The sequence below is a fragment of the Leptolyngbya sp. DQ-M1 genome, from assembly GCF_039962505.1.
In the GTDB taxonomy this organism is placed as follows: domain Bacteria; phylum Cyanobacteriota; class Cyanobacteriia; order Leptolyngbyales; family Leptolyngbyaceae; genus Leptolyngbya.
Map to the genome: position 1 here is coordinate 1 of NZ_JAMPLJ010000001.1, position 56746 is coordinate 56746.

Below are 56746 nucleotides of genomic sequence, written 5' to 3' on the forward strand. Positions count from 1 at the left end.
CTTGGAAATGAATCGATCGGGCTTCGGGTGTTGAGCAAGAATTTAACTCAGCATCCGAACAAGGCTGGAAAACTTGGTTAAATTGAACGCGATCGAGCTACTTTCGCGCTAGGTTAGCAGCAGGGCTGAACTGGTGAAGGTAGTGAAGTATTTCTTTCTGTCTGAAGGCTGGAGTGTCGGTCGAGTCTGGGAGTTGGGCGGCTTGTGGAATGAGGTCGCTTGGAGACGGAAGCCCCAGATCGAGCAGTTGGAATTGTACATTTGGGAAAACGGCGAGAAGCTGCGACTCTATCGGGTCGAAGATGCGGTGCTGATGGTGGAAGTGAAGCCAACTCCCGCAGTCGAATCGGGCGCGATCGGACAGGTGGTATTGAAGCGTCTGATCACGGCAGATCAAGCGATCGACATGATTTGCAGCGCGAACCTGAATACAGGAATACTGTGATAATAAAGTGTAGGGTTTGGACTTCGGACTATGACTCAGCAATATATCGGGGAATTCGTTGCGCCCGACATTAGCCACATTGTCACCGAGAACGATACGCCTGTGGACAATTTTCAAAGTGCGAAACAACAAAGGCTACTCGTTGAACCACTCTACACATCTTGGTTGGAGAACCTGCCGTTCGTTGCAGATGCAAATGTTGGATTATTTTACACTGCGAAGCAAGATCCGATCGTCCCGGATGCCTTCCTCAGCTTAGGGGTCGAAATGCCAACCGACTGGAGCAAAAAGCAGAATCGCTCTTATTTTGTCTGGGAGTTTGGCAAATTCCCAGATGTTTGTATTGAGATTGTTTCCAACCGCGAAGGAAACGAATTAGGCAAAAAGAAAGATCTGTATGCGCGGATTGGTGTCCCTTACTATGCCGTCTTTGATCCGCTCAAGCAACTTCAGCGACCAGACGAGATGAATGGGCAACTGCTTCGAGTCTGGGGTCTATCATTTGGGCAGTATGTTGAGCTGTCACAACCGTTTTGGCTACCTACTGTAGGTTTGGGATTAACCGTTTGGCAAGGAGAGTTTGAAGCGGTGAGTGGAATTTGGTTGCGATGGTGCGATCGTGATCAGCACGTCATCCCAACCGGAGCCGAAGGTAAGGTTCTAGAATTCCAAAGAGCCGAAGCGGAACGCCAGAAAGCAGATCGTCTAGCAGCGCGATTACGAGAATTAGGAATTAACCCGGATGAGATTTAGTTCGGATGGAATTTGCGGTAAAGCATGGCTTTGATCGGCTGTCCTTGAATCAAGTGTCGATCGACGATCGCGTCCACTTCTTCGGGCAGAACGCGACAGTACCAGATCTCGTCCGGTAAAACGAGTACCATTGCGCCATTGCCACATTGACCCAAACATTGGGAAGGCTCGATCGCGGCATCATCAGGCGCAAGCGTTTGAAAGGCTTGGAGTACCTTTGCTGCGCCCTGTTTGCGACAAGCCTTGTTCTGGCAAACTCTGACCGTGATCATTCGATTAATCTGGTAGCAGTCCTTTTGCCGCTAACCAGTCTCGATTGAATAGCTTCGATTGATAACGACTGCCGCCATCACAGAGAATGGTGACGATCGTATGTCCTGCTCCCATTTGTTTTGCCAGGGCAACTGCCGCTGCAACGTTGATTCCGACAGAACCGCCCATAAATAGACCGTCTTTTTCGAGCAGTTGGTACAGGACGCGGATGGCATCTCGATCGTCTACCCGAATGGCATCATCTGCAGGTGCGCCTTCCATGTTGGCAGTGACGCGACTGTTGCCGATTCCTTCTGTGACTGAAGTGCCTTCGGATTTCGTCTCTCCGGTTTTGACATAGCTATAGAGAGCGCTACCCATCGGATCAGCCAGGACGCACTTGATATTGGGGTTCTGCTCTTTGAGATACAGCGCAACTCCGGCATAAGTTCCACCTGTTCCGGTCGCTGTCACCCAAGCATCGATTTTGCCGTTGGTTTGAGTCCACATCTCAGGGGCAGTAGTCTCGTAGTGAGCACGGCGATTCGCTAAGTTATCGAACTGATTCGCCCAAATCGCGTTTTCCAGTTCTGAAGCGATTCTGCCCGACAGTCGAACATAGTTATTCGGATCTTTGTAGGGAACCGCCGGAACGGTGCGAACTTCTGCGCCTAAAGTGCGGAGCAAATCAATCTTTTCTTGAGACTGGGTTTCAGGAATGATGATCAGGCATTTGTAACCTTTGGCGTTGCAGATGTGCGCGAGTCCGATTCCAGTGTTGCCTGCTGTGCCTTCGACCACGGTTCCGCCGGGTTTGAGTAAGCCTTGTCGCTCGGCATCTTCGATGATGTAGAGCGCAGCGCGATCTTTGACGGAGCCACCGGGATTGAGAAATTCCGCTTTGCCAAGAATTTCGCACCCGGTTTCATCGCTAAAACTGTTGAGGCGAATCAGTGGAGTATTGCCGATCGCGCCTACAAATCCGTGTTTGATATCCATGCCTAAATCTTCCTGTGAGTTCCCTATTGCCATTTTGACGGATTGTGGCGCAATCGAGGGGGTTAAAGTCCCGTTTCTGTGAGATAAGACAGAAGCTCTTGTCTGCGTTGCTGGCTCAATCGAGCGATGCAGCTAGAGTAGACCATTGGAGCCATTGAGCCGCCTTTGAAGCGATCTCGCACGAAGGCACAGTCAGCATCGCGAAATTTAGTCCAAGCGGATTGAGCTGCGATGAGTTGGGCTTCTTGGGGAGTGCCCTTGAATTTTGCGATCGCTCGCTGATACGCTTGATTGAGTTGCTGCTCGGCGGTTTTTACCCGTTCAGCCGCACAGAAGTTGAGGTCAAACTGACTTCTAGGATTTTGGCAATCTATTTTGATATTGCTTGGTTGATTGTTGATTGGTGGACGATTGCTTTGTGCTTGAGTCGGCACATTTAAATACATCGCGCTGCCAATGAGCAAAGCTGTAATTCCTAAAATAGATTGATCCCATTGCATAAGTTATGTCTCACTTGAGTTATTTACAGATTGTAAGCTGTGCATTAGTGTTTTAATCTGCTGTTCGATCAGCGTCCAATTTTCTGATTCAACAACTTGTTTCGGAAATAAGTTTCCACCAATTCCAACCGCGATCGCGCCTGCTTGAATCATTGAGCTAGCATTCTCGATCGTTACCCCTCCAGTTGGAATCATCGGAATATGTCCGAGTGGTGCGCGTAATGCTTCAAGATAATTCGCATTTCCGACCGCTTGAATTGGAAAGACTTTGACACAACTGGCTTTCGCATCCCATGCAGTCATAATCTCGGTCGGAGTTAAAGCGCCGGGAATGATTGGAATTTCATGACGCTTTGCGATCGCAATTAAATCAAAATTAATATGGGGTGTGAACGCAAATTGTGCGCCTGCTGCAATTGCATTCTTTAAATCTTTTACTGTAAGAATTGTACCGACTCCGATCACACAGTCTGGAAAGCTCGATCGCAGATGTGTGACTAATTCCGCAGCGCAATCACTGTTCCAAGAAATCTCGATCAAGGTCATGCCGCCTGCGATCGCAGTCTTTACCATTTGCATACCCATTCTTAAACTCGGAGCGCGGATAATTGCGATCGCTCTCTGCTGTTTAATCAAACTTAACCAAGCTTTATCTCTCATATAAAATAATCTATTTTTTCTAGTTCCAAGGAAATTATTTTAGTGGATTTCTCTCATTAGATTGAGTCGATTCGGTCGTTGGAAAGAGGGAAAAGAATATCCCACTTCCTAAGCTAAGTGTGTAACCAATCCTGGAGTTAAAAAGATGGCTTTATACAAAATCAAGGAATTCGATCCCAACTATCGGGACCATTTTGATGGTGGTGATGTCAAGGATTTAGATCTCTACAACGGCGACGAAAAAATTGGTTCAGTGAATGATGTTCTAGTCGATGAAGATGGACGTTTTCGCTATCTCGTCATCAGCACTGGCGCATGGATCTTTGGTAAGAAAGTTTTATTGCCGATCGGACGCGCTCAAATTGATTACAGCGCTCATCGTGCTTACGCAAATGGTTTAACGAAAGAACAAGTCGAACAGCTTCCTGAATTCACCGATGACCTGAAAATGGACTACCACGGTGAAGAACAAGTACGTAGCGTCTACCGCTCTGATGCTGCAAGCACTACTGCAACGGGTGCTACGGGTACGAGTGCTGCAATGGGTGCATCTACAATTGACACATCTGCAATGAACACCCCGATCGAGGGATCTGCCGCGCTAGATTCAGATGCAGCAGGCATGGCGTACACGGGTTCATCGATGGGCGCAGGTTTCACCCCGACCTACGACCAAGACACCTACAACTATGACCTGGATCGCGACCTCTACAAGATGGATCATCATGACGATCGCATTCGCTTGTATGAAGAGCGTCTGATCGCGAACAAGCGCCGCATGAAAGCAGGCGAAGTCACAGTTGGCAAGCACGTTGAAACCGAAACGGCTCGTGTGAGTGTGCCGATCGAGAAAGAGCGCGTGGTTGTAGAGCGGGTTGCTTCGACCGATACGACTGCAGTTCCTGTGGGTGAAGCTGCGTTCCACGAAGGCGAAGTTGCTCGGATGGAAGTCTACGAAGAAACGCCGGACATCCGCAAAGAAGCGTTTGTACGTGAAGAAGTGCGCGTGAAGAAAGTGGTTGACCAAGATGTCGTCAACAGCGAAGAGCAAATCCGCCGTGAAGAGTTGGATCTCAACACTGACGGTCGCCCGGTGATCGATGATTCTTCGACCCGCAAGGTGTAGTGTCTCGCTTGAGATAGACTAAACGAAAACCTCCGAGTTGTAATAAGCTCGGAGGTTTTTTAGTGTTTATCGAGATTCCGCAACGCTGATTCCTGTGGCTTCTGAAGCTCGATCGTCCGGCTTAAACTTTGACGATGCCGCTTTTTTCAGAATCACCTCCTGAATTTGTTTCGCTAATTGGTTCGCTCTGACCGAATGAGTCCGGAGACACTGCGAGGGCATCGTTTGACGGAAAGATTGATAGTAGTCTTTGCGGGATTCTTCAAAGAGGAATCTGAGTTGCGCGATCGGATCATGATGATGATCCACGCGCAAATCTAAATGCGGATAAACATCCTGTTTCATCACATAAATCGCGGCCGATTGTCGCCCGCGCTTATCGCCGCCTGCTCTTTCTCCCGCCTCTAGGGCTTGCAGCAATCGTTCTGAAAATTCCATGCCTGCTTTCGCTTGATAGGCTTCTGCCATTGCGGTTAGAACTTGTTCACCGACGAGCATATTTCCAGCCACAGAAAAGCCCGGAAAAGTCAAATGCCCTGCCCAATCAACACAGCGAGATCCTGTCCAAGCGGCGGTTTGTCCGGTGTGATCCACAAGATGCAGTTGGCGATCGTCTGCTTCTGGATCGTTTTCTAGAAGTAAGTCAATAATGTCTTCAACCGAGATTTCATCGGCTGTGCCTTCACTGGCGATGCGTTGCTCTAGAAGCTGAATCCCGTGAATTCCGAGTAAAGGATTGGTTTGTGCTTGGGTGGCGATCGCGCCAACAGAGGCTTTGACGTGCGGCACCAGTGAGCCAACGGCTAAATGTTTCGTCGCGACAGCAATCCCGGTCATCTGTGTCTCAAAATCCCATGCCACGATCGAGAATGTCATAGAGTTCTAATCACTAAAAAATGTATAGAGATATTACCCTTTGATATCATCGATCGCTCAGTTGAAACTGTCTTTAACGTAACGCTTCGGAGATTGGGGTAGGGAGTGGGGAGTAGCAAGACATCTTTACTCGTTACTCCCTATGCCCTACGCTTCAATGACAACGCGCAAATTTCCCCGCTTTCTCGAAACGCGGCAGGACGTGGAAGACCCCGATCGCTCAAATTCCAAATCTAGCAAAGTAGGCCCCACTCGCAGATTCTTCAGCGCGAGATAGTTGATCGACTCTGGTAAAGCTGGATCAATCACGCGCAAACAGTTTCCAGGCGCATCCGGCACTAAATTCACAATCATGTGAACCAGTTGGAAAATGCTGCCTGTTGCCCAAGCTTGTGGAGTACAAGCCACCGGATATTGCACAGGTTCATTGTCTTCGGTGCGATCGTAGCCACAGAACAATTCCGGCGGACGTTGATAAGGTTGATGGCGCGTCATGTCGAGCAAGCCTTTACACAGTTCCAAAGCTTGATCGATCAAACCAAGAGAACGCAGTCCGATCGCAATCAGTGCATTGTCATGTGGCCACACCGAACCAACGTGATATCCCATCGGATTGTAAGCAGGCGATAGACTGCTCAAGGTGCGAATACCCCAACCGTTGAACATATCCGGTGCGCGGAGTCGTTCTGCGACACTGTAAGCTTTCTCTGGCGTAAAGATGCCTAACTGTAAACAATGTCCCGGATTCGAGGTAATACTATCCACTGGGTTGCCATCGCCATCGAGCGCTAAAGCACAGAAGTCTTGATCTTCCATCCAGAAATCTCGATTAAACCGAACTTTGAGATCGCGGGCTTCTTCTTCCCAACGATCGGCAAGATCAATCCGCTTTTTCATTCGGGCAATCTGACTCAATCGCACTTTTGCCGAATACACATAGCCTTGTACTTCACAGAGCGTAATCGCTCCTTGAGCCAGTTTGCCTTTGCGATCGACAATACAGTTCCCTGAATCTTTCCAGCCTTGGTTATCTAAGCCGCGTTTGGATTTGCGCTGATAGCTGAGATAGCCCGTTTCTTTCAGGTTGCGATCGACCCATTCCATTGCAGCAAGCGCATTGTTCCAGAGTCGATCGAGCGTTTCATAATCGGCTGTCCAGGAGAAATACTCGGCATACAGCATCAACCAAAGTGGAGTTGCATCTACCGTTCCGTAATAGGGAGTGTGTGGAATTTCCAGACAGCGTGCCATCTCACCGAAACGGATTTCGTGCAGAATCTTTCCGGGCTGTTCTTCTCGCCATTCGTCGTCTACTTTGCCTTGATAGTGCGCCAAAATCGTTAGCGTTTCACGTGCGATTTGTGGATCAAGCAGCAACGTTTGCGAAGCAGCAATAATCGAGTCGCGTCCGAATAGGGTCGAGAACCACGGAACTCCAGCAGAAAGCGCTTTGTTTTTTCCAAAGGTTTGTCTGAGAAGATAAACATCTTGCTCAGCCCGTTCGACCACGCGGTTAAAGGTGTTTTTGTCCGATCGAATCTGCGTCACTTGCTGCTGCCAGTGCTGTTCTTCGGCAAATTCGGCGGCTTTCGCTTGCGATAAGGTAATCGGCGCGCTGACTTTAGAAACAGGACGACCATTGCTTAACGGCTGCAAGCGATAACCGAGTTTCTGTTTCTCATGCGGCTGTAATCTCAACTGCCAAAGAGCGGTATAGCCTTTGAGGATGTCGGGTTGATGGTGAACAAAATCGATTCGGGACTCTAAAATCGTGCCGTCTAAACCCTGATACGCTAGCGTTAGTTCGATCGGCGAATGTTCCGCTTCATCGACTGCCACAAAGGATTCCATATCCTCAATTTCGTGCGGTTCTGAGGGCAGCCGTCTTAATAAGGCACCACGCTGGTTTCGCAAAAAGCCTCGCACTTCAAACAAATCGATAAAATCTGCTCCAAAGCTCAGACTCAATTCAAATTCAACCGGTTCGGTGCTGTAGTTGGCAATCTCGATTTCTTCAAATAATCCACCGTTCAGCACTAATTCGCGTTTAATCCCGATCGTTTCTGCCGGGATGCGATCGTCAAGGCGCGGATTGGTACACAGCACCGACATCACGAAGCCTTTTTCGGCAGTGCTGCTGAGTAAAATTGGGGGTCGTCCATCTAACTGCAACTCTAGCCGATTGAGAAACCGCGTATCGTTGCAAAACAATCCGAGACCGCTACTGCGCCCTTCATCCGATGAGCCACCAATATTGCCAAACGTATCCGTGAGCAAAAACAAATCATCATCTTTAAGCGTCAAAATCGGTTGCGGACGCTCACTTAAAACGGATATCCACTCCGGAATTGGATGGTGATCGGCGGGGGCAAATTTTCTACCATCAAGTTCGATAATTTCTACGGTCATGAGTTCTGTGGAGGACTGGTATGCAGGGTTTAGGGAACAAATCGTAACCATTTTAACGACGATGATGCGATCCGGATTTTCCAGTTTCAAACTTTGCTAATTCATTACTTTTGATTGCGATCGGTTTCGTTTTACTTGATGGTTTTAATTAACTTGAACGAGTAAACCTGGATTACAGATTGATCCCCAACCTCTCAATTCAATTGGCATCTCGTTCTGCGTCCAAAGCTGCGATAATCTCTATCCAGAAGCGATTCTGTCTTGTGCCCAAACGTGGTAGTATCCCAGATGCCCTAGCAGCACATTGCTGATGAGCGGCTTCGCTGCTTTTTGGTGAAAGGCTTTGCCGGGCCAGCGATCATCCGATTCGATTAATTTGATTCTCTAGGTTGTCCACTGTAATGCCATTGCCATCCTCTCACCGTCGCACGAAAATTGTTGCCACGATCGGCCCTGCCACGAGCAGCCCTGATGTCCTCCGCAATCTCATTCAGGCAGGGGCAACCACGCTGCGCCTGAATTTTTCTCACGGCACCCACGATGATCATCTCCGCAGCATTCGCCTGATTCGCCAGATTTCGTTTGAGTTGAATCAGCCTGTTGGAATTTTGCAGGATTTGCAGGGTCCGAAGATTCGCTTGGGACGGTTTGAGAACGGCTCGATCATTCTCAATAAGGGCGATCGCTTCACATTAACCAGCCGCATGATTCCCGGAACCCAGGACGCTAGCTCGGTGACTTACGATTTGCTGTCTGAAGAAGTCCCAGTCGGCGCAACAATTCTGCTCGACGATGGCAGAGTGGAAATGAAGGTCGAAGAAGTTGACCAAGCAACTCAATCGCTACATTGTCGCGTGATTGTGGGTGGCCCGCTCTCGAACAACAAAGGTGTGAACTTCCCCGGCGTGTATCTGTCGATCAAGGCGCTGACCGACAAAGATCGCAAAGACCTGGTGTTTGGACTGGATCAAGGAGTCGATTGGGTCGCGCTCAGCTTTGTGCGCAATCCGCAAGATGTTTTAGAAATCAAAGAACTGATTTCGAGTGCTGGAAAATCGACCCCGGTGATCGTCAAGATCGAAAAGCACGAAGCGATCGAACAAATGGAAGCGATTCTTTCGATCTCCGATGGCGCGATGGTAGCGCGGGGCGATCTCGGAGTTGAATTGCCTGCTGAAGATGTGCCGATTCTGCAAAAGCGCTTGATCAAAACGGCAAATCGTCTCGGAATTCCGGTGATCACCGCCACGCAGATGCTGGATAGCATGGTGCATAGTCCGCGTCCGACTCGTGCTGAAATTTCCGATGTCGCCAACGCGATTTTGGATGGAACCGATGCCGTGATGCTGTCGAATGAAACCGCAGTTGGAAAATATCCGATCGAAGCCGTTTCGCAGATGGCTTCGATCGCGGTACGGATCGAGCAGGAAAGCAACAAGCAGCTTTTAGACAGTAATGGTCGATCGATTCCCAATGCAATCAGTGAAGCGGTTGGGAATATTGCCGTGCAGCTCGATGCTTCTGCAATTATGTCGCTGACTAAAACGGGTGCCACTGCTCGTAACGTGTCCAAATTCCGCCCCAGAACGCCGATCCTCGCAATCACGCCTCATGTGGATGTGGCGCGTCAACTGCAGCTCGTTTGGGGAGTTAAACCGCTACTGGTGCTAGATCTCCCTTCGACGGGGCAAACCTTCCAAGCAGCGCTCAATGTTGCTCAAGAAAAAGGTTTAGTTTCAGAAGGTGATCTGGTGGTGCTGACCGCAGGAACGCTGCAAGGGGTGGCGGGTTCAACGGACTTGATCAAGGTTGAAGTGGTCACGGCGGTACGCGGTAAAGGGGTTGGGATTGGACAAGGGTCGGTTAGTGGTCGAGCACGGTTAGCTTCGACGCTGAAGGAGAGTCGCCAATTCCATTCGGGTGAAATCTTAGTTGCACCGAGTACGACGGCTGAGCATATTGATGCCATCCGCAAGGCGGCGGGAATTGTAACCGAGGACAGCAGTTTGACCAGTCATGCGGCTGTGATTGGATTGCGCTTAGGAATTCCGGTTTTGGTCGGTGTGAAGAATGCAACGGGTGTAATCCGCGATGGTGAGATTGTGACGCTTGATATGCAGCGCGGTTTGGTTTATTCCGGTAGCAGTGGAGCCGATCAGACGGATGCAGCATTGTCGCTTTAAGCAGGCGTAGGAAACAGGATTCTAGCGCCCTTCTCCCTTGGGGAGAAGGGCGGGGGCAGGCGTTCCGCCACGCTTTGCAAGGGGGCAAACGCTCCATCACGCTGGCGTTATTGATGACGAATGCAATCGTACATTGCAAGATATTCCTGTGCGGGATTCTTCCAAGAGTAATCGTACTTCATGCCTTGAATCGCCAACTGCTCAAAAATCTTACGGTTTTGTCCCCAAAGATCAAAAGCGCGTCCTAAGCCCGATTCCAGCGCAGTATTGTCCGACTCGTAGAAGACAAAGCCGTTCCGCTCTTCTGGTGGATGTGCTTGATCATAGTCGTAATCAAACACCGTGTTGACCAATCCACCCACACCCCGAACGATCGGCACAGTTCCATATTTCAAAGCAATCACCTGTGTTAGTCCACAAGGCTCAAAGTTACTCGGAACCACAATCATATCTGATCCGGCATAAATCAAATGCGATAGCTCCTCGTTAAATCCAAGTTCAATATGACAATCCGGATTATTGTTCAGAAACTCTTTTTCGTGCCTGAACCATTGATCGATCGCGGCTTCCGTTGCTGACCCCAGTAGCACAAACTGTGCGCCTCGCTCTAGCGCATAGTACATCGCGTGATGAACTAGATGCACACCTTTTTGATCATCTAAGCGACCGATGAAACATACAATGGGTTTGTTTTCCTCTCGAAGTAACAATCGCTCTCGGAGTGCTTTCGTGTTGTAATGCTTTTGCTCGAAGCTATCGGCAGAATAATGATACGGAAGATAGCGATCGTTCTCCGGGTTCCAGAAACCATAGTCGATCCCGTTGAGGATGCCCGTAAACTTGTCTTGATAAAGCTCTAAAGTGTGCCCTAATCCATAGCTAATGGTCGTATGCCGAGCTTCCCAAGCATGATGTGGCGAAACGGTATTTACTGCGTTTGAGTAAACAATTCCACCTTTCATGAAGTTGATCGAGAACGGATTGAAATTGTCTCTTAGCTTGTCATAGCTAAAGTAGTATTCGGGTCTTCTGAGCTGAGTTGCTTCTAAAATATCTGTGCCACCAAAGCCTTGATGTTTGAAGTTATGAATGGTGTAACAGACTCGCTGGTTTGCCATGCCGTGATACTTGTAAATCTCAAACAGCATTACTGGAACCAATCCGGTCTGCCAATCATGACAATGAATCACATCTGGTCGCTTATTGCTTTGCAGCAGAAATTCTAGTGCAGCTTTGCTGAAGAACGCGAACCGCATATTGTCATCATTGCAGCCATAATAACAGCCACGATCGAAGTAAAAATCCTCAGAGTGCGGCTCAATAAAAAAGCATACTTGCCCATGTACCCAACCACAGTACACCGAACAATGTACCCAGCTATCAAACCAGGGTACATACAAATCCCGATACGCATCATGCAAGCCCCAAATGTGGTCATACCGCATACAGTCATACTTTGGCAGAATCAATTCGACGCAGTGCCCTTGACTTTCCAGTTCGCGACTTAGCCCGTAGACTACATCTCCCAGTCCTCCAGCTTTAATCACTGGAGCGCATTCGGAGGCAATTTGCACAATGTACATCGGTATCCTCTTGCTTTACATATGTTCATTTTTTGATGTCTTTATTCAATACGCAAGCTCGGATTTTTGCAAGGGGCGATCTGGTCTCAAAACTTAAGCGCATTCTTAGAATGTCCGATCTATGATTTGACGCAAAGACTCTGGCAATTCTCATGACTGTAACTCTCGCTTCACTGCCTCACATTTCTGGCACTCTGCCGGCTCCCTCGGCTGATCCCGTCTTTCTTGCCACTACGAATTTAAGATTAGACGCGATCAGGGCTGCGTTTGCCTGTGCCCTGCATATGCACCAACCGACAATCCCCGCAGGTCACAACGGGGCATTGATCAGCAATCTACAACAGATGTTCGAGCATCCGAACGAGGGAGATAATCACAATGCTAGTGTATTTGCCTGGTGCTACGGTCGCATGGGTGAATTTATCCCGGAGTTAGTGGCTCAAGGTTGCAATCCTCGAATGATGCTCGATTATTCTGGGAATTTGCTCTGGGGACTTCAGCAGATGGGACGCGAGGATATTCTCAATAACCTGAAGCAGATTACGTGCGATCGGCAGTTCCAGCCTTATGTGGAATGGCTCGGTACAATGTGGAGTCATGCGGTTGTTCCATCTACACCGATTCCTGATTTGAAGCTGCATATACAAGCATGGCGGCATTATTTTGCTTCGATTTTCGGAGTTGATGCGCTGCAACGAGTTCGAGGATTTTCGCCGCCAGAGATGCACTTGCCGAATCATCCGGATACGCTGTTTGAGTATATTGAAGCGCTGAAAGAGTGCGGTTATCGCTGGCTTTTGGTGCAGGAACATTCCGTAGAGCAGCTAGATGGTTCAGGCTTAACTCAGGATCAAAAGTACATTCCAAATCAATTAGTAGCACGTAATTCTAACGGTGAAACCATTTCAATCACGGCATTGATTAAAACTCAAGGCTCGGATACAAAGTTAGTGGCACAAATGCAGCCTTATTTTGAGGCGAAAACACGATCGAAACAATCGGTCAGCAATACTGTGATTCCCTCGATCGTGTCTCAGATCGCAGACGGGGAAAATGGCGGAGTGATGATGAATGAGTATCCTCGCGACTTGTTCAGGATCTATCACGACATCCGGAATGCAGGAAACAACACTTCGGGAGTAGTGGCGATCAATGGAACAGAGTATCTAGAACTGATTGAAGCGGCTGGAGTTCGGGAGGATGACTATCCGAAAGTTCAAGCGATTCAACAGCATAAAATTTGGCAAAGCGTTGATCAGGTCACTCCTGAAGCGGTTGAGCAAGCAATCGCACATTTAAAGCAATCGGACGATCGCTTTCACATTGATGGTGCATCCTGGACGAACGATCTCAGTTGGGTCAAAGGATACGAGAATGTTTTAGAGCCAATGATTGAACTGAGTGCATTGTTTCACCAAAAGTTTGATTCGGAAGATCCAACCGTAGCCGCACGAGCGGACTATCAAGAAGCATTGTTGTACAACTTACTGCTGCAGACCAGTTGTTTTCGATACTGGGGTCAAGGCACTTGGACAGACTACGCTCGTGAACTGTATCAACGGGGTAAGGCAATTTTGAGTTAGAACCGGAGCGATCGCCATTGCTTTCTACTTCACGTTTGCGCGTGCGCCGGATTGCGCGGCATAGGCGATCGCTAATCCATCGGCTGCATCATCAGGTTTTGGTGGCTCTGACAGTCCAAAGATCATCATCACGGCTTGCTGAATCTCTGATTTTTGCGCCCCATATTTTGCAACAGAAGCTTTTACCTGTGATTGGTGCAAAAAGATCGGCTCAGATAACCCACATTCGCCTAGCGCTAATTCGATTACACCTAATGCCCGCAGAACTTTATTCGCGCTTGTCATTTCGCGGCTAAAGAAAGGCATTTCTAAGGCAACAACATCAGGCTTTAGAATTTGGCAAAGTTCACAAACATCATCGTGAATCTGCTTCAAGCGATCGTAGATTGAAGACTTTGCAGGAGTCACAATCACACCATAATCTAAAACCGTGTCGTCCTGGATGGCTCCATATCCGATCGTTGCGATCGCCGGATCGATGCCTAAAATAATTTTTCCCTGTAACGTTAGCATTTGTATTAGCGCTATCTTTAGACTTTCATAATACACTCGAACTATCGAATATGGCGAAACTTCCATTTGATATTGATATCGTGCTGGATAGAGCCCGCGAAGCTGTTGAGACACTTCCCAAAGCTGCAATGTTTGAACTCTACGAAGCGGGTTACACTTCTTTGTTTGAGCAATTAATTAGCTGCTTAATTTCGGTTCGCACCTACGATGAAGTGAGCTTACCTGTTTCACGTCGATTGTTTGAACGCGCTCGGACACCGAATCAAATTGCACAACTCACCCCAGAAGAAATTGAAACGCTGATTCGAGAGTGTACCTATCCAGAGCAAAAAGCACGGCAAATTCATGCGATCGCGAATCAAGTCGTCAACGATTATGCAGGTGAACTTCCAGCCGATTTAGAGGTGCTATTAAGCTTTAAGGGAATTGGAGTGAAATGCGCTCACCTAGCCTTGGGAATCGCCTGCAAGCAGCCATACATCAGCGTCGATACTCATGTGCATCGGATTACAAATCGTTGGGGATACGTCGAAGCGAAAACACCAGAGAAAACCACGATCGCACTTTCAGCAAAACTTCCGCAACGCTACTGGATAGAAATTAATCAAGTATTAGTCCCGTTTGGGAAACACATTTGCACCGGGAAGCGTCCTCATTGTTCCCAGTGCCCTGTTTTAGATTGGTGCGAACAGAGAATTGATTAATCGATCGACAAAACCCGCCCCGATCGATAAGCCCTAATCCCCTCAGCAAGTTGAATTAACAATCGCCCTTGCTCATCAATCCCAGCACCTACTCCAGTCAATTGCTCATTTACAGCATCGAACACGATCGTTTTTCTCTGTAGAATGTCTCGCGCTTGAATCTCCGGCAGTAATTCCACAAGAGAGCGATTGCATAGTTGCAGCAAACAATATCGTAATTGCTCTAACAGTGCTTGCAAATCTGGCACATACGCTGAAATTTCTTGTAAGCTAATTGCCCCATCCACAGGCACAGCCTCACAATTAATTCCAATTCCTACAACAACCTGAGCTTGCTCTGCTTGAATCCGCGATTCACACAGCACACCCGCAAGCTTTCGATCTTCTGCAAATACGTCATTTGTCCACTTCAAACCCAGCGTACCGTGCAAATTCGGCAACAAAGTTTCGATCGCATCAATTGTCGCAAGTCCCGCAATCAAACTCAACCCCGCGAGTTGCGCGATCGGCAAATTCAGCACAAAACTCGCAGTTAATGCACCCGACGAAGACACCCAAGCACGATCAAACTGTCCCCGTCCTGCGGTCTGATTGCGGGTAAACACCACATCTCCGTGCTGCAATTGAGAAAGCTGATCTAGTGTCCACGAATTGGTACTTTCACAGCTTTCTAGCTCAATCAACCATTGTTTGTCAGGCTGCGATCGCTTCTTGTCCATGCTTGCGTAACAAATCCATAAGTTCATCTCGATAGTCGTGAAACGTAGAATGTCGCTTCACCGAAGCTGCTCGTTCTGGTAAATTAATGTTCATCACCTTGCGAACCGTTCCCGGACGCGCACTCAGAGCAAAAATTCGGTTCGAGAGAAACACTGCTTCTTCGACATCGTGAGTAATCATAAAGATTGTAATCCCTGTGCGCTGCCATAGATCAATCATAAAGTCGTGCATCGACTCTTTGGTATGGATGTCCAAAGCTCCAAACGGTTCATCCATCAGCAGAATTTTCGGTTCCGAAGCAAGAGCACGAGCGATCGCAACTCGCTGCTTCATCCCACCGGATAGCTCTTTCGGCAACGCCTTACCAAACTGTGATAGGCCCACCACATTCAGATAGTAGCCAGCTTGCTCCCGACGATCTTTTTTCGGCACGCCTTGCAGCTTTAAACCAAACTCTGCATTTTCCTGCACCGTCATCCACGGATACAGCGTGTAATGTTGGAAAACCATGCCGCGATCGGGTCCTGGCCCTGTAACTCTTTTGCCTTCGATCCGCACTTCGCCGATCGTCGGTGTATCCAATCCTGCAATCTGACGCAGCAGTGTTGATTTACCTGACCCCGATGCACCGACCGCGCAAACAAATTCGCCTTGCTCGATCTCGATATCAATATCTTTCAGAACAACGAGCGTTCCATTGCTGGTGGAAAAATGCTTGCTGAGATTGTTAATTTGCAAAAACATTGGTGAGGTCTCCAGAGTGAAGGTTATCGTTTTTGGCTTGCCCATTTGCAAGTGACACGCAACAGATACTGACACAGTAAGTCAAATGTTAGACCAATGACTCCAATCACAATTAGTCCAGCAAAAATTTCATCGGTTCTGAGAAAGCGTCCTGCTACACTAATTCGCCGTCCTAAACCTTCTGTCGCTGCAATCAATTCAGACACAATGACAAGCTGCCAAGCTGCTGCTAAGTTAATCCGACAAGCATCCAAAATTCCCGGAAGAACGTGCGGCAAAATGACTTGAGTTAATGCGGCTCGACGATTGCCACCGAGCATATAGGTTGCTTCGATCAAATCCTTCGGCACAAACTTCACGGTGTCCATCACCATTAGGGAGTTAAAGAAGAACGTTCCAAGGAAAATTAGTGTAATCTTTGGCTCTTCATCCACTCCCTGATAGAGAATCAACAGTGGGATAAATGCGGGTGCTGGCATGTAGCGCACTAATCCGAACAAGGGTTCCAACAAAGCTCGAATGCTTGGAAAGCTACCCATCAGTATGCCAACCGGGATAGATAACAATGCCGCAAATAGAAACCCTACTCCGACCCGCCACAAGCTTGCAACGGTATCTTTCAGCAGTTCACGAGTGCTCCACAGTCGCCCGAATGCCTCTAGCACTTTTGCAGGTGAAGGGAGAAACTTTGAATCAATGTTGCCGAAAGTTGTGACTGCCCACCAGAGCAAGAGCGGAAGCGCGATCGACAGAACGGTTAAAGTCGTATACAAAGGTTTCGGAATGTCTTCTGCTAAACGCCAAAACACCGTTGGTTTCATCGGTTTAGGCTTCATCAGAGACTGAATCGATCGGGGAGTCGAGTTTTGCATAACTTAAGCTGCTTTGGCTACTTTTTGGTTCTGAGCGTGGGCTTTAACAAAGCGATCGTCAAACAATAGCATCGTGTTTGGTTTATTTTTCGCCAGTCCAACATCCATTAAGAATTTGCTCATTTCATCGGCTGCATAAAGCAGCGAAGTCATGTCGTTTCCAGGCTGAAAGGCTTTCAGGTTCTCTTCGAGCGTAAATAAACGAGTGCCATCGGCGTATTCTTTGTATTCGTCGATCGACACTCCCGCCCGTTTCGCCATAATTTCATAAGCTTTCGCTTGATTATTTTTGATGTAGTCGAGTGTTGAAAACCAAGTATCCACTAAAGCTTGCACTTGATCCGGATGCTCATACAGAAACTTGCGATTGACAACTAAGTGATCCGAAATTGCGCCCGGAAAATCTTTGGAGCTGAAGAGTTCTTTGCTGTTTGAGCGCTTCAATGCTTGAGTCGTAAAGGGTGCGAAAACGGCACAGGCATCGACTTGTCCGCCAACAAATGCGGCGGCAGCTTTCCCAGTTTCAAGTGGCACGAATTGAATATCTTGAGGCGAAAGTCCCGCTTTTCTCAAGCCCAATAACAACAAGAAATGATCGACCGTTCCTTCTTCGGCTGCAACTCTTTTTCCTTTGAGATCTGCAACCGTGTTGATGCCTTCTCGAACAATAACTTTGTCGTTTCCGGTTGAATTATCGTTCACCAACACAATGACTTGATCTGCACCACCCGCGATCGAATTCACCGTATCTCCGAGCGTTTGACTATTGGCATCAATTTGTCCTGCTGTGAGCGTGCTAATCGATTCCAAATAGCCATCAAACCACTTGAGATCAGCATTAGCAGATTTAGTTTTAAAGATGCCTTGTTGCTGTGCAACTTCCCAGGGAAACCAACCCGGCCAAGCGCTAAAGCCGAGTCGAATCGTGTTAGCGGTTGTCGTGGCTGCAACTGCTTCTGTTTCTGTCGTCGTCCGAATATAAGTGGCAGGATTTGTGCAACCAACTGCTAGAAATACAGCCATTAAAAACAGCAGACAGGAAGTCACGATCGTTCTCGCTTTCATAAGCAAATCCTAGGTCAAGGTTCTGGGAAATAGAGCGGAAAGGTTAGCGACAAACGATCGAGTTTCTAATAGAAAAACCCAGGTGAAACCTCACAGTCTTTTGCTTCGACTGAAAGTTCCTCCCGGGCTTTTCTCCCGCCGTGTAGCCAACATTTTTCGGTTAGCCTGCTTCTCTCGGACCAGACATTCTACGAACCGGAACCCTAGAAGCAAATTAAATTTTAGAACTGCAATCGCGCACCACTTTAGGTGGGTTGGTTCGATTTTACAGTAACAACTGATTTCCAAGCAGTTTGTATCAATCATTACTGTTTATGATTTAGACAGGAACTTTTTAAGCTTTCACAACTTTCCAAAGAACGAGAATTCATGAATCAAAAAATTGAGTGCGATCGCTTGACTTCTTAATATGAAGTGATAGACTAACGAAGAGTTAAGCAACTTAACGATTCAGAACTCAAACGCAAATTGAATAGGAGTAAGCTTCTAGGGTTCCGGTTCACTGAATGTCTGGTCCGAGAGAAGCAGCCGAAACGATCATTCGGTCACACGGCGGGATAAAAGCCCGGGAGAACCATACAGATTCCTGTCTTGGTATCTCCTGGGCTTTGCCGTTTTGGGTCGATCGCACTTAACCGTTCATTTTCTGGAGAATTTTTATGGTGCAGACCATTGCTAAGACTTCACAAATCGATCCCAGCCTGATTTTGCTCGATGAAAAGCTCCCCGGTGGCGCGTACTGGCATTTTGTAATTAAGCGTGGAAATACGCTCCGCATCACCGATTTGGAAGGTTCTCAGGGAGTTTCGCTGATTTGCTACAACGCGGATAGCCCGATCGAACGCTTGAATGTTGCCGACACTTCAAAAATCCAGTTCAATGCGTTTCTGCAAAAAGGCAAGCTACTCTATTCTGATATGGGTCGAGTGCTGTTCTCGATGACCGAAGATACATCCGGCTATCATGACTTGATCTGCGGATGTAGCAATGCTGCTAGCAACTTGGCAAAATACGGCGAAGGAGATTACAACAACTCGCGCAACAACTTCCTCAAAGCGCTCGGCAAGCGGGGTCTGACTCGGAAGGACTTGATGCCGAACGTGAATCTCTTTAGTCGCGTTGCAGTCGCTCCCAATGGTGATTTGAACTATGTCGAGGGCATTGAAAAGCCAGGAAGCTTCGTTGATTTGCGGGCGGAGATGAATGTATTGGTCGTGGTGTCGAACTGTCCTCATGTGATGCACCCAAGCACTGAATACAAGCCGAAACCCATTCAACTCACAATTTGGAAATCCGCGGCTCCAGCGGCAGATGATTTGTGTCGGACTTCTTGCCCGGAAGCGGTGCGTGCCTTCCAGAACACCGATGCTTTGTTTGCTCAAGCTTAGATTGCTCAGAACATAGATATTTTGGAGAACTCACAATGGTTTCTACTCTGCAAACGAAACTTGATCCAGCAACTGCGATCTACGATGAGACTGTTCCTGCGCGTCAGCCTTGGTCACGAATCTTGAAGAAAGGTCAAACGCTGCGAATTGTTGACTTGATGGGCAACCAGGCAGTTGATACTTTGTTTTACAATGCTCACGATGTTTCTGAACGCTACAGCGCTCCGGATACAGTGGTTCGTCAGGGCAACATCTTCATCACTACGGGGACTCAGTTGATCTCCAACGAAGGAAATGTGATGGCGACGATTACCGATGATGAGTGTGGCAAACATGACACGATCGGCGGTGCTTGCAGCATGGAAAGCAACTCAGTGCGCTATGGGCTGCACAAGAAACATCTTCATGCCTGTGTTGAGAACTATTTGCTGGAACTCAGCAAGTATGAAATGAACAAGCGTGATTTAGTCAGCAACGTCAATTTCTACATGAATGTTCCAGTCAGTGAAGATGGACGTTTGGAAATTGTTGACGGCATTTCTGAAGCTGGCAAAATTGTTGAACTGCGAGCAGAAATGGATTTGATGGTTTTGATTTCTAACTGTCCCCAAGTCAACAATCCTTGTAATGCTTACAATCCAACTCCGATTCGGCTAATTATTTGGGACGCTGCTTAAGGAGAAAGGGCGATTTGCATCACTGCACAAATCGCCCTTTATGGCAAAGAACTTATGAAAATTCCATTGCTTTCTGCCTGTGTTGCACTCTTTGCAACCGCAATTACCTAGCGCGGGATTTGGGTACTCGCAGATGCTTATCTCTATCCTAACAATCCAGCACTCAGCGCTTTATGGTCTTTTGTCTTGGGACTGTTTAGTTTTCTAGTGCTAAAGCTCGTGATCAAACATCGGTAGTCTTTCTATGTTCAACAAAGTTCTGATTGCTAATCGAGGCGAAATTGCTTGTCGAGTGATTCGGACGCTCAATCGCTTAAACATTCCTTCGGTTGCAGTCTACTCGGATGCAGATGCTCATGCTCAGCACGTCTCAATGGCGACGGAAGCAGTCCACATCGGGGCGGCTCCGGTTGCAGAGAGCTATCTGAAGTACGATCGCATTCTCGAAGTTGCCAAACAAACGGGTGCAGATGCGATTCATCCGGGTTATGGCTTCTTGAGCGAGAATGCTGAGTTTGCCGAAGCCTGTGAAGCCGCAGGAATTGCGTTTATTGGTCCGACTCCAGAGCAGTTGAGGCAGTTCGGGTTGAAGCATACGGCGCGGGAAATTGCTCAACAGAATCAAGTGCCGATGCTGTCGGGGAGTTCTTTGCTTGAGAGTTTAGAGCAGGCACGAGAAGTGGCGAGTACGATCGGTTATCCGGTGATGCTCAAGAGTACCGCAGGGGGCGGTGGCATCGGGATGCAGGTATGCATGAGTGAAGCAGAACTATTCGATGCGTATGAGAAAGTTCAGCGCTTGAGTCAATCTAACTTCAAGCAAAGCGGAATTTTCCTAGAAAAATACATTCAAACTGCAAGACATATTGAAGTTCAGATCTTTGGGGATGGCACCGGGAATGTAATTGCGCTAGGTGAGCGGGACTGTTCCACGCAGCGACGCAATCAGAAAGTGATTGAAGAAACGCCCGCACCAGGAGTTTCTGATGAGTTGAGACAGGGATTGATTGACGCGGCGATTCGACTTGGGAAAGCAGTGAACTATCGATCGGCGGGAACTGTCGAATATGTGTTTGATGTCGAAGCACAACAGTTCTATTTTCTAGAAGTCAACACTCGCTTGCAGGTTGAACATGGTGTCACGGAAGAAGTTAGCGACGTTGATCTCGTTGAATGGATGATCCGAGTGGCAGCAGGTGAGACCGAGTTTATCAAAGCTTATCAGCATCGTCCGCAAGGTCATTCGATTCAGGTGCGATTGTATGCAGAAGACGCGAACAAGAACTTTCAGCCGAGTTCTGGACTGTTGAATGCCGTTGATTTTCCGGCTTCGGTTCGCATTGATGCTTGGATTGAAGCGGGGACTGAGGTAACACCGTTTTATGATCCGCTTCTGGCAAAAGTGATTGTTCGTAGTGACGATCGCACCTCCGCGATCGCAGCCCTTCAATCTGCCTTAGAGCAATCAACGATAGCAGGCATCGAAACGAACTTAGACTATCTGAAGCAGGTGATTGCTGCTCCCAAGTTCCAAGCAGGAACGATCAGCACAAAGTTTCTCAACTCATTCGAGTACAAGCCGAGAACGATCGACATTCTAGAGCCTGGAACTTACACCACCGTTCAAGACTATCCAGGACGGTTGGGATATTGGGATATTGGTGTGCCTCCATCGGGTCCGATGGATCATTTTGCCTTCCGAGTGGCAAACCGAATTGTAGGGAACCCTGAATCCGCAGCAGGTTTAGAATGTACCGCGACAGGTCCAACGCTGCGATTTAACTGTGATACAACGATCGCGCTTACAGGCGCAACCATGAAGGCAACTCTGAACGGGCAACCTGTTGAATTTTGGACAGCAATTGAAGTCAAAGCAGGGAGCACCCTGAAGCTTAAAGGAATTCAAGGCGATGGATATCGAACTTACATCGCTGTTCAGAATGGTTTGGATGTGCCAGAGTATCTGGGCAGTCGATCGACCTTTACGCTGGGGAAATTTGGCGGACATGCAGGACGAACTCTCAGAACCGGGGACGTTCTACACATTGAGAAACCCACAAGCGAACTTTCAGCTCAACACTGTTCATCTAAGTTAGTTCAACAGTACAAAGAACAATGCTCGACTCAATGGAATATCGGAGTGATGTATGGTCCGCATGGTGCGCCGGACTTCTTCACACCCGAAGACATTGATATGTTCTTCTCAACCGATTGGACAATCCACCACAACTCCGCTCGAACAGGAATTCGTCTCATCGGACCGAAACCGAAATGGGCGCGAACCGATGGCGGTGAAGCAGGATTACATCCGTCGAACATTCACGATAATGCTTATGCGATCGGCACCGTTGACTTTACAGGTGATATGCCGATCATCCTTGCCCATGATGGACCCAGTTTAGGAGGATTCGTTTGTCCAGCAACGATCGTACAGTCTGAACTCTGGAAAATTGGACAGTTAAAACCAGGGGATAGCGTTCGGTTTTATCGGTTAAGCGCGACGGAAGCCCGCGATCGGGAACTTGCTCAGGATAGCGCGATCGCAACACTCACTCCGTTACCTAAATCTGCACCGCTGCAAGTTACAGAACATTCCCCGATTCTGGATCGGATTTTTGATGCGGATCAAATTCCCGTAACCTATCGTCAAGCTGGAGATAAGTATCTTCTCGTTGAATATGGCGATCTGGTACTGGATCTGAACTTACGATTCTGTGTTCATGCCTTAGTTCAATGGCTGCAAGAGAACCATATTCCGGGCATTATTGATCTCACACCGGGAATTCGATCGCTTCAAATTCACTACGATAGTCGCACTCTTCCCGTTCAAGAACTGATTGCAATTCTGACTAAAGCTGAATCAGAACTTCCGAACATTGATACGATCGAAGTCCCGACTCGCATTGTTTATCTACCACTTTCTTGGAATGATGAATCGACCCAGTTAGCCATTCAGAAATATATGCAGTCGGTGCGACCCGATGCGCCTTGGTGTCCAAGTAACATCGAATTCATTCGCCGCATTAATGGCTTAGATAGCATCGAGCAAGTCAAAGACATTGTGTTTAATGCAAGCTATCTAGTTTTAGGATTAGGAGATGTGTATCTCGGTGCACCTGTTGCTACACCGCTTGATCCACGGCATCGTCTCGTCACCACGAAGTACAATCCTGCTCGCACTTGGACACCAGAAAATGCAGTCGGGATTGGTGGGGCTTATATGTGCATCTATGGCATGGAAGGTCCGGGTGGCTATCAATTTGTAGGACGCACCGTACCAATTTGGAACCGTTACAAGCAAACAGAGGACTTTACACAGCCTTGGTTATTGCGGTTCTTTGATCAGATTCGATACTATCCGGTTTCAGCAGAACAATTGCTACGCGATCGAGAAGCTTTAATTCAAGGCAAACTGAAGCTCAGAATCGAAGAAGAAACCTTTAGTTTGAGAAAATACAATGAGTTTCTCAAATCGAATGCGGATGAGATTGCTGCATTTAGAGGGAAACAACGTGCCGCATTCCAAGCAGAGCGCGATCGCTGGGAAGCGGCCGGAGAATTTACCCGCCAAGAAACCCTCGAAGAAGCACAAGCTGATCAGGAAGAAACACCTGAGATTGTTCTGCCTCCAGATAGTGAAGCCGTCGTTGCTCATGTTTCTGCAAATGTCTGGCAAGTCTTGGTCAAGCCAGGAGATGTAGTTGCAGAAGGCGATCGCTTAGTAATTTTAGAAGCAATGAAAATGGAAATTGCAGTGACCGCAGACGAAGCAGGAACCATTACAGAACTTTACTGCGTTCAGGGGCAGACGGTTTCCGCAGGTCAGGTTCTACTCGCTATCCGGTCATGAGGAACCTTTGCTAACCAGAAAATTTCTTCCATTGCGGCGGCGGCGGCGTTAGAAACTCATATACGCCTGCCGCGGTTCCTGTTGCTGTCACCACAATGTCAAAGGACAAAGACATCCGCAATTCCTCTGTCTCATTCATTGTCACTGCATGACGCTGTTTCGCTGGAAAGATCAGTAGCCGTCCCTCTACGGGTGGATAAGCGGCATAAAGCTGATTCAGATAGTTATCTGAATCGACAATATCCGTATTCTCGCTTCCCAGTCCCGGACAAACTTCATTCACTCGCGCATCATTGAAGAAGACTAAACTTCCTGGATCGCCCATTTCGTCAGTCGGCACCTGAATATAGTAAACCGCACTAATATGAGCCGTATTGTGGGAATGAGCGCCGATTTCTTGTTCACTGCGCGAGACAATGGGCCACGCTCTTTGGATGTACAGATCCACTTTGCTCAAATCCACGCCGATGTCTTGTAGATAAGCGGCGACGTGCTGCTCGACTTGTTTCACAATCCATTCAAAAGCGGGATGAGTATGAATCTGATTAACGCCGTGAATGTCTCCTGTCCAAGCCATCTCCGGATAGTTCCGGGGTTCGATTGCTTCTTTCTCTAGCTGTAGTACCGCCTTGATCAAACTTTGTTGATGTTTCGCGGCATCTGGCAAGTCCTCATAATAAATCGCTAGAGGAAACCAAGTCTCGATCGGCATTCGCTATCCTTCTAATCCTTCGCCCGATCGAGTGTAGCAGTTGTCTCGGCTCAATTCGTCACCGTCCTAAATCATGTAACGCATGAATTGCAGCAGCGCATCGCTGAGTGATTTCCTCAAGCTCAGATCGATCGCTACTCTGCGGCGCGTCAATGACTTCCCCGATCCGAATCGTAATCGGCACAGGGCGCGGAATCGCGCTTCCAGGCTTGAATATCTGATGCGTTCCCCACAAGCTCACTGGAATTAAAGGCGAATTCGTTTTTGCCGCAATCCAAGCGGCTCCTAATTTCGGATCAGCAATTCGACCGTCAGTAGTGCGAGTGCCATCGAGAAACACACCCGTCGCCCAACCGGACTCGATCGAAGCCATCGCCGCTTTCATCGCTGAGCGATCGGCAGTTCCTCGCTTGACCGGATATGCCCCGTATGCCTTAATCGCCTGCTTCAGAACAGGAACGTTGAACAGTTCTTCTTTCGCCATATAAGCGACCGGACGACCGATCGCACAAGACAACAACGGCGGATCGAAATCGCTGGCATGATTGCTCACGACTAGGAGCCGCCCCTGTTTCGGCACATTCTCCGCTCCGTAGATGCGACCGCGAAAATAGGTGTGCAGCACCGGAGACACGATCGACCATTTGAACAGGTGATACAGAATCAAACTGATCAAAGGTTCGCGATCGGGTGAAATTTCAGCGTTCACAGGGCGGGTGGGCGTTTCTCTCATACGGGGATGTCAGCAAGACTGCTCACATTTTCTAACACGAGATCGGGACAAGTGCGCTTAATAATTCCCGTCAAAACTTTTCCAGGACCGACTTCGACGACTCGATCGACCTGTTCTTCCAGAAATTTGAGCGAAATTTCGCGCCACCGCACCGAACCCGTCATCTGCCGACTTAACCGACTTTTTAATTCACCCGCATTCCGGCTTGGAATTGGATCAACGTTTGACAAAACTGGCACTTGAGCTGCTTTGAAATTCACTGAATCCAGCACCGTTTGGAACTGCGCCGCCGCATCTGCCATCAGAGGCGAGTGAAACGCCCCGCTCACATTCAATTTGACCGCTCTTTTCGATTTCACTTGTGACATCACTGCTTCAACCGCCGCAGGCACTCCAGAAATGACCACCTGACCTGAATTGTTGTCATTCGCCAGAACCGCATCCGGTGTTTGTGCCAGCACTGCCTCAAGCTGATCGCGATCGAACCCCAACAGCGCTGCCATCATGCCATCCGACGCGCTATCCATCAGCTCAGCCCGACGCTGCATCAATCGCAGTCCCGCTTCAAAATCAAACACTTCCGCTGCATACAGCGCCGAATATTCGCCTAAACTATGCCCTGCAACGTAGTCAGGATACCGACCTTTCTCCTTCAGCAAATCCGCCAAAATCGTCTCTACCACATACAGACAAGGCTGCGTATAAAGCGTTTGCGACACTTTATCTTCCGTGCTTTGGCAAATCTCGACCACCGACCAGCCGAGAATTTTTTCTGCCTGAGCAAACTTCGCTTTTGCTGCGGGAACCTCTAATAAATCGAGTCCCATTCCGATCGCCTGAGACCCCTGCCCAGGAAACACCCATGCCGTTTTTACCATTGTCCTAATTATTTGTCATGAATCGAGTTAGCGTCCCCATTGAAAAACTGCGGCTCCCCAAGTCAAGCCCGCGCCGAAGCCGGATACCGCGATCGTCTCCCCTAGTTTTACCGCTCCTCCCCGCACAGCTTCATCGAGCGCGAGGGGAATTGATGCAGCTGAAGTATTGCCGTATTTTGCCAGATTGCTGATTACTTTTTCCGAGGGAATTCCTAAACGATGGGCGACTGCATCCAAAATTCGCTGATTCGCTTGATGCAGTAGCAGCCAGTCGATCGCATCCACAGTGATATTTGCCCGAAACAGCGCTTTTTCAATCACTTCCGGCACTCGTTTGACCGCAAAGCGATACACTTCCTGCCCGTTCATCGTTAACGATCGAAACTGCCCTTGGGTGATTTCACAGTCGTTCAGTAACGCTTTTGGCTCTCCTGAATACGCCAGATTTAAGCAGTGATGCTGACTGCCATCGCTTCTCAGCTCAAATCCCAGTAAGCGATCGACCGTATTCGCTTGCATGACTACCGCGCCCGCACCGTCGCCAAATAATACGCAAGTCCGGCGATCGCTCCAATCCACCCAGCGCGATAGAACATCCGCCCCGATCAGCAGCACATTACGGTAAGTTCCGGTGCGAATATATTGCGCCGCAGTCACCAGCCCAAACACAAACCCCGAACAAGCCGCTGTTAAATCAAATGCCACCGCTTGCGAGGCTCCCAAGGCTGCTTGAACCTGGCACGCACTGCCGAACATATCGTCTGGAGTTGAAGTCGCGAGCAAAATCAAATCTAGATCGATCGGCTCAATGCCCGCCATCTCGATCGCGCCCCTCGCCGCCTCGGTCGCAAGCTGCACGAGCGATCCAGACGCATCGCTGAGCCGTCGCTGCCGAATCCCGGTGCGTGAGGCAATCCATTCGTCGGAAGTGTCCATGATTTCACTTAAACGATCGTTGTCGATCGCAGTCTCCGGTGCGGCTGATCCGCATCCCGTAATGGCAATTCCAACCCCTGAGTAGTCCACCAAAATCTTTAACTCCAGTGCGTAGGTTAGCTGTCAGAACGCGCAGCAACCGTTGGATCGTAGCTTGAGCGAATTCGGTCTAAAACATTGTTGTCGATCGCGTCTTTCGCCAATCGTGCAGCATTGAAAATCGTCGGAGCCTGCGAACTGCCGTGACTGATAATGCAGACCCCATCGACACCGAGCAGCAATCCGCCCCCGTGCTCTGCGTGATCCATCCGCTGCTTGATTCGCTTCAGGTTCGGGCGCAATAAGGTGACACCCGCTTTGCCATGTAGCCCACGGGGTAACTCTTCGCGCAGAATCTGTAGCGCTACCTCACCAACCGCTTCAGCAAATTTCAGCAACACATTCCCGGCAAAGCCATCACAAACAATCACATCAAAGTGCCCAGACAGCACATCGCGCCCTTCTGCATTGCCAATGAACGGAATCAGTGGATTATCCGTTAATAGTTGATGGGTCTGAATTGCGAGTTCGTTGCCTTTATTTGGTTCTTCGCCAATGTTAAGCAAGCCGACTTTTGGCTCAGAATTGCCCAAGACATATTGCGAATAGATCGTGCCCATCAAGGCGAACTGCTCTAGGAATTTGGGACGACAATCGACGTTGGCACCGACATCGAGAATTAGCACAGGCTTGCCAGCGATTAGCGTGGGCAAAACAGCGCCGATCGCAGGGCGATCAATGCCTTTCAAGCGTCCTAATCTCAGCAATGCTGCTGCCATTGCCGCACCGGAATGCCCTGCCGAAACCACTGCATCCGCTTGTTTTTGCTTCACCAAATCCATTGCCACATTGATTGAGGCTTTTGGCTTACGACGCAGTGCCGTCAGCGGCTCTTCTTCCATTGCGATCGTGCCTTCCGAGGACACAATTTCAATTGCCGAAGACTGCGTATGATGCTTCAGAGCAGCTTCCACCTGTTGCGGATCACCCACCAAGACGACATCGACATCGAGTTCTGCCTGTGCCCGCACCGCTCCCGCGACAATTTCGTCGGGAGCGTTATCTCCACCCATTGCATCGATTGCAATTCGTACCCGCGTTGATCCCATTGGCTCTAAGTTCTTAAAAACCTTCCAAATTTTATCAGAAGCGGATGATGCCCTCACCCTTGTCTATCCGAATTGCTTTATTCTGCCTCACAAGGGGGACATCTTGAGAAGTGTGAAGGAACAGGTTAGGCTATCTGCGTCCTGTGATATGCCGGATTTATGCAGTGGATTCCCCGATTCTGGAAATCAGAAAATTTTTTGCGATCGCTTGTGATCTCCAGTTTTGTGGTGTTTTTCGCTGTTAGCGTGATCCGACATCTACTGTTGCAGTCAAATGCGCTTGATTTAGGCTATTTCGATCAGGCAGTTTATCTAATTAGTCAGGGAAAAACGCCGATCGTGTCTTTCCGCCCCTATCACGTTCTCGGCGATCATGCGGCTTGGATTTTGTATCTGATCGCAGGCGTTTATCAGATTTTTCCCAGCGTTTATGGGTTGTTTGCAATCCAGAGTGGCATGTTTGCGATCGCGACGATCCCCGTTTGGTACTTGGCGCATCAGGCAGGACTCGATCGCCAGAAATCGAATGCGATCGCCGTTGCCTATTTACTTTATCCACTTGTTTTTAATCTCAGTCTGTTTGATTTTCATCCTGAAGTGATTGCTCTGCCACTGTTTTTTGCGGCAATTTGGACGGCGAGATCAAATCGAATTGGTTGGTTTACGCTGTGTATGGTGCTGATTTTGGGGTGTCGGGCATCTTTGGCGCTGTTGATCGCGGCAATGGGAGTTTGGCTGATTGGGTTTGAAGGGCGTAAAAAATCTGGGGCGATCGCGCTCATTCTGGGTGTGAGTTGGTTTGCGATTGCAACGGGGGTGATTATTCCTCACTTTCGTCCCGCAGGAGCGGATTTTGTCATGCGCTACAGCTATTTGGGCGCTTCGATCGGTGAGATTGTACAAAATTTGGGCTTAAAGCCTTGGCTTTGGGTCAGACGGCTTTTCTCGATCGAGAACCTACTTTATCTTTTGCTAGTTTTGGCACCGATTGGCTGGGGTGTTTCGCTGCGTCATCTTGCGCCGCTTGTAGCAACCATTCCAGTGTTTGCAATGAATTTACTCTCGGAGTTTGCAAATCAGCGAGATCTAGTGAATCAATATGCGCTGCCCATTCTGCCGTTTTTGATGGTGATGGCGATCTCAACCGTTGCAACCCAAAGACGACGATCGCGCCTGATCCTGGTCTGGTCGCTGATTGGTTTTTTAGCATTGGCGAAATTCGGTTATTTTGGGTCGCGTTACCTTGATCGCGTTTCGATCCTATCGGAAACTTATGCTGCGATCGCGCAAATTACGACTAAAGAGCCTGTGTTGACGACGAGTTATCTTGTGCCGCACCTCGCGCATCGAACGACGATCGACTACCTCAAGCTCAGCGAACCCGCGACGAACTTAAGTGATTTTAAGTACGTTCTACTCAATCCAGCATTTCCGGGATGGGCAAGCAGTTCACAGTTCGCTCAACAGATTTTGAGTCAAGTTCAAGCCAATCCAGACTTCGAGCTTCGGTATCAAAGAAGCAGCGTCTATTTATTTGTGAAGCGATCGGCGGCTTGAGCCAAAAAAATCGGGCATCCCCCAAAAGAGATACCCGCAAGACTAGCTTTCAAGGTTGACCAGAATTTAGAGGAAAAATTACATCAGACCCAGGAAGTGAAGCGTTCCACCACCCGTCAAGTATTCCGTAGCTAAAGCAGCGACAAAACCGAGCATTGCAAACCGACCATTCCACAGTTCGGCTTGCGGAGTGAAGCCAAATCTCCAAGCATTGCGGTCTTCCGTAGCCGTTGCCGTCATCTTTTGTGTATCTTGCATGGTTATTACTCTGAAACGCATTAGCTGGAAATATATTAACTAATGTAACGAAAAGTGTCAAAGTATTACGTAAGCCAGAGGATTTAATCCGTAAATCTTATTCATGCAGCGACTGCAAGCCGAAAATTCTCAGCAAAAATTAGCGATCGCTTAACTTTAACCGCTGAAACTCGCGCTAGTTTTGAATATAGCGATATGATCAAGGCGATTGATAATTGTAAAGAATCATCAATAATGATTGTCTCTGACGCTCGCTATCACAAACTCAAAGACTCGATTACTGAAAAGCTGTTTTTCGGTCATGAGCCTTCTGCTGAGCTAATCGCGATTCTTCTGGTCTACTTTGTTCAGGGAATTCTGGGGCTGGCTCGCTTGGCAGTGAGTTTCTTTCTCAAAGACGAGTTACACCTGAACCCGGCGGAAGTATCGGCGCTGTTGGGAATTGTCGCGCTGCCGTGGATGATTAAACCCCTGTTTGGATTTATCTCGGACGGCTTGCCGATCTTTGGATATCGTCGTCGTCCTTATCTCGTTTTGTCAGGAATACTAGGCGCGATCGCTTGGGTTTTACTTGCAACCGTTGTGCATTCTGCCTGGGCAGCAACTTTGGCGATTTCGCTCGGATCGCTCTCGACCGCTATCGCCGATGTGATTGTGGATTCGCTAGTGGTCGAGCGGGCGCGAGGAGAATCAGTGAGCGGTGCGGGATCGCTCCAGTCACTCAGTTGGGGCGCGTCTGCCGTGGGAGGCTTGATTACGGCGTATTTTAGCGGTGCGCTGCTTCAGCATTTTGACACGCGGACGATTTTTTGGATTACGGCGACGTTTCCGCTGATTGTGTCTTGTGTGGCGTGGTTGATCGCAGAATCGCCCGTCACCGAGAAAGCGAATTGGTCGATCGTGGGCGATCAGTTAAAGCAGCTTAAGCAAGCGGTGTCGCAGAAATCGATTTGGCTGCCGACCTTGTTTTTATTCTTATGGCAGGCGACACCCACGGCTGAATCCTCGTTTTTCTACTTTTCAACCAATGAATTAGGGTTTGAGCCGGAGTTTTTAGGGCGAGTGCGATTGGTGACGAGCATCGCTTCGGTAGTCGGAATTTGGGTTTTTCAGCGGTTTCTCAAAGCTGTGCCGTTTCGCGCTATTTTCGGCTGGTCTACAGTGATTTCGGCGGTGTTGGGGCTGTCGATGCTGCTGCTTGTGACTCATACCAATCGAGCGTTGGGGATCGACGATCGCTGGTTTAGCTTGGGAGACAGCTTAATTCTGACGGTGATGGGACAGATCGCGTTTATGCCTGTGTTGGTGCTGGCAGCAAGACTCTGCCCACCGGGGGTAGAAGCCACACTATTTGCTTTGTTAATGTCGGTAGTGAATTTATCGGGGCTGGTGTCGTATGAGTTCGGTGCGCTGTTAACTCACTGGCTGGGCGTGACTGATACGAATTTCGATAACCTCTGGATTTTGGTGCTAATTACGAATTTGAGTACGTTGTTGCCGTTACCGCTGTTGGGCTGGTTGCCTGGGGCAGATACAACAACGTCCACCGTTCAATATCTTCCTGCGTTGGAAGCTGATCCGGCAAAACCGATCGGACAGGCATTTATGCCGAATTTAGTTTCGGTGGCAGGTGAAACGGTGGAGACTTCGATCGAGTAGCTAAATCACCGCGGATCAGAACTCCGAATTTGTGAAAACATTCGGGGTTCTTCTCATTTAAAAAGCCAAGTAAAAATCAAGATAAAGGTACGAAAGAGCAATGCAAGGGTTTCAGCTTTTTGAACATGCGGCTACGGTTCCGACCAAGGCTTACAACACGAAAGAATGGCAGCGGGGCTATCGATCGCTCACGCAAGAATATGACTACTGGATCGATGAGATTGAAGGCGAACTGCCAGCCGAGTTAAACGGAACGCTGTTTAGAAATGGGCCTGGATTGTTTGAGGTCAACGGCGAAAGATTTCAGCATCCGTTTGATGGGGATGGCATGATTAGCGCGATCGCTTTTCACGATGGACGCGCTCACTTCCGCAATCGGTTTGTCAGAACTAAGGGCTATTTGGCGGAGCAGAAAGCTGGAAAAATTCTCTATCGCGGCGTGTTCGGGACGCAGAAATCTGGCGGTTGGTTGGCGAATGCCTTTGATGTCCGGATTAAGAATATCGCCAATACGCAGGTGATTTACTGGGGCGGTAAGCTGCTGGCATTGTGGGAAGCGGCTGAACCCCATCGACTTGATCCAAAAACTCTAGAAACGCTGGGTTTAGAGTATTTCGACGGCAAGCTAGGAAAAGGCGCACCGTTTGCGGCACATCCCTGGATTGATCCGTCGAGCAAATTTGACGGTGGCAAGCCTTGCTTGGTGAATTTCTCGATCAAGGCAGGGCTATCGTTTACGATCGCAATCTACGAACTCGATGTTGATGGCAATATTGTTCGCCAGCACGATTATCCGGTGCCCGGATTTGCCTTTATTCATGACTTTGCCATTACGCCGAACTACTGTATTTTCTTCCAGAATCCAGTGAAGTTTAACCCGCTGCCGTTTTTAGCAGGAACGCGATCGGCAGGAGAATGCATTCAATTTCAGCCGGATCAACCGACAAAGGTTCTGATCATTCCACGCGATCCGGCGATTAAAGCAAAACCTCAAACTCTCGAAACTCCATCCGGCTTTGTGTTTCATCATGCAAACGCATTCGAGCAGGAGGGCGAGATTGTGATTGATTCAGTTTGTTACACCAGTTTGCCCGCTGTTGAACCTGGTGCAGATTACCGAGAAACTGAGTTTGATGCACTTTCACCCGGTCAACTGTGGCGTTTTCGCATGAACTTAGAAACGGGTCAGGTCGATCGCACTCTACTCGAACCCCGCTGCTGTGAATTTCCGTTTATTCATCCGGCAAAAGCTGGACGACCACATCGCTATATCTACATGGCGGCGGCTCATGCGGAAACAGGGAATGCACCACATCAAGCGATCGTTAAAGTCGATGTCGAGACTGGAGCGCGGCAGCTTTGCAGCTTTGCACCCACTGGATATGTGAGTGAACCTGTATTTGTTCCACGTGGAAACGCTTCTGAGGATGGACTTTACACAGAGTTGCAGGGCGAAGAAGATGACGGATGGTTGATTGCAACGGTGTTTAACACAGAGCGCGATCGATCTGACGTGGTCATTGTCGATGCCAAAGATCTCAGCATTGTTACAACGCTGCATCTGAAGCACCACATTCCCTATGGATTGCACGGAACCTTCACGCCGCATTACTTTGAGTCATAATTGCTCTTTTTTGTGTGAACTGCGTCATTGATAATCAGAAGTACCATTCTGATTGTTGTTATGGCTGTTGATATTCTGATTCTGTCAAATGCTCCGGGTGAACTTGCAACCTGGGTAAAGCCCACGGTTCGGGAACTCAGAGCGCAACTCGGTTCAGAGCCGCGAATTTCGATCGTGCTGTCTCCCTGTCCGAACGCTAGTGGACAAGAGGCGGAAATCGCCCGGAGTTATCCCGAAGTAGATCGCGTTCAATCCGCAGAGCATTTTTTCCCGTTTCTGCTAGGAGGAAAAACAGCGGACAACTGGGACTGGCACGATCGCGGCGTGGTGATTTTTCTGGGTGGCGATCAGTTTTTCCCGGTGGTGATTGGCAAGCGGTTGGGATATCGCACCGTGATTTATGCCGAATGGGAGGCCCGATGGCATCGCTGGATTGATCGCTTTGGTGTGATGCGATCGGAAATTCTCGATCGCGCCCCCACTCAATTTAGAGACAAAATCAGCGTGGTTGGGGATCTCATGGCAGAAGTGCAGACTCAACAGACAAGCCCTTCCTCACAAGAATTCATCGGACTGCTGCCGGGATCAAAGCCTTCAAAGCTGATGCAAGGTGTGCCGATCATGATGGCGATCGCTGAAGAAATTCAGCGCGATCGTCCTCAAGCGCAATTTGTGATCCCCGTTGCTCCAACGTTAGATCTACCCACTTTAGCGAAGTATGCTGATCCAGAACAGAATCCGATCGTGCCGCTCATGGGCAACGTTTCCGGCGAATTGATTCAAGGCGATCGACTGATATTAAAAACTCAGAATGGAGTCGCGATCGAGCTTTGGCAATCTCGAAATGAGGAGCGGGTTCCAGTTTATGAAGTGCTGTCCCAGTGTCAATTGTGTATCACAACAGTTGGCGCGAATACCGCAGAGCTTGGATCGCTCGCTGTGCCGATGATTGTGATCTTACCCACACAGCAACTTGATGCGATGCGGTCATGGGATGGACTCTTAGGATTGCTTGTTAATCTGCCGGGAGTCGGCTCTAGTATGGCAAAGCTGATCAACTCGATGATGCTGAAGCGATTGGGCTTATTAGCTTGGCCCAACATTTGGGCAAAAGAAATGATCGTGCCAGAACTAATTGGAAAACTGAAGCCGCAGGAAGTCGCAGACCTGGCGATCGATTATCTTGAGCATCCCGAAAAGCTAGATCAGATGCGCGATCGACTTAGACGAGTGCGGGGAGAACCAGGAGCCGCGAAAAAACTGGTCGCGATCGTCGCTGAAGAATTAGCACTTTAGGGGTTTCTGTCATGAATGACAATGATCCTGGAACCGAGATCAAGACAATGTGTTAAACACCTTGCGGTCGCGCAAATATTTGACGACTGCGGCTCCCACATCTCCAGAAGCACCCGTGACAAAAATCATGACGGGAACACTTAGAAATAGCAAGAAGAGCCGGGGATCACTGTATTCTCGGATCTTCTTGTGATCACGATCGTGCTAATTTTCGTTTAGCTTTCCTTCAGAACGAGCCATCACCGAATCCGTCGGTAGACAAAGGAGATTATCTCCCTGAGTCCGAATCATTCCCTTTTGCCGCAGCTTACCCATTAAGCGCGTCACCGTCACGCGAGTCGAGCCGATCGCGCTACCAATTTGAGCATGAGTCAGAGGAAAGGGTAAGCAGTATCCCTCATCCGTGGGTTCGCCGTATTCCTCGATTAACAGGGTCAAAAAGCCGAGCAATCGATCGATCGTCCGGCGTTGTCCTAGCGTACTGAGCCACAGCAATTTGCGCTGATGCTGATAGCGGAACGCATCCAGGACTTCGCGGCGGAAGTGAGGCCAATTGTCCAAGTCATGCCAGTACATCCAGACGACAGAGGTTTGATCTACATGAGCATAAGCCTGGAGCGTAAAGGGCGACTGCGCTACGATTTCAAACGGTTGACCCGTTCCCACAAATCCTAAAAAAGCTTCCTCTGGGCTAATTCGAGCCAAGCGAGCCGCATTCCCACTCGTTGCATTCACCTGAGCCGTACCAACCAAGCGAACCGCGCCCTTCTGTACCAAGTAAAGCAAGCCCGGACGAGTTGGAACCCGTTCATCTTTGCTAAAGTTGCGAACGCGATAATGTTCCTGCGCCCAATCAATGATTCGTTGCCAAGTGAGGAACGGACGAGCCGCGTCAGAATTTTGGGGAGTGACTGAGTACATATATTAATAGGCTGTTGGAGAACAGTGAGACTTTGACAAGCGCTGAGTCCAGCGGGGGTGCAGAAGAGATTCAAACCAATGGAAGGTTTGCTCAGGGGGTGTGGTCAGTTCTCTGTATCCGGTGTCTTTACGAGATTATACGGAGAAATTGGCTACTTACAGTGGAATCACGGTGATTTTTACAGATTCAAGCATAAACTACTGGTAGAGCTGAACTTTTTTGGTCAAAAGTGTCTCATTTTGGGGCTTCAACCGTAATTACTGTGAATTGTAACCTACCAAAGATTACTTATCCTACGCTTCGCTCATTGTTACTTCTGAAAATATACGAGGTAATCTGCCAAAAGACGGATGTTGAAGTAGAAAACCCCCTAATTATGCACTCGAAATTCGGGATAGAGCTCTCAAATTTCAAGCATTTTCAGCAATCGAGCGTGCCGAAACAGGTTAGGAATCAAACTGCGATCGCCCTATATCGCTCGTCGATCGCGCTTCAATTTGGTGCAGGATCAATCCAAACGACTCAGCAAGTGGCAGGTCAAATTATTGACTTCTTTCTATCGTCGCCGTTCGATTCTGCAAAAACTGAGATTGAAAAGAAGCTTCTGCGTGATCTTACGGTGAGGGCAACTGAAGCAGGGCAACTTGAATTTGAATTTGGAGCGATCGCGATCACGGCTTGGCTGCAAGTTGTGCTACAGCATTGTTCGTCTCAGGGTCTTGAGTGGCAGTCGAATGCGGCACCCAATCAAACGCTTTCAAAAAATCCTGAGATTTTCTTCTGTCAGTACAGCTATGCCCGCTGCGCGGCGCTTTTACGCTTGGTCGATTCACAGGTGCTGATTAGTCAAGAAGCGATTTGGTTGAGGGATGGAAAACTTTTATTGCAACAGGAGCGATCGCTCACCGCGCAGATTGTCACAACGCTGGACACCTGGGAAGAAGCACCGGTTTTGAAGGCTGCGATCGCCCTTAGCCAAGCCTTTCAAGCGTTTTACCAACACTGCCAAATTGTAAAGTACAGCACAGTTGACTGTGAAATCGCGCAATGTCGATTAGCTTTAGTAATGATTACCCATTGGCTTTTGAAACAGCTTTTAGAGCAAGGATTGGGCGTGTTAGCACCGGAAACCCTTTAAGATTCGGCAGCACAAGTTGAGATCGAATGTCACACCAATGTCACAAAATCGCCATAAAGAATTTTTATCAGCCAAAGGGTGACAAACCTATGAAACCCACCTATAGTATTGGAGTGTGAGGAGCGAACCAGCTAAGGGCACCGAGACGAAACACGGCCAGTCGTCGGTGCCCTTTCTGATTTTAAAGCAAGAATTTTTCGAGTGCGATCGCAGCCCCATCTACTTCTACAGGCGGCGCAACCCATTGAGCGATCTGCTGCACTGCTTCTGGTGCATTCCCCATCGCGATCCCGATTCCCGCATACTGAATCATTTCGAGGTCGTTGAAGTTATCGCCGATCGCCATGACGTTCTCAGGTTTGAGATTCAGCAACTCTTCAGCCAGGTATTTCACTGCCGCGCCTTTATTTGCCGCTGGATTGGTTGCCTCGAAAAAGGTCGCGACTGACTTCGTAAGATAGAGTTCAGCGGGCGTGTACTGTTTCTGCAAAGAGCCAAGCAGCGAGTCGATTAGCGCAATATCGTCACTCAGCGCCAGCACTTTTGTCGTTTCCATCTGGAGCGTCGATCGCAAGTCGCCCACGACGATCGGTGTGATTCCACTGCGTTCGACGTAAGTGATCGTTTCAGGAGTCATCGCGCGGACGTACAAATCATCATCGATATAAAAGTGAATCGACAAAAGTTCACGCAATTTGGGCTGCTCAAAATAGTCGAGGAGTTCTGACAGTTGCGCTCTCGGTACTGACCAGCGGCGTAAAATCTGCTGAGTCATGGGATCTTGTATCCATGCGCCTTGGTAAGCGATCAGGGGTAAGGTTGAGCCTACTGCTTGGTGAAATCGGAGTGCAGAACGATACATCCGTCCCGTGGCGATCGCCACTTGTACGCCGCGTTTCTGTGCGGCAGCGATCGTCTCTAAGACAGGTTCACGGATATGATTAGATTTGCCTGCGATCGTCCCGTCGATGTCTAAAACTAGTAACCGAATTTCAGAGTGCTGCATAACTTGATTCAGGGTGAAGGACTTCAGCTTCCATCATCCTCCTACCTCGGAACGCTTTATGGCTGAAGTCAATCAGAAAAGAATTAGTCGCCGGATTTTGCTGGTGACGCTTTGGCTAACGCTGCTGATGCTGGTGGTGAAAGTGGGAGCGGCGTGGGCGACACGATCGCTGTCGATCGTTGCAGAGTCGCTTCACACCGTAATTGCTGGATTCAGTACGGTTTTGGGTCTGATTGCGCTTTCGACTCCGAACCGGCAATCGGGGCGCGAGGTTTGGGGGCATGGGCGCTTAGAGGCAGGATTAGCGTTATTGCTGGTCGCATTGTTGGGGTTTGCAGGCTTAAGCTTGTTTGGGGTAGCGATCGACCAACTCGCGGCGGATTCAGCGTTAAGAACATTGCCTCCAGTGCAGATGCGATTGTCAGTGATTGGATTGTTGGCGGTTGTATTTTTAGCCAGTGTGGGGCTTGCGTTGTTTGAGCGTAAGGTTTCGCGATCGTTTGATAGTTCGATTTTGAAGTTGAATGCCCGTCACATTCTGCAAGATGCTTGGTTAACTATTCTTCTATTAGTGGGACTGTTGGGAATTTGGCGCGGGTATGTGTGGCTTGATCCAGTGTTGACGATCTCAATGGTAATTACAGCCGGAGTAAGCTGCTGGCGGGTGCTGAATTGGCAATTACCCTTAATGATGCGCCAAGTCGCGATTGCGCCTGAAGCGATTGGGCAGATTGTGCGCCAGGTGCAAGGTGTGACGCACTGTTATGGGGTGCGATCGCGGGGAATTGTGGGGCGGCAGGTGTTTGTTGAGATGCGGGTGATGGTGCATCCAGAGTTTTTGGGTGCAAGGGATTGGATTGCGGAACAGATTGAAGGGGGGATTCGTGATCGTTATGGTGCAGTTCAGGTGATGATTTTTGTCGAGGAAGCGCGGGACGAATTACAGCATCCGTTTGAGCAGGTGCGATCAGATCAGTCAAGCCGCGAAATCGATTGAAATCTGACCTTCAAGCCGTCTTTGGGGCGGCGAGTTGGAATAATCACAGGCTTAAGGCTTTGATTGGGTAAGAGATCCCAAGCGTAGCTTCGCAAGAGATGAGCTGCGATCAGCTTCATTTCGAGTTTGGCAAAGGCAAGCCCGATGCAGATGCGAGAACCGCCACCGAAACCGATTAAACTAAAAGGCTTTTGCTTCGTATCTTTCCAGCGATCGACATCAAACTTCTCCGGATTCGGATACAGTTCCGGTAATCGATGCGTGAATAAAATCGAATACTGCGCCATCCAGCCTTGAGGAATTTGATAACCTGCAAATTCAAATGGTTTGATTACACCACGAAAGCCACCCGCGATCGGAGGATGTAATCGCTCTACTTCATTTAGGACTTGATCTAGGTAAGGCATTTTGCTGAGTTGGTCTAAAGTGATCGGAGAATCGAAGTGTTGTTGCTCCGATCGTGCTTTTTCTAACACTTCAGGATGTCGCGCAAGTTCTAGAACTAACCAAGTTAACATTGCGGTTGTGGTTTCATGTCCAGCAAATAAAAGCAGCAAAGCCTGAACCCGGATTTCTTCGGTGCTGAGACGATCGCCACTCTCATCTTCTGCCTGGATCAGCAAGCTTAAAGCATCATCGGTTGGGTGCTGGCGGCGGCGATCGATCACCTGATCCAAATGCACCAAAATTTGATCACGCGCTTTCACTGATTTGTGGAATCGGCTTCCTGGCAAGCTTGGAAAGGAGAAAAAGCCATCAGTGAGTGTGGCAAACAGATCACTAAAGCGTTTTGCTTCATCGCTCGAATCAATGCCTAAGAAGATTTGACTTGCAATCTCAAACGTTAACTGCTTGAATTCCTCAAACCATTTGAATTCTTGTTTTTGCTCCCATTTGACTAAGTATTTACAGATCAGTTTATCCATTGTTTCAAAATACCGCGCTAGGGCTGCACCATGAAACGCAGGCATGATCAACCGACGATTTCTCCGATGTTCTTCACCCTCTTGGGCAAACAGCGATCGACCCAGCAATTTATGAAACGTCTCCGGATAGCCATCCCGCCAAGAGAAGTTTTCAAATCCCGTTGAAAGCAGAAACTCGACCGCTTCCGCTCCCATCATAAATACAGCAGGCTTACCAAGAATATGCGATTTGAATACCACGCCATACTTGCGGTAGCGTTTCTCAACAAACTGCGGATCAAAGAGGAACGACAGCGTTTCACCGATGACGGGCAATCCAAAATTTCCGGGAGGTAAAGACATCGTGATTTCTTTAGGTTTCGAGACAGCAGGGGCAAATACACTAATAGAAGACACACTACCAGTAAAACTGTAATGCACCCTCGCGTGATTTGCTTAGGCGAAATTCTATTCGACTGCATTTCTAATCAACCTGGACTGCCGCTTAAATCGGTTACTTCCTGGACTTCTTACCCTGGTGGCGCTCCCGCGAATGTTGCCTGCGCGTTGACCAAATTGGGCACATCCAGCGCCTTTGTAGGCTGCGTGGGCGAGGATGAACAGGGTCGATCGCTGGTCGAATTGCTTCATACGATCGGAGTCGATACCACCGGAATTCAAACGCATTCCGCACCGACACGCACCGTTTTAGTTTTAAGATCAGAAACGGGCGATCGTAGCTTCGTTGCCTTTGGAGAGCAGCGAGACACAACTGAATTTGCAGACACTCATCTACAAGCCAATCAAATTCCAACGGAGCTATTTCAGCACGCAGATTACTTGGTGATTGGAACTTTACTACTAGCTTATCCGGAGAGCCGAGCCGCGATCGAACGCGCACTTCAACTATCTGAACAGTTCTTTGTCAAAGTTGTACTTGATGTAAACTGGCGGCCTGTGTTCTGGAATGATCAGACGATCGCACCTAGAATGATTCATGAATTAATCAAGCGAGCAGACTATCTAAAGCTTGCAGAAGAAGAAGCAGAATGGTTGTTTGAGACTACCGATCCGGGTGTGATTGCTCATCGAGTTGAAAGCTTAGAAGGAGTGCTAGTCACAGCAGGCGAGAAAGGTTGTGCTTACGGTTTGAGCCAGAAAGAAGGCAAGGTTCCAGCATTTTCGATCGCAGTTGAAGATACAACCGGAGCAGGCGATAGCTTCTTAGCTGGATTTGTTCATCAACTTTGTCAACATCAACTTACGGAAGTAAATCAAGATGCCGATCGCATTGTGCGATATGCGAGTGCAGCAGGAGCATTAACCACAACACGGGCAGGGGCGATTGATGCTCAGCCGACAGGTGCAGAAGTCGATGCATTTTTGCAGCAAGAGGAATAAGGCTATGGGTGTTGAAATTGAGCGCAAGTTTTTAGTTAAAGGCGATCGATGGCGAGATCTCGCTCCGGGTGAACTGTACCGACAAGGCTACATTCCCACTGTCGAAAGTACGGTGAGAATTCGTGTGGTGAACGATCGGGGTTTCATCACGATTAAAGGAATGAGTCAAGGCATCTCTCGCGCTGAGTTTGAGTATGAGATTCCTGTGAGCGATGCGGCACAAATGTTAGATACTTTGTGCAAGGCTCCTCTCATCGAAAAGTACCGCCACAAAATTGAGCTAAACGGCTTGATTTGGGAAGTCGATGAATTTTTAGGAGAAAATCACGGATTAATCATTGCAGAAGTTGAACTGAGAAATGCGGATCAAGCGATCGACCTTCCAGACTGGATCGGGGAAGATGTTTCACATGATCCGCGCTACTACAATTCCAATCTCACAAAGCATCCCTTCACAACTTGGTAGAGGACTAGCGGCTCCAAGCAACATAAGGTAACTTTGCTGCGGTGGCGCGAACTTGTTCTGCTTGTGCGACTAATTGACCGCAAGCATCCCATGTACCCGAAGTCAGCATTTGATGTGCGCCTGTAGGCATCGAAATTGCAGCCGTAAATGATCCACACCGCACTTGCATTTGATCTAGATCGATCGTCACCTCAGCCTGTGGATCATTTGCTACTAGCGTTTGAAGCTGGCTTGTCACACTAGGATCAGCAGTCACGCAGGGAATTCCAATCGCAACACAGTTGCCAAAAAAGATTTCTGCAAAACTCTCACCGACGATCGCTTGAATGCCCCATTTTGCGATCGCTTGCGGCGCGTGTTCCCGACTCGATCCACAGCCAAAATTTCCATTCACAATCAGAATCGTGGCTGCTTGATATTGTGGCAAATCAAAAGGATGCTCTCCTTTAAGCTGAGCGCGATCGTCCGCAAATACTTGTTCGCCTAATCCATCGAACGTGACGCAACGCAAAAATCGAGCTGGAATAATGCGATCGGTGTCAATGTCGTTTCCAACCACGGGAATTCCGCAACCTGCGATCGCTTTAACTTCACTTACCATACTGTTTCGTCTTCCATTCAGTGCGATCTATTTTGGCATTTCTCAAGGCTCACTGAAAAAATGAATCAACTGTACTATAGTTAAGAAAACGTTCAGCATTGCAGGAAATTCCGCTTTATGGTGACTCAGCAGTCGAACAAGAGCGATGTGTTTTACCCGGAAACTGACGGCAAACCAATGGCAGACAACACCAAACAATTTCGCTGGATTGTAGTGATTGAGCAGAATCTAGAATGGTTGTTTGCAGATAATGCTGATGTATTTGTTGCAGGCGATTTATTGTGGTATCCGGTTGAAGGCAACAATAGGCTGAGTACCGCCCCTGATGCAATGGTTGTGTTTGGTAGACCAAAGGGCGATCGCGGCTCTTATCAACAATGGAAAGAAAATAACATTCCGCCTCAAGTTGTCTTTGAAGTATTATCTCCGGGCAACACGCAACGCGAAATGGAGCGAAAGCTGCTGTTTTATCACAGCTATGGTGTTGAGGAATACTATGTCTATGATCCTGATCGCATCCGATTAGAAGGATGGATACGCTCGGAAGATGGAATGCTCGATCGAATTGAATCGATGTTGGGCTGGGTTAGCCCTCGATTGGGAATCCGGTTTGAATTAGGTGCAGAACTGCAACTGTTTCGACCTGACGGAATCTCCTTTTTCTCGTTTGCTGAAATTAATCAACTGCTTGATCAAGAGCGCCAACGAGCAGAACAGGCGGAGCAGCAATTAGCACAAGAGCGCCAACGGGCAGAGCAAGCAGAACAACGGGCGCACCAAATGGCGGAACGGCTACGATCGCTCGGCATTGATCCAGAAGCGCTTTAAACCGAATTCTGCTAGCAAAACTTGACCAAGCGTAAACAATTGCGACCTTCGTTCAGACAGTGATATTCAATGTTCCAGCGATGCTGGTCTTGGAGCTTCTTAAACAAAGCTGCACCCCAATGTGCTTCATGTTCTAGCGGCTCAGGATAGTCTTGCTCAACTCGCTCAATTAACCGTGCTAAATTAAACGGCGCTCCTTGATCCCAAACTCTAATTTCCAGTCGATCAACACAAATTCCTGCTTCTAGAGTGATCGGAGTCTGTCTTGGTAGCAGCTCATGGGCGTGGCGAACTGCGTTGGTGAAGGCTTCGACTAAAGCAATTTGCCCCTGTAACCAAACTGCGTGAGAGACAGGAGCTTTCTGAAATGCTTCAAACCACGTTAGGATCTGGGCGATCGCTCTTAAATCTGACTGAACGACCAATCGATCAAAGTGAATCACATCTTCTATTTCTGTAAGACCGCTCATCTTCGATCGCTCCTAAAGTCGCTAAAATGCGCTATCTTTGTTCAACAATACAACGATCGTTTTGAGCAATAGCTGTAGATCATACTTCAAACTCCAGCGTTGTTGATAGCGCAAATCGAGTTCAATCACTTCCTCAAAATTGCGAATCTTCGATCGACCATGCACTTGCCACTCTCCGGTAATTCCGGGCTTCACATCTAGGCGTTGCCAGCTCGGAATTTCATAGTGTTCCACTTCTTCGGGTAAGGGTGGACGAGTTCCGACTAAACTCATTTCGCCGTGTAAAACATTCCAAAACTGTGGCAGTTCATCCAAGCTAGTCTTACGAAGAAATCGTCCGACTCTAGTAATCCGTGGATCATTTGCATTTTTAAAGAATGCCCCTTCATTTTGATTTTCGACCTGAGCTTTTAATTGTTCTGCATCGCTAACCATCGATCGAAACTTCCACACCTGAAAGCGTCTACCTAAATGACCACAGCGCGTTTGAGAAAACAGAATTGAACCTGGACTATCCAGTTTAATCGCGATCGCAATCGGAACAAACACTAGCGCCGTAATTCCTAGCCCCACGATCGCGCCAACAATGTCGAGCGCACGCTTTGTTCTCGACTGAATCGAGGGATGCGTTGGCGTGATCGTGGGGCTAGCAGGGGGTTCTAATTCGACAGCTTTAGCCTCAATAGTGAAATGTCGATCAAGGTCTGCAAGCACCAAAACTGATAGAATCTCAGGCTTTACACTGTGCAAAACTAGCTCAATTTGATGAGCTTGGCAAGCTTTGAGACACCTCACTAATGCACCGATCGCACTACTATCGATAAACATTGTTTCAGCGAAGTCAAGAACGATTTTTTTGGGTGCAGGCTCTGCCTCGATTAATTCTCGACAAAGAGCGCGGAATGCAACCGCTTCGACGACAGTTAACAGAGGAGGCAATTTCATTATGCAAGCTTCTTCCGTTTGTACTGTTGAGAAGTGGGTCGGAGAATGCTGGATCATGTTGACCTCAAATAAAACATTAGGCAATGAAGTTTGAAAGCTGTTTAGACGAAATCGCTTAGGCTCTGTCTAAATCAATCCTTAACTGATAGCAGAGTGGTAATGTCGCTGCGATCGGTAATATTCTGCTTTTGCTCAATTCGATCGTCATGGTAAACCGAATGCTCCGCGATAATTGGCTTACGATCAATGCCCTGATGTCCTTCTAAAAAATTCCCCTGTTCACAGCGAAATACAACAAAATAGTCAATCTTTAGCAATGATATTGATAGAAATTAACGAATACGAAAATGATCAATTCGGCAATTCAGACAGGTTGAAAATACGGAATTCCCCCGCTTCTAATTAGACACAAGCACGAAAGATCTGAAATTTCACGTAAAGGAATTTTGGGATTATCAGGGCTTTATGGTGTAGGGTGCTGATTTAATTAAGCAGCGCTTTATCCATTTATCGATTACTTAGGTGAGCCGCGATGTATCATCCTGTGAAAGTGATTAAAGTTTGTGGCATTCTAGGTCACTCTCAAGCCAAGCAGTTTAGACAAGAGATTCTTGATTTGATTGCAGCCGGAACGAGTGACGTTTTAATCGATTTTGAGCAAGCTGCATTTATGGATAGTTCTGGTTTGGGTGCGTTAATTAGTGCGTTAAAAGCCGTAAGAGCGGCGCATGGTCGGCTGTCGCTCTGTGCAGTCAAGCAGGAAATTAGAATGCTGCTAGAACTTGCAGATGTGATTCAGTTTTTCCCCATTTTCTCTAGTCAATCCGAGTTCTATCAGCAGAAGCATACAGCTGAATAATTTTTGAATAATTTTCCCGGTGCATCATCGCTTGTGCAATAGTCTGGATCAATAAAATTCTTGCTTTACTAAGCTATCAAAGCTTAATTTGCAAAAGAGAACAATCATCCTCAAAGTCGTGATTTTGATTCAAGCATCTCACGGCTTGAATGATTTTCTTGGGGTTATCTAAGTCTTCAGAATGGTGGCAGCGATCGAGTAAATCAATAAATTCATTTAAAGTCCACATTGCTCCGTCTGGTTGCCGGACTTCATAGATGCCATCGCTAAACAAATAAAGTGTACTCTCTGGCTCAACTTTGAAAAAGTGAGTTTTGTATTTTGCGTCTGGAAACATCCCGATCGGTGTTCCGGGAGTCCGAAGGCGATCGATCCGATGATTTGGAGAGCAACCCGATAACACCACAGCAGGAGGATGTCCAGCGCAAGAATACATCAAGAGGCGCTTGGAATAGCTGTAAACTCCATACCAAATTGTAAAGTAGCGATCGCTGGAGGTTTCGGTCAACCAGTTTGTTTGTTGCTCTAATGCAAACGCTTCATTCAGCGCAGTTAGCACCAGTCCAGGCTGATAAAAATTAATTCCAGGAAGAATCTGAGCGCGGAGAATGTTTTGAATCGAAACAGAGACTAAAGCAGCACCTAACCCATGTCCAGACACATCCAGCAAGTACATGGCGAGAAAGTCAGAATCTAGCCAGTGATAGTCGAAACAATCGCCACCTAACTGTCGAGAAGGAAGAAACTGCGATCGTGCGATCACTCGTTCATCCATTGGAGCGGGGAGCAGCGATCGGACATATTCGGCTGCCTCTGCAATTTCTGATTCTAGTTGTTGTTGCTGAAGCGATAATTCTTGAGCGAGTCTACGCTGCTCCTGAAAGGCTCGATAGACTCTTAAACCTGCTCGAAGTCTAGCACTGAGTTCTTTAAGCTGAATTGGCTTGGCGAGAAAATCATCGGCTCCACTATCGAGCGCTTTGACGTGGGATTCAGGGGTACTATGAGCAGTTAGCAAAATGAAGTAGATGTCTGCCCATTCTGGTCTTGACTTCAACGTGCGACAAATAGACAGTCCATCAATTCCCGGTAAGCGCCAGTCACAGAGGATCAAAGCAGGGCGAACGGCTGAAATCAGGGCTAATCCTTCTTCTCCGGTAGTGGCTTCAACCACTTCAAACCCTTCCGGCTGAAGCAGTTTTTTCAGCAGCTTACGCATTAATCGATCGTCTTCAATAATCAGGACTGGGAGCATACAAGGAGAAAGGCAACCGTGGTGCAATCGTCTTTCTCAGAGTTCCCAGACTGACCCTGAAGTTACTGAGCCGTTGCGGTTGATCGCTTAATTCTGCTGATTCTGGCTCCGCGCCTTTCGCCATAACCCTAAGCCGAGTCCGATGATTCCCGGTAAAAGTAAGGGAGTGGGGACGGTAGCGGTAGCGCTCGCGCCACGGAGTTGACCGATCGCGAATCCGCCTGATCCCTGCTCTGAGGTAATCTGAATCGACTGAATCGGATCAAGCGGATCGTCTGAATAGAAGCCAAAATACTGGGCACCGCTGTTGCCGTTGACCAGTTGACTCAGCACATCAGAAGTTTCGCCACTTTGAGCGATCGCGGAAATCCTGTAGGGTCTTTGGAACTGTGGCTCAAGGAAGAACGTGTCCGGTTGAGCATAGAAGTCGAATGCAACGAGGTTCGGCAATTTGAGGTCAAGCGTCAGTGCGCCATTTGTAAAATACACTTCGCCTTGATAGTTATTACTCCAAGTCCGCCATCTTTTTTCAGGCTCAGGGTTGCCAACTTGCCGTTTGTTAACGCTGGGGCTGAACTCAATGTTGCCCAAGGGTGAACTCAGGGTCGATAAGTCGCTGCCTAAACCTTCATTACCATTCGGAACTTGAATGAGATTAAAGCCTTGATTCTCTAAGGTGTTCGCGCCGTTGATCCAGGAGCCAGAATTGTCGATCGTTACGATCGCAGCGTTGGACTTTGAAGCCGTGATCGTGGTCAGACTCGCGGCGACAAGGGCGATCGTGAGCCGGGTCATTCGTGCTGATGTAGTCATGCAAACTTACTCCAATTCAGGTGAAGCGGCAGTTGTCCCTGATTGAGCGATTCAGTCGTTTAGAGTTTAGGTAAATGCTGTGTGTTCGATGCCTCGATCATTCTGTCGGAATTACGGAGAGTTCGCAAAAGACTTCATGAAATCTTCATGGAACTCCTCCGTAATACTGCAGTGTTGATTGGTGAGAGGTAGCCTGATCAGAAATTTCATCTATAGAATGGGGGAAAGCCAACCTTATAAGCCGTGAAAAAACGAGTTACACTCACCTTCCCTAAGCGCTCTGTTCAGATGCCAGTGACCTACCGACTGGCAAAGGATTTTAATGTCGCTGCAAATATCATTCGCGCTCAGGTTGCTCCAAATCAGGTGGGTAAATTGGTCGTAGAATTGTCAGGCGATATTGATCAGCTTGATGCGTCAATCGATTGGATGCGATCACAGGATATTCATGTTTCGTTTGCCAGCCGCGAAATTACGATCGATGAGGATGTTTGTGTCGATTGCGGCTTGTGTACGGGCGTGTGTCCGACCGAGGCACTCACGCTTGATCCGCAAACGTTTCGATTATCGTTTACGCGATCGCGCTGTATTGTTTGCGAACAGTGTATTCCGACCTGTCCGGTGCAAGCGATTTCTACGACGTTTTAATTTGAAGCATCTGATTACCGCCACGCTGGAACTCATAAGGAACCTGCCGTAAATTAACGGTATAACCTTGCTCTTTCAACGCTTGCATGACGGGTTCGAGAAATGGAGAAGTTTCACCTGTCATGTTGAGCAGCAATGGAAAAACTCTCACTTCGGGCGACACGCGACACATTTCGAGAATCGATGCTAAATGAAATTCTAAGTTTAATTGATCGGAGTATAGAAATAGCAAGTGAGAACACAACGCTAAATTGAATTGGTTATTTTCAAAGGGAAGATTAGGAAGTTCATGAGTTTGATATCGCTCCTGCTGTAATCCAAGGGGAAAATCGGCTAGAAAGTGCCGCATTGAAGTCATACGGGTCTGTACCATTTCTTGAGGCGAGCGGAAGGTTGTCCAGATGAATTTTTCCCGTGTTGCTTGGACTTTACCGAGAATAGTTTCGTAGGTCTCATCAATTCGTTGTTGAATCTGCTCGGCTGAGAATTGATAAATCGGATCGCACGACGTTACGGAATAGCCCAATGCTGTCATCTCAGCATTAAAGCTTGCAGGCCCACTACCGCAGTCGAGAATTTTGTCCTGAAGATCAGCTTCAGTAAGGTCAAACATTTGAATGTACTCGGAGCGCGATCGACCCCAAGGCACAATTTGTTCTAACCGCAATCCCATCTGTTACGCTCCTGCAATGAAGACTTTTGTTTGATACTTCACATAGACTAGGCCCTGAGCATCTGCATTGCGGTGATACAACGCTTCGAGATTTTGTAACAGTCGCTCGAGCAGTTCTCCTGAACTTGGAACATACGATCGGCTTTTTGCGTTACCAATTAATGCAGGCAAATCGAGTGCGTGTTCTAACGTAAAACGATGTTCCTCGAAAGCGGAGAAATCTGAATTCTCTGGAAGCGTTTCCATACGATCAATCGCCGGATGCTTGTTCGAGGCTTGCCGTAATAATTCGCCGTATTCCTGAGTAAATGGATCGCTACGATCGCGTGTATTCCAAACTAATGCCAGTCGCCCACTTGGTTTAAGAATGCGGCGAAATTCCTGAAAGGTTCGCTCTGGTTCAAACCAATGGAACGATTGAAAGCAAGTGACTAAATTGACCGATTGATCGGGTAGTCCAGTGTTTTCTGCGGTGGCTTGGCGAAATTCTACTCGTGGGTAGGGTTCTGTCTGAGCGCTCATTGCGGTATTGGGTTCAATTCCCCAGACGAATAAACCACGATCGCTGAGTAATCTTGCTGAAATTCCGGTTCCTGCACCGATATCTGCGGCGATCAGTTGAGTTGGATCACCAAGGTTGGAGAGAATTTTGTCGATCGCAGCTGTGGGATAACTCGGACGATATTTTTGGTAATCGGTAGCGCGATCGGAAAACCGATTTAACGGATCGAGTGTATGAAGGGGAGGCGTTTCAGTCATAGTTTTGCAGGGGTCTGAAAGCTTCCATAGCATATCGCCTTTCAAACCTCTGCTGAGCCTGCTGAGCATTTCTAGTGATGATGTCCGTTGCCATTCAACGAGATAGTTTCCAATTCTTGATGATGTGCAGAGAACCGCTTCTCAGGGTCAATTCCCTTAAAGGTTGGCGGCAACCAAACTCGCACGATTAATAAGAATGCCAACGCCATTAATAAGAATGCCAACGCCATCAAAAACGAACAGGTGGCAAGAACTTGAGTCCAATGTACTTCTAGAATTCCTCGCACCAGCACTTCTCGTAGAACAGAGACGATCGCCACCTCGACCGCAACCCCGATCGAAATCCGTTGCTCTTGCAAATAGATAATTAATAATCGAAACAATTCGACCAGAATCAGCAAAAACAAAATGTCAGCAGTAACATCATGAAAGTTCAACGGTGGCAGCAATGAAATGAACATTGCTCTTAACTGAATCACCATCACGCAGAACAATCCGAGGCACAGCGAAACCACAATCAAATCTTGAACCGTTTCCAATGCCTTCACAACATGGCTTCGGCTGAAATTGGTAAACCAGCGATCAGTTTCATTTAATGGGGTAAACGAGGGCTTAACCGAATCCTGCATTCTGGTGCTCCTTGAATTTGAGACTGCTCCCACTTTAAGTTGAGCGAAGTTTATATTTCAAGCCACTTTGCATCAGAGTGCTTTATCAATCTCATCAACGATCGATGTTTCATCCTCGATAAACCTGTTAGAGTAAATCTGCATTTAGAAACGGCGATTGATATGACTAGAGCAGGCGTTGGTATCCGCACCGCACAAGCGCGATCAGAACGCATGACCGGACAGATTCACATCTACGATGGGGCGGGTAAAGGGAAATCTCAAGCAGCGCTCGGTGTGGTGCTGCGATCGATTGGGTTGGGCATTCAATATGCGTCCCAAACTCGCGTTTTACTGCTGCGATTTCTCAAGGGGCCGGGACGCACTTATGACGAAGATGCTTCGATTCAAGCTTTGCAACGCGCTTTCCCACATCTAATCGACCAGGTTCGTACCGGACGCGGAGAATTTTTTGGAGCCGACGAGATTACCAAGTTCGATCGACAGGAAGCTCAGCGCGGCTGGGACGTGGCAAAGGGCGCGATCGCATCCGGGCTTTACTCGGTCGTGGTGATGGATGAACTGAATCCGGTTTTAGATTTAGGATTGCTTCCGGTGGATGAAGTGGTGCGAACGCTGAAGCACAAACCGGATCACATGGAAGTGATTGTCACGGGTCGCGCTGCGCCCCAAGCTTTGATTGATATTGCGGATTTGCACTCCGAAATGAAGCCGCACTATCACGTTGCCAAAGAAGAAGGAATTGCAGGGATTGAGATTTACACGGGAGCCGGAAAAGGAAAATCAACCAGCGCCCTCGGTAAGGCACTGCAAGCGATCGGCAAAGGCATCAGTCAAGATAAATCGCATCGCGTGTTAATCATGCAGTGGCTCAAAGGGGGAAGTGGCTACACCGAGGATGCAGCGATTAACGCACTGCGCCAGAGCTATCCGAACTTAGTTGATCATCAGCGATCGGGTCGAGATGCGATCGTCTGGCGCGGTCAACAGCAGGAACTCGATTATGTCGAGGCGGAGCGGGCCTGGGAGATTGCGCGGGCTGCGATCGCGTCGGGATTGTACAAAACGATTATTCTCGATGAACTTAATCCGACTGTGGATTTAGAACTGCTGCCGGAAGAGCCGATCGTTCAAGCCTTGTTACGAAAACCCCGTGATACTGAAATCGTGATCACAGGTCGCTGTAAAAATCCGCCTGCTTATTTTGACCTCGCAACCGTTCACTCAGAAATGGTGTGTCACAAACACTACGCCGAGAGAGGGGTTGACCTGAAGCGTGGTGTGGATTTTTAAAGTTTTCTACCTCCTCTCCGGACGAAGAAATATCATGCAAGAAACTTCTATCTAGATTTTGCTAAGGATAGTGTTTTAAGGCTTTGGTTTGAAATAGAGCCATTGCAACCCTCTTCGTCCGTTATTACTTGCAACCCATGAAAACGAAACACATTGTTCTAAGAAGCCTACGATCGACCACCCGTGATTTGTTTGCAGGCCCCGCCGCGTTCCCCGGTCAATCCAATCCGGCAGAAGCTGCTTTTCCCAGCGCACAAATTAGCACCTATGATATCGAACGCAGTGAAATCGCTTCGCTCAATCGCGATCCCGATGTCGTTGCGATCGCGCCTGCGATGCCAATGAAGCTAATTCGCCCTGTAGAAGTCGAAGGGCTCGCAGAAGGCTCAGCAGAGACCACTGCATCCCAATTAACTTGGGGGGTTCAGGCAGTGGGAGCAGACACCTCACCTTTTACTGGAGATGGCATTGTTGTTGCCGTTCTCGATAGTGGCATCGATGCGACTCATGCCGCATTTGCGGGTGTTGAGATTATTCAACAAGACTTTACCGGGGAGGGAGATGGCGATAAAGACGGCCATGGAACCCACTGCGCCGGAACGATCTTTGGTCGCACTGTTGATGATATTCGGATCGGCGTTGCACCCGGAGTCAACAAAGCGTTAATTGGAAAAGTGATCGGTGAGCAAGGTGGCTCTAGTGATCAAATTGCGGATGCAGTTTTATGGGCACTCGATAATGGTGCGAACGTGATTTCGATGTCGCTCGGCATTGATTTTCCTGGCTTTGTACAATACTTTGTCAAGCAAGGCTTACCGACAGAACTGGCGACCTCGCGTGCCTTAGAAGGCTACCGCGCTAATGTTCAATTGTTCCAAAGCTTAGCTGCGCTTGCCAGTGCTCGCGCTTCGTTTTCCCAGGCTGCGGTTTTGGTTGCTGCTGCCGGGAATGAAAGCCGTCGCCAAGTCAATAAAGACTGGGAAATTGCGGTTGCACCTCCAGCGGTTGCTGAGGGAATTATTTCGGTTGCGGCGCTGGGTCGTGGTACGTCTGGGTTGACGATCGCCCCCTTCTCAAACACCGGAGCCAATCTTTCAGGGCCTGGTGTACAAGTGCTGTCGGCAAAAGCGGGCGGTGGATTGGTGGCGATGAATGGTACGAGTATGGCGGCTCCGCATGTGGCAGGGGTGGCTGCACTGTGGGCAGAAAAACTCAAGCGGAGCGGGCGGCTGAACTCACTGGAATTAATGGCGCGTGTTGTTGGGAATGCCACCTCAGAGGGGATTGCTGCGGATTTCGACCCGTTTGATGTGGGGGCGGGAATGGTGCGTGCGCCTCAGAGTTAGGACGATCGCATCAAACATCAGTGATGCAATTGTGAAGACCTTGATAGGATGGAAAAGCTGAAAATATAAGGGAGCGCAATCATGACACGCGCAATCATGGAAACGGACAAAGGCACCATTCATCTTGAGTTGTTTGATCAAGATGCGCCGAATACCGTAAAGAATTTTGTTGATTTAGCAAACAAAGGATTTTACGATGGCTTGAAATTTCATCGGGTGATTCCGAATTTTATGATTCAGGGCGGCTGTCCGAACACCCGTGACGGAGCATCAGGAATGCCCGGAACCGGAGGCCCCGGCTACAAAATTAACTGCGAAATTAATCCGAATAAGCATGAAGCTGGAAGCTTATCGATGGCTCATGCAGGACGGAACACAGGCGGTAGTCAATTTTTCATCTGCCATTCACCGCAGTCGCATTTAGACGGCGTTCATACGGTGTTTGGTAAGACGAGCGATATGGATATTGTCAATGCGATTCGCGGCAACGATCGCATTCTCTCGGTGAAAATCGAGGCTTAAATCCTGCCGTATTTGGCGATCGCATTGGCTCCCGGATTGTCTTGATTCGTGAGCCATGCCCAAATCTGATCTCCGTAGGAAAAGTGCCACCATTCATTCCAGTGGCGCTTAAATCCTGCGGAGATCATGCTATTTACCAAAATTTCTCGATGTCGATGATACGGTAAATCAGAGTTTGCAAAGTGATTCGGAAACGATCGCTCTGAGATTTCATCGATTTCTGATCCCATGTCGATCGCGCTTCCGGCTTCATCGATTAAAGTGACATCGATCGCGGCTCCGGTACTATGCGGCGGCGGAGTTGCCGGATCTAAATTTGGCATTGCCCAGAATTGATAGACCTGTTGCTGAAATTCTTCTCGCTGTGTTGTGGATAGCGTTTCTAAACTCAATCCGTTTGCGTTGACCAGTTCTTTCAGCGTGTGATCCACCATAAATTGCTGGACTGCGACCGGACGATACGCATCAAAAATCTGAATCTTCCATCCGGGTTGAAGATGCTGAAGGTGAGCATCGGCAATGAGTAAGCGATCGAGAATGTCTTGTCTGACAAAGAACGGTGATTTCTCCCCGTATGGCGCGCCTAGCTTTGCGTAGGGATGTGGCGTGACCCGCGCAAACTGGTCAGGAATTTCGACTAAGGGCTCATTGCATTCTGCGATCGCAACAGTCTGATAAGCTTTCATGCGTCTTTTTTCGGAACAGGATCATACCCGCCAGGATTGAACGGATGACAGCGACAAATTCGCCCCGCTGCTAGCCAAGTGCCTTTGAGTGCGCCGTGAGTTTCGAGGGCTTCGATCGCATATCGAGAACAAGTGGGATGAAATCGACAAGTCGGCATCATGAGTGGAGAGATGGCGACTCGGTAGCCTTTGACTAAGGCTATTAACAGGAATTTCATAGGTCAGAGTGGGTGTCTTCTTCGATCGTAAACGATTCAGCAGTTGTATGGAACAAGCCTTTTGATCTTTGGAGTGTTGTTCCGATCAATGTGATCGTAAATCTTACTGCGGGAAACACGGAAACGATGCCCCAGATCAAGGCTTCAATCGATAAGCGGGTTGATCTGACTGCGTAGAATACTGAGCAGACGCTTTTGCGGATTGATCGGATTGATCTGATCGTGGATCGCACTGCGTAGAACACTGAAACGGAGCCTTGCTCGATTCCGCGATCGCTGGTGTCGGCTCCACGATCGCAAAGATAAATTAGGCGATCGCAGTTCTCAACCCTCTGATTGCATTCAATCTGATAGTCGATCGATTGCTTCACGGCAATATTCCCATAGCCATCCTTTGCAGAATGTGAAGGCTGTAAAAAATTCTGCTTTAGGTGAAAAAGTCCCCTGCTGAATTGCAATTCAATTTGTTACAACCTCATCTCTAACCTCTCCCTTTAAGTCGAGTAAAAACCTTAGAACAGTCGCTATGGTTGTGATATGGCAACGATTAAAAGAAGTTTTAACAAATCAGTCGAGGGAGAAAGAATATGTCGGATAGCAGCATAGAGCTCAATCAGCAGAATGAAAATCAATCCTCTTTGAATGAGGTGAATGAGGTGCCACAAGCACGAGACCCAGTTCAAACAGTGGCAACGGGTCTTGGAACTGTAAGTGGAGGGTTAGCTGGAGCCATCATTGGTCGCTTAGTTGGCGGACGCTTAGGAGCTGCTGTTGGTGCAGTGGTTGGTGGTGTTGCGGGTGCTAATGTTGGACGGGAAGCAGCAACAGGTGTTGACGCCGCGATCGATGGAGTGGTCAATGAAGTCAGACAGACGGTTGAGGATATCAAACCCTCTGTGATTGGAACGGTCGATGCAGTGAAACAAAACATTGAAGCAGCACAGCCTTCGGTTGTAGGCGTGATCGACTCAGTTCGAGAAACAATTGATGAGGCTCGTCCTGCTGTAACCGAAACGATTCATGCAGTGACAGAAACGATCGATGAGAGCCGCCCTTCAGTAATTGAAACAGTTGATTCAGTCCGAGGGACGATCGAAGATGCTCGACCTGAGGTTAAGCAGGCTGTTCACAGAACGGCTGAGAGCATTCAATCATCTGCTGCCAGTGTTGCAGATTCAGTGCAAGGAGTCGCTCAATCGGTTAAGGGTGCAGCGCAAGATGCTCAACCCAAAGTAACACAGGCAATGGAAAGCGTGTCTGAGAGTGTTCAGTCATCGGCTCAATCGGTTAAGAGTGCAGCGCAAGATGCTCAACCCAAAATGACACAGGCAATGGAAGGCGTGTCTGAGAGTGTTCAGTCATCGGCTTCTAATGTGGCAGATTCTGTTCAACGGGCAACTCAAGATACTGCTGGCTCAACCAGCGATATTGGCACAACTTCAAACATGGGACAGGATGTGATGCTCGACCAACCCTATGGTCAGGCGGGAATTATTGAAGACACCTACCCCACAATGACAGCGGGAACGTCAACAAACATCGGTTCTACCCTTGCACCTGACCAAACGGGTATAGAGTCAATTGATCAGATGCATCAGAGCACGACCTCAGGGTTTGGAGCAATCAGTGATGCGAACGATATTGTGGCAATTCAAAATGAGTTCGATCGCGGCGTATTCCTGACTGAACAGGGTGATCTGGATGGGGCAAAGGCTGCATTTGCTGAAGTGATTCGTGTTATGCCGGACGCTCCCGAAGCATACTTCAACATGGGTATTGTGCTATACCAGCAAGGACGGAAGGTAGAAAGCAGAGATTATATTCGCCAAGCACGGGATCTCGCACGCACTCGCGGCGAGCTTGATGCAGTAGCAAATCTTGACGCTATCCTACAGCAGATGGAATCCACTAGCTTACAGGGGTTGTAAATTCCCTTTTGCTCTGAGTTAGGGGGTTCGCGACGCAAAGCGCAAGCGAGCAGGTTAAAAGCGATTAATCCGGCAATGTTTGACCTGATATCCCGAACCGCCCTCATCTCTAACCCTTCTCCTGTGGGGGAAGGGAGTTAGATTCAAAGTCCCGCTCCCCAAAGAGCGGGATTTTGGATGAGGGACATTCAGCAACAATGATTGCAGCGATCGCAATTAGTCAGAAGGCGATCGTTCTAACTCGCAATCTCTTAGATTTTGGACGAATCACTGAACTACAAGCTGAAGACTGGTCAGTTTGATTTCACAAATTGCTGCTCATGAGTAGGGGGCAATCGCAGTTCTCAACCCTCTGATCGCATTCAATCTGATAATCGATCGATTGCTTCACGAACGATATTCCCCCAATAGTCATCGCCAAACTCGACGTATCTCTCTAGCGCTTGCTGGTAATTTGCTCTTGCCTCTACAGCATTTCCCTCCGCCTCTGCTAACAGTCCTAAGTTGTGATGGGTACTGGCTTGCTCATAACGAGCATTAAACTCCTCATAAATTTGGAGCGCTTGTTGATAGTCAGAGCGGGCTTGTTCATACTCATGTAGTTCTTGGGCAACAGTCCCTAAGCTGTGATAGGTTCCTGCTTGCTCATAACCATCATTGAATTCGGCATAGATTCGGAGTGCTTGTTGATAGTCAGAGCGGGCTTGCTCATACTCGCGCATCATATAAGCAATG

General features: G+C 48.4%; 58 protein-coding genes and 2 riboswitches (1 of these 60 cut by a window edge). Of the genes, 24 read left to right on the forward strand and 34 right to left on the reverse strand.

The window, feature by feature from the left end:
• Window positions 1-142 precede the first annotated feature (142 nt).
• A complete protein-coding gene (locus tag NC981_RS00005) occupies window positions 143-445 on the forward strand; it encodes a hypothetical protein (protein WP_348241004.1) in 303 nt (100 codons plus the stop codon).
• A gap of 30 nt (window positions 446-475) precedes the next feature.
• Complete coding sequence (locus NC981_RS00010; RefSeq protein ID WP_348241005.1) at window positions 476-1198, forward strand: Uma2 family endonuclease; 723 nt, start codon at window positions 476-478, stop codon at window positions 1196-1198.
• Here NC981_RS00010 and NC981_RS00015 read toward each other — a convergent pair.
• From NC981_RS00015 to NC981_RS00030, 4 genes are all read right to left on the reverse strand, one after another.
• A complete protein-coding gene (locus NC981_RS00015; protein ID WP_348241006.1) occupies window positions 1195-1470 on the reverse strand; it encodes a (2Fe-2S) ferredoxin domain-containing protein in 276 nt (91 codons plus the stop codon). The two genes, NC981_RS00010 and NC981_RS00015, sit on opposite strands and share 4 nt — an antisense overlap.
• 4 nt (window positions 1471-1474) lie before the next feature.
• A complete protein-coding gene (locus NC981_RS00020; protein ID WP_348241007.1) occupies window positions 1475-2449 on the reverse strand; it encodes a cysteine synthase A in 975 nt (324 codons plus the stop codon).
• 62 nt (window positions 2450-2511) lie between these two features.
• The gene (locus NC981_RS00025) at window positions 2512-2949 is read right to left on the reverse strand and encodes a lysozyme inhibitor LprI family protein (protein WP_348241008.1); all 438 of its coding nucleotides are present in this window, start codon (window positions 2947-2949) and stop codon (window positions 2512-2514) included.
• A gap of 3 nt (window positions 2950-2952) precedes the next feature.
• Window positions 2953-3609, reverse strand: a complete 657-nt coding sequence (locus tag NC981_RS00030; protein WP_348241009.1) for a bifunctional 4-hydroxy-2-oxoglutarate aldolase/2-dehydro-3-deoxy-phosphogluconate aldolase — start codon at window positions 3607-3609, stop codon at window positions 2953-2955.
• Window positions 3610-3754: 145 nt separating this feature from the next.
• Here NC981_RS00030 and NC981_RS00035 point away from each other — a divergent pair, with 145 nt between their 5' ends.
• Entirely contained in the window at window positions 3755-4735 is a 981-nt protein-coding gene (locus NC981_RS00035; RefSeq protein WP_348241010.1) for a DUF2382 domain-containing protein, read from the forward strand.
• Between the two features lie 66 nt (window positions 4736-4801).
• Here NC981_RS00035 and NC981_RS00040 read toward each other — a convergent pair whose 3' ends face one another.
• Together NC981_RS00040 and NC981_RS00045 are read right to left on the reverse strand one after the other, a co-directional pair.
• Complete coding sequence (locus NC981_RS00040) at window positions 4802-5611, reverse strand: DUF1028 domain-containing protein (protein WP_348241011.1); 810 nt, start codon at window positions 5609-5611, stop codon at window positions 4802-4804.
• 147 nt (window positions 5612-5758) lie between these two features.
• On the reverse strand, window positions 5759-8020 hold the full coding sequence (locus NC981_RS00045; RefSeq protein ID WP_348241012.1) for an amylo-alpha-1,6-glucosidase: 2262 nt from the start codon (window positions 8018-8020) through the stop codon (window positions 5759-5761).
• Between the two features lie 401 nt (window positions 8021-8421).
• Between NC981_RS00045 and pyk the strand changes: the two genes are divergently transcribed.
• Window positions 8422-10203 carry a pyruvate kinase gene (gene pyk, locus NC981_RS00050; RefSeq protein WP_348241013.1) on the forward strand — a complete coding sequence of 594 codons (1782 nt, stop codon included), beginning with the start codon at window positions 8422-8424 and terminating at the stop codon, window positions 10201-10203.
• Window positions 10204-10310: 107 nt separating this feature from the next.
• Here pyk and glgA read toward each other — a convergent pair whose 3' ends face one another.
• Window positions 10311-11786, reverse strand: coding sequence for a glycogen synthase GlgA (glgA, locus tag NC981_RS00055; protein ID WP_348241014.1), 1476 nt, complete (start codon window positions 11784-11786; stop codon window positions 10311-10313).
• A 152-nt stretch (window positions 11787-11938) separates the two neighbouring features.
• Between glgA and NC981_RS00060 the strand changes: the two genes are divergently transcribed.
• Window positions 11939-13369, forward strand: coding sequence for a glycosyl hydrolase family 57 (locus tag NC981_RS00060; protein ID WP_348241015.1), 1431 nt, complete (start codon window positions 11939-11941; stop codon window positions 13367-13369).
• Window positions 13370-13393: 24 nt separating this feature from the next.
• On the opposite strand, the gene NC981_RS00065 is transcribed toward NC981_RS00060, so the two are convergent.
• Window positions 13394-13882, reverse strand: coding sequence for a crossover junction endodeoxyribonuclease RuvC (locus NC981_RS00065; protein ID WP_190376320.1), 489 nt, complete (start codon window positions 13880-13882; stop codon window positions 13394-13396).
• A 50-nt stretch (window positions 13883-13932) separates the two neighbouring features.
• Here NC981_RS00065 and nth point away from each other — a divergent pair, with 50 nt between their 5' ends.
• Complete coding sequence (nth, locus tag NC981_RS00070) at window positions 13933-14586, forward strand: endonuclease III (protein ID WP_348241016.1); 654 nt, start codon at window positions 13933-13935, stop codon at window positions 14584-14586.
• Here nth and NC981_RS00075 read toward each other — a convergent pair.
• Genes NC981_RS00075 through NC981_RS00090 form a run of 4 tightly spaced genes read right to left on the reverse strand, consistent with a single transcriptional unit; the run spans window position 14583 to window position 17987 of the window.
• Complete coding sequence (locus NC981_RS00075) at window positions 14583-15332, reverse strand: biotin--[acetyl-CoA-carboxylase] ligase (RefSeq protein WP_348241017.1); 750 nt, start codon at window positions 15330-15332, stop codon at window positions 14583-14585. The two genes, nth and NC981_RS00075, sit on opposite strands and share 4 nt — an antisense overlap.
• The gene (locus NC981_RS00080; RefSeq protein WP_348241018.1) at window positions 15280-16050 is read right to left on the reverse strand and encodes an ABC transporter ATP-binding protein; all 771 of its coding nucleotides are present in this window, start codon (window positions 16048-16050) and stop codon (window positions 15280-15282) included. The genes NC981_RS00075 and NC981_RS00080 overlap by 53 nt, the downstream gene beginning before the upstream one ends.
• Window positions 16051-16073: 23 nt before the next feature.
• Window positions 16074-16922, reverse strand: a complete 849-nt coding sequence (locus NC981_RS00085) for an ABC transporter permease (RefSeq protein WP_348241019.1) — start codon at window positions 16920-16922, stop codon at window positions 16074-16076.
• Window positions 16923-16925: 3 nt separating this feature from the next.
• Entirely contained in the window at window positions 16926-17987 is a 1062-nt protein-coding gene (locus tag NC981_RS00090; RefSeq protein WP_348241020.1) for an ABC transporter substrate-binding protein, read from the reverse strand.
• Between the two features lie 117 nt (window positions 17988-18104).
• A riboswitch (guanidine-I (ykkC/yxkD leader) is annotated at window positions 18105-18205 on the reverse strand.
• 257 nt (window positions 18206-18462) lie between these two features.
• A riboswitch (guanidine-I (ykkC/yxkD leader) is annotated at window positions 18463-18561 on the forward strand.
• An 85-nt stretch (window positions 18562-18646) separates the two neighbouring features.
• Here NC981_RS00090 and NC981_RS00095 point away from each other — a divergent pair.
• The 3 genes from NC981_RS00095 (at window position 18647) to uca (ending at window position 23902) form a co-directional block, all read left to right on the forward strand.
• Window positions 18647-19375, forward strand: a complete 729-nt coding sequence (locus NC981_RS00095) for an urea amidolyase associated protein UAAP1 (RefSeq protein ID WP_348241021.1) — start codon at window positions 18647-18649, stop codon at window positions 19373-19375.
• Window positions 19376-19410: 35 nt separating this feature from the next.
• Complete coding sequence (locus NC981_RS00100; protein ID WP_190376314.1) at window positions 19411-20052, forward strand: urea amidolyase associated protein UAAP2; 642 nt, start codon at window positions 19411-19413, stop codon at window positions 20050-20052.
• 244 nt (window positions 20053-20296) lie between these two features.
• The gene (gene uca / locus NC981_RS00105) at window positions 20297-23902 is read left to right on the forward strand and encodes an urea carboxylase (RefSeq protein WP_348241022.1); all 3606 of its coding nucleotides are present in this window, start codon (window positions 20297-20299) and stop codon (window positions 23900-23902) included.
• Window positions 23903-23912: 10 nt separating this feature from the next.
• Here uca and NC981_RS00110 read toward each other — a convergent pair whose 3' ends face one another.
• From NC981_RS00110 to plsX, 5 genes are read right to left on the reverse strand one after another with little or no spacing between them, the layout of a single operon-like run.
• Complete coding sequence (locus NC981_RS00110) at window positions 23913-24614, reverse strand: TIGR02466 family protein (RefSeq protein WP_348241023.1); 702 nt, start codon at window positions 24612-24614, stop codon at window positions 23913-23915.
• Window positions 24615-24672: 58 nt separating this feature from the next.
• On the reverse strand, window positions 24673-25311 hold the full coding sequence (locus NC981_RS00115; RefSeq protein ID WP_190376374.1) for a 1-acylglycerol-3-phosphate O-acyltransferase: 639 nt from the start codon (window positions 25309-25311) through the stop codon (window positions 24673-24675).
• Between the two features lie 32 nt (window positions 25312-25343).
• Window positions 25344-26225 (reverse strand): ACP S-malonyltransferase, encoded by an 882-nt coding sequence (fabD, locus tag NC981_RS00120; protein WP_190376310.1) that lies wholly within the window; start codon window positions 26223-26225, stop codon window positions 25344-25346.
• Window positions 26226-26252: 27 nt separating this feature from the next.
• Entirely contained in the window at window positions 26253-27251 is a 999-nt protein-coding gene (locus NC981_RS00125; RefSeq protein WP_348242009.1) for a beta-ketoacyl-ACP synthase 3, read from the reverse strand.
• Between the two features lie 26 nt (window positions 27252-27277).
• Window positions 27278-28309, reverse strand: a complete 1032-nt coding sequence (gene plsX / locus NC981_RS00130) for a phosphate acyltransferase PlsX (protein WP_190376372.1) — start codon at window positions 28307-28309, stop codon at window positions 27278-27280.
• Window positions 28310-28468: 159 nt separating this feature from the next.
• On the opposite strand from plsX, the gene NC981_RS00135 reads away from it, so the two are divergent.
• Complete coding sequence (locus NC981_RS00135) at window positions 28469-29866, forward strand: DUF2079 domain-containing protein (RefSeq protein WP_348241024.1); 1398 nt, start codon at window positions 28469-28471, stop codon at window positions 29864-29866.
• Window positions 29867-29944: 78 nt separating this feature from the next.
• On the opposite strand, the gene NC981_RS00140 is transcribed toward NC981_RS00135, so the two are convergent.
• Window positions 29945-30124, reverse strand: coding sequence for a chlorophyll a/b-binding protein (locus tag NC981_RS00140; protein ID WP_190376308.1), 180 nt, complete (start codon window positions 30122-30124; stop codon window positions 29945-29947).
• Window positions 30125-30358: 234 nt separating this feature from the next.
• On the opposite strand from NC981_RS00140, the gene NC981_RS00145 reads away from it, so the two are divergent.
• The 3 genes from NC981_RS00145 to NC981_RS00155 all read left to right on the forward strand — a co-directional run bounded on the left by NC981_RS00145 (window position 30359) and on the right by NC981_RS00155 (window position 34703).
• Complete coding sequence (locus NC981_RS00145; RefSeq protein ID WP_348241025.1) at window positions 30359-31783, forward strand: folate/biopterin family MFS transporter; 1425 nt, start codon at window positions 30359-30361, stop codon at window positions 31781-31783.
• 100 nt (window positions 31784-31883) lie between these two features.
• Entirely contained in the window at window positions 31884-33407 is a 1524-nt protein-coding gene (locus NC981_RS00150) for a carotenoid oxygenase family protein (protein ID WP_348241026.1), read from the forward strand.
• A 60-nt stretch (window positions 33408-33467) separates the two neighbouring features.
• Complete coding sequence (locus NC981_RS00155) at window positions 33468-34703, forward strand: lipid-A-disaccharide synthase (RefSeq protein WP_348241027.1); 1236 nt, start codon at window positions 33468-33470, stop codon at window positions 34701-34703.
• Between the two features lie 204 nt (window positions 34704-34907).
• Here the strand turns inward: NC981_RS00155 and NC981_RS00160 are convergent, their stop codons facing one another.
• On the reverse strand, window positions 34908-35624 hold the full coding sequence (locus tag NC981_RS00160) for a Crp/Fnr family transcriptional regulator (protein WP_190376303.1): 717 nt from the start codon (window positions 35622-35624) through the stop codon (window positions 34908-34910).
• Between the two features lie 434 nt (window positions 35625-36058).
• On the opposite strand from NC981_RS00160, the gene NC981_RS00165 reads away from it, so the two are divergent.
• A complete protein-coding gene (locus NC981_RS00165; RefSeq protein ID WP_348241028.1) occupies window positions 36059-36763 on the forward strand; it encodes a DALR anticodon-binding domain-containing protein in 705 nt (234 codons plus the stop codon).
• 181 nt (window positions 36764-36944) lie between these two features.
• Here NC981_RS00165 and NC981_RS00170 read toward each other — a convergent pair whose 3' ends face one another.
• Window positions 36945-37769, reverse strand: a complete 825-nt coding sequence (locus NC981_RS00170) for a Cof-type HAD-IIB family hydrolase (RefSeq protein WP_348241029.1) — start codon at window positions 37767-37769, stop codon at window positions 36945-36947.
• Between the two features lie 58 nt (window positions 37770-37827).
• Here NC981_RS00170 and NC981_RS00175 point away from each other — a divergent pair, with 58 nt between their 5' ends.
• Window positions 37828-38766 carry a cation diffusion facilitator family transporter gene (locus tag NC981_RS00175; RefSeq protein ID WP_348241030.1) on the forward strand — a complete coding sequence of 313 codons (939 nt, stop codon included), beginning with the start codon at window positions 37828-37830 and terminating at the stop codon, window positions 38764-38766.
• Here NC981_RS00175 and NC981_RS00180 read toward each other — a convergent pair.
• A complete protein-coding gene (locus NC981_RS00180; RefSeq protein ID WP_348241031.1) occupies window positions 38742-40034 on the reverse strand; it encodes a cytochrome P450 in 1293 nt (430 codons plus the stop codon). The genes NC981_RS00175 and NC981_RS00180 overlap by 25 nt on opposite strands.
• Before the next feature lie 72 nt (window positions 40035-40106).
• Between NC981_RS00180 and NC981_RS00185 the strand changes: the two genes are divergently transcribed.
• Both NC981_RS00185 and NC981_RS00190 read left to right on the forward strand, forming a co-directional pair.
• The gene (locus NC981_RS00185; protein WP_348241032.1) at window positions 40107-41072 is read left to right on the forward strand and encodes a carbohydrate kinase; all 966 of its coding nucleotides are present in this window, start codon (window positions 40107-40109) and stop codon (window positions 41070-41072) included.
• Window positions 41073-41076: 4 nt separating this feature from the next.
• The gene (locus NC981_RS00190; protein ID WP_348241033.1) at window positions 41077-41538 is read left to right on the forward strand and encodes a CYTH domain-containing protein; all 462 of its coding nucleotides are present in this window, start codon (window positions 41077-41079) and stop codon (window positions 41536-41538) included.
• A gap of 4 nt (window positions 41539-41542) precedes the next feature.
• On the opposite strand, the gene leuD is transcribed toward NC981_RS00190, so the two are convergent.
• Window positions 41543-42139 (reverse strand): 3-isopropylmalate dehydratase small subunit, encoded by a 597-nt coding sequence (gene leuD, locus NC981_RS00195; RefSeq protein WP_348241034.1) that lies wholly within the window; start codon window positions 42137-42139, stop codon window positions 41543-41545.
• A gap of 117 nt (window positions 42140-42256) precedes the next feature.
• Between leuD and NC981_RS00200 the strand changes: the two genes are divergently transcribed.
• Window positions 42257-42967, forward strand: coding sequence for a Uma2 family endonuclease (locus NC981_RS00200; RefSeq protein ID WP_348241035.1), 711 nt, complete (start codon window positions 42257-42259; stop codon window positions 42965-42967).
• A gap of 11 nt (window positions 42968-42978) precedes the next feature.
• On the opposite strand, the gene NC981_RS00205 is transcribed toward NC981_RS00200, so the two are convergent.
• The 3 genes from NC981_RS00205 to NC981_RS00215 all read right to left on the reverse strand — a co-directional run bounded on the left by NC981_RS00205 (window position 42979) and on the right by NC981_RS00215 (window position 44699).
• On the reverse strand, window positions 42979-43437 hold the full coding sequence (locus NC981_RS00205) for an anti-sigma regulatory factor (RefSeq protein ID WP_348241036.1): 459 nt from the start codon (window positions 43435-43437) through the stop codon (window positions 42979-42981).
• A 21-nt stretch (window positions 43438-43458) separates the two neighbouring features.
• Window positions 43459-44439: a sugar transferase gene (locus NC981_RS00210; RefSeq protein ID WP_348241037.1), complete on the reverse strand. Its 981-nt coding sequence runs from the start codon at window positions 44437-44439 to the stop codon at window positions 43459-43461.
• Between the two features lie 74 nt (window positions 44440-44513).
• Entirely contained in the window at window positions 44514-44699 is a 186-nt protein-coding gene (locus NC981_RS00215) for a hypothetical protein (protein WP_190376293.1), read from the reverse strand.
• A 215-nt stretch (window positions 44700-44914) separates the two neighbouring features.
• Between NC981_RS00215 and NC981_RS00220 the strand changes: the two genes are divergently transcribed.
• Window positions 44915-45241 (forward strand): STAS domain-containing protein, encoded by a 327-nt coding sequence (locus NC981_RS00220; protein ID WP_348241038.1) that lies wholly within the window; start codon window positions 44915-44917, stop codon window positions 45239-45241.
• 76 nt (window positions 45242-45317) lie between these two features.
• Here the strand turns inward: NC981_RS00220 and NC981_RS00225 are convergent, their stop codons facing one another.
• Both NC981_RS00225 and NC981_RS00230 read right to left on the reverse strand, forming a co-directional pair.
• A complete protein-coding gene (locus NC981_RS00225) occupies window positions 45318-46496 on the reverse strand; it encodes a SpoIIE family protein phosphatase (RefSeq protein ID WP_348241039.1) in 1179 nt (392 codons plus the stop codon).
• A gap of 87 nt (window positions 46497-46583) precedes the next feature.
• The gene (locus tag NC981_RS00230; RefSeq protein WP_348241040.1) at window positions 46584-47309 is read right to left on the reverse strand and encodes a PTPA-CTERM sorting domain-containing protein; all 726 of its coding nucleotides are present in this window, start codon (window positions 47307-47309) and stop codon (window positions 46584-46586) included.
• A gap of 243 nt (window positions 47310-47552) precedes the next feature.
• Here NC981_RS00230 and NC981_RS00235 point away from each other — a divergent pair, with 243 nt between their 5' ends.
• Complete coding sequence (locus tag NC981_RS00235; RefSeq protein WP_190376289.1) at window positions 47553-47957, forward strand: NIL domain-containing protein; 405 nt, start codon at window positions 47553-47555, stop codon at window positions 47955-47957.
• On the opposite strand, the gene NC981_RS00240 is transcribed toward NC981_RS00235, so the two are convergent.
• From NC981_RS00240 to NC981_RS00250, 3 genes are all read right to left on the reverse strand, one after another.
• Entirely contained in the window at window positions 47944-48630 is a 687-nt protein-coding gene (locus tag NC981_RS00240; protein ID WP_348241041.1) for an SAM-dependent methyltransferase, read from the reverse strand. The genes NC981_RS00235 and NC981_RS00240 overlap by 14 nt on opposite strands.
• 3 nt (window positions 48631-48633) lie before the next feature.
• Window positions 48634-49389, reverse strand: coding sequence for a class I SAM-dependent methyltransferase (locus NC981_RS00245; RefSeq protein WP_348241042.1), 756 nt, complete (start codon window positions 49387-49389; stop codon window positions 48634-48636).
• Between the two features lie 71 nt (window positions 49390-49460).
• Window positions 49461-50018: a phosphate-starvation-inducible PsiE family protein gene (locus NC981_RS00250; RefSeq protein WP_348241043.1), complete on the reverse strand. Its 558-nt coding sequence runs from the start codon at window positions 50016-50018 to the stop codon at window positions 49461-49463.
• A 162-nt stretch (window positions 50019-50180) separates the two neighbouring features.
• Here NC981_RS00250 and NC981_RS00255 point away from each other — a divergent pair, with 162 nt between their 5' ends.
• The 3 genes from NC981_RS00255 to NC981_RS00265 all read left to right on the forward strand — a co-directional run bounded on the left by NC981_RS00255 (window position 50181) and on the right by NC981_RS00265 (window position 53179).
• A complete protein-coding gene (locus NC981_RS00255) occupies window positions 50181-51311 on the forward strand; it encodes a cob(I)yrinic acid a,c-diamide adenosyltransferase (RefSeq protein ID WP_348241044.1) in 1131 nt (376 codons plus the stop codon).
• Window positions 51312-51448: 137 nt separating this feature from the next.
• On the forward strand, window positions 51449-52657 hold the full coding sequence (locus tag NC981_RS00260) for a S8 family serine peptidase (protein WP_348241045.1): 1209 nt from the start codon (window positions 51449-51451) through the stop codon (window positions 52655-52657).
• 81 nt (window positions 52658-52738) lie between these two features.
• Window positions 52739-53179, forward strand: a complete 441-nt coding sequence (locus tag NC981_RS00265; RefSeq protein ID WP_190376283.1) for a peptidylprolyl isomerase — start codon at window positions 52739-52741, stop codon at window positions 53177-53179.
• Here the strand turns inward: NC981_RS00265 and NC981_RS00270 are convergent.
• Genes NC981_RS00270 through NC981_RS00280 form a run of 3 tightly spaced genes read right to left on the reverse strand, consistent with a single transcriptional unit; the run spans window position 53176 to window position 54454 of the window.
• The gene (locus NC981_RS00270; protein ID WP_348241046.1) at window positions 53176-53865 is read right to left on the reverse strand and encodes a M15 family metallopeptidase; all 690 of its coding nucleotides are present in this window, start codon (window positions 53863-53865) and stop codon (window positions 53176-53178) included. The genes NC981_RS00265 and NC981_RS00270 overlap by 4 nt on opposite strands.
• Window positions 53862-54083 (reverse strand): membrane protein insertion efficiency factor YidD, encoded by a 222-nt coding sequence (yidD, locus tag NC981_RS00275; protein WP_190376281.1) that lies wholly within the window; start codon window positions 54081-54083, stop codon window positions 53862-53864. Before yidD ends, NC981_RS00270 begins: the two co-directional genes overlap by 4 nt.
• Window positions 54080-54454, reverse strand: a complete 375-nt coding sequence (locus NC981_RS00280; RefSeq protein ID WP_348241047.1) for a hypothetical protein — start codon at window positions 54452-54454, stop codon at window positions 54080-54082. The genes yidD and NC981_RS00280 overlap by 4 nt, the downstream gene beginning before the upstream one ends.
• A 285-nt stretch (window positions 54455-54739) precedes the next feature.
• Here NC981_RS00280 and NC981_RS00285 point away from each other — a divergent pair, with 285 nt between their 5' ends.
• Window positions 54740-56011: a tetratricopeptide repeat protein gene (locus tag NC981_RS00285; RefSeq protein WP_348241048.1), complete on the forward strand. Its 1272-nt coding sequence runs from the start codon at window positions 54740-54742 to the stop codon at window positions 56009-56011.
• 362 nt (window positions 56012-56373) lie between these two features.
• Here the strand turns inward: NC981_RS00285 and NC981_RS00290 are convergent, their stop codons facing one another.
• On the reverse strand, window positions 56374-56746 hold the 3' end of the coding sequence (locus NC981_RS00290; protein WP_348242010.1) for a tetratricopeptide repeat protein. The gene runs 1382 nt beyond the window's last position; the window shows 373 of its 1755 coding nt (coding positions 1383-1755); the start codon falls outside the window, past its right edge; the stop codon is at window positions 56374-56376.

Excerpts from the sequence above, each read along its gene's own strand:
- NC981_RS00210 (WP_348241037.1), bottom strand. The coding sequence starts at position 44,439 with ATGATCCAGCATTCTCCGACCCACTTCTCAACAGTACAAACGGAAGAA.
- NC981_RS00260 (WP_348241045.1), top strand. The coding sequence starts at position 51,449 with ATGAAAACGAAACACATTGTTCTAAGAAGCCTACGATCGACCACCCGT.
- NC981_RS00110 (WP_348241023.1), bottom strand. The coding sequence starts at position 24,614 with ATGCCGATCGAGACTTGGTTTCCTCTAGCGATTTATTATGAGGACTTG.
- NC981_RS00045 (WP_348241012.1), bottom strand. The coding sequence starts at position 8,020 with ATGACCGTAGAAATTATCGAACTTGATGGTAGAAAATTTGCCCCCGCC.
- leuD (WP_348241034.1), bottom strand. The coding sequence starts at position 42,139 with ATGGTAAGTGAAGTTAAAGCGATCGCAGGTTGCGGAATTCCCGTGGTT.
- NC981_RS00080 (WP_348241018.1), bottom strand. The coding sequence starts at position 16,050 with ATGTTTTTGCAAATTAACAATCTCAGCAAGCATTTTTCCACCAGCAAT.
- NC981_RS00185 (WP_348241032.1), top strand. The coding sequence starts at position 40,107 with ATGCACCCTCGCGTGATTTGCTTAGGCGAAATTCTATTCGACTGCATT.
- NC981_RS00010 (WP_348241005.1), top strand. The coding sequence starts at position 476 with ATGACTCAGCAATATATCGGGGAATTCGTTGCGCCCGACATTAGCCAC.
- NC981_RS00270 (WP_348241046.1), bottom strand. The coding sequence starts at position 53,865 with ATGAAAGCTTATCAGACTGTTGCGATCGCAGAATGCAATGAGCCCTTA.
- NC981_RS00250 (WP_348241043.1), bottom strand. The coding sequence starts at position 50,018 with ATGCAGGATTCGGTTAAGCCCTCGTTTACCCCATTAAATGAAACTGAT.
- NC981_RS00140 (WP_190376308.1), bottom strand. The coding sequence starts at position 30,124 with ATGCAAGATACACAAAAGATGACGGCAACGGCTACGGAAGACCGCAAT.
- NC981_RS00150 (WP_348241026.1), top strand. The coding sequence starts at position 31,884 with ATGCAAGGGTTTCAGCTTTTTGAACATGCGGCTACGGTTCCGACCAAG.
- NC981_RS00060 (WP_348241015.1), top strand. The coding sequence starts at position 11,939 with ATGACTGTAACTCTCGCTTCACTGCCTCACATTTCTGGCACTCTGCCG.
- NC981_RS00175 (WP_348241030.1), top strand. The coding sequence starts at position 37,828 with ATGGCTGAAGTCAATCAGAAAAGAATTAGTCGCCGGATTTTGCTGGTG.
- NC981_RS00090 (WP_348241020.1), bottom strand. The coding sequence starts at position 17,987 with ATGAAAGCGAGAACGATCGTGACTTCCTGTCTGCTGTTTTTAATGGCT.
- NC981_RS00245 (WP_348241042.1), bottom strand. The coding sequence starts at position 49,389 with ATGACTGAAACGCCTCCCCTTCATACACTCGATCCGTTAAATCGGTTT.
- NC981_RS00075 (WP_348241017.1), bottom strand. The coding sequence starts at position 15,332 with ATGAACTTATGGATTTGTTACGCAAGCATGGACAAGAAGCGATCGCAG.
- NC981_RS00100 (WP_190376314.1), top strand. The coding sequence starts at position 19,411 with ATGGTTTCTACTCTGCAAACGAAACTTGATCCAGCAACTGCGATCTAC.
- NC981_RS00030 (WP_348241009.1), bottom strand. The coding sequence starts at position 3,609 with ATGAGAGATAAAGCTTGGTTAAGTTTGATTAAACAGCAGAGAGCGATC.
- uca (WP_348241022.1), top strand. The coding sequence starts at position 20,297 with ATGTTCAACAAAGTTCTGATTGCTAATCGAGGCGAAATTGCTTGTCGA.
- NC981_RS00145 (WP_348241025.1), top strand. The coding sequence starts at position 30,359 with ATGATTGTCTCTGACGCTCGCTATCACAAACTCAAAGACTCGATTACT.
- NC981_RS00225 (WP_348241039.1), bottom strand. The coding sequence starts at position 46,496 with ATGCTCCCAGTCCTGATTATTGAAGACGATCGATTAATGCGTAAGCTG.
- NC981_RS00015 (WP_348241006.1), bottom strand. The coding sequence starts at position 1,470 with ATGATCACGGTCAGAGTTTGCCAGAACAAGGCTTGTCGCAAACAGGGC.
- NC981_RS00040 (WP_348241011.1), bottom strand. The coding sequence starts at position 5,611 with ATGACATTCTCGATCGTGGCATGGGATTTTGAGACACAGATGACCGGG.
- NC981_RS00200 (WP_348241035.1), top strand. The coding sequence starts at position 42,257 with ATGGTGACTCAGCAGTCGAACAAGAGCGATGTGTTTTACCCGGAAACT.
- glgA (WP_348241014.1), bottom strand. The coding sequence starts at position 11,786 with ATGTACATTGTGCAAATTGCCTCCGAATGCGCTCCAGTGATTAAAGCT.
- NC981_RS00240 (WP_348241041.1), bottom strand. The coding sequence starts at position 48,630 with ATGGGATTGCGGTTAGAACAAATTGTGCCTTGGGGTCGATCGCGCTCC.
- NC981_RS00205 (WP_348241036.1), bottom strand. The coding sequence starts at position 43,437 with ATGAGCGGTCTTACAGAAATAGAAGATGTGATTCACTTTGATCGATTG.
- NC981_RS00230 (WP_348241040.1), bottom strand. The coding sequence starts at position 47,309 with ATGACTACATCAGCACGAATGACCCGGCTCACGATCGCCCTTGTCGCC.
- fabD (WP_190376310.1), bottom strand. The coding sequence starts at position 26,225 with ATGGTAAAAACGGCATGGGTGTTTCCTGGGCAGGGGTCTCAGGCGATC.
- plsX (WP_190376372.1), bottom strand. The coding sequence starts at position 28,309 with ATGGGATCAACGCGGGTACGAATTGCAATCGATGCAATGGGTGGAGAT.
- NC981_RS00020 (WP_348241007.1), bottom strand. The coding sequence starts at position 2,449 with ATGGATATCAAACACGGATTTGTAGGCGCGATCGGCAATACTCCACTG.
- NC981_RS00085 (WP_348241019.1), bottom strand. The coding sequence starts at position 16,922 with ATGCAAAACTCGACTCCCCGATCGATTCAGTCTCTGATGAAGCCTAAA.
- NC981_RS00135 (WP_348241024.1), top strand. The coding sequence starts at position 28,469 with ATGCAGTGGATTCCCCGATTCTGGAAATCAGAAAATTTTTTGCGATCG.
- NC981_RS00220 (WP_348241038.1), top strand. The coding sequence starts at position 44,915 with ATGTATCATCCTGTGAAAGTGATTAAAGTTTGTGGCATTCTAGGTCAC.
- NC981_RS00255 (WP_348241044.1), top strand. The coding sequence starts at position 50,181 with ATGACTAGAGCAGGCGTTGGTATCCGCACCGCACAAGCGCGATCAGAA.
- NC981_RS00170 (WP_348241029.1), bottom strand. The coding sequence starts at position 37,769 with ATGCAGCACTCTGAAATTCGGTTACTAGTTTTAGACATCGACGGGACG.
- NC981_RS00180 (WP_348241031.1), bottom strand. The coding sequence starts at position 40,034 with ATGTCTTTACCTCCCGGAAATTTTGGATTGCCCGTCATCGGTGAAACG.
- NC981_RS00025 (WP_348241008.1), bottom strand. The coding sequence starts at position 2,949 with ATGCAATGGGATCAATCTATTTTAGGAATTACAGCTTTGCTCATTGGC.
- NC981_RS00265 (WP_190376283.1), top strand. The coding sequence starts at position 52,739 with ATGACACGCGCAATCATGGAAACGGACAAAGGCACCATTCATCTTGAG.
- NC981_RS00160 (WP_190376303.1), bottom strand. The coding sequence starts at position 35,624 with ATGTACTCAGTCACTCCCCAAAATTCTGACGCGGCTCGTCCGTTCCTC.
- NC981_RS00095 (WP_348241021.1), top strand. The coding sequence starts at position 18,647 with ATGGTGCAGACCATTGCTAAGACTTCACAAATCGATCCCAGCCTGATT.
- NC981_RS00190 (WP_348241033.1), top strand. The coding sequence starts at position 41,077 with ATGGGTGTTGAAATTGAGCGCAAGTTTTTAGTTAAAGGCGATCGATGG.
- nth (WP_348241016.1), top strand. The coding sequence starts at position 13,933 with ATGGCGAAACTTCCATTTGATATTGATATCGTGCTGGATAGAGCCCGC.
- NC981_RS00035 (WP_348241010.1), top strand. The coding sequence starts at position 3,755 with ATGGCTTTATACAAAATCAAGGAATTCGATCCCAACTATCGGGACCAT.
- NC981_RS00065 (WP_190376320.1), bottom strand. The coding sequence starts at position 13,882 with ATGCTAACGTTACAGGGAAAAATTATTTTAGGCATCGATCCGGCGATC.
- pyk (WP_348241013.1), top strand. The coding sequence starts at position 8,422 with ATGCCATTGCCATCCTCTCACCGTCGCACGAAAATTGTTGCCACGATC.
- NC981_RS00155 (WP_348241027.1), top strand. The coding sequence starts at position 33,468 with ATGGCTGTTGATATTCTGATTCTGTCAAATGCTCCGGGTGAACTTGCA.
- yidD (WP_190376281.1), bottom strand. The coding sequence starts at position 54,083 with ATGAAATTCCTGTTAATAGCCTTAGTCAAAGGCTACCGAGTCGCCATC.